The following is a 55,922-nucleotide window of genomic DNA, read 5'->3' on the forward strand; positions in this document are numbered from 1 at the left end:
CAGACGCCGATTTCGACGCCTTTTTCCGCGGCCTGCTGCTTCAGGCGGATCGCCGCGGAAAGTCCGGCGGGGCCGCCGCCGACGATCACCACGTCATATTCCATCGACTCGCGTGGGCCGTATTGCGCGCTGAGCGCGTCCAGCCGATGTTTCATGGACGACGCTCTCCCGCTTCGGCCGGCATCGCTTCGATTGCGATCGAAGCCAGTTGCGCTCCGGGCCCCGAAGGGCGCAGCGCGAGTTCCTCCGGCCGCCCACTGATCCACAGCGCGTTGAGCGGAGGCAGCATGAAACCGCGCAGCAACGCGCTTTCCACATTCCAATGCCCGGCAAGGCTCACTAGCAGATGCGTGGCGGCGGGCGTCACATGCAGCGAATGCGCGGCAACGCTCACGCGCGCACGGTACGCGCCGCGCTTGCAGATGACATTGAGCACGTCGACCGGACGCGCGGGCAGGTTGACACACACATGCAGGTCGCCGGAAAAATGCACGGGCTGCCCCGCACGCGCGAGCAGTTCCCCGTCCTGCGAATGCAGTTCGATCGCCCCGTCGTCGAGTGGCAACAGGGTGCGGTCGTAGCCGTGGAACTGCGAAAATTTCGCGGGACCATCGAGCCTCGCGAGGCTCACGCGCCACTGCGCGGCGCTGCGCTTGTCGTCCGGCGCCGGACCGCATGCGATCGTGCGAGTCGTGCCGCCTCCGTTTGCCCAGGGTTCGGGCGCGATCCGCGCGCAATCGATGAAACGAACGGCGGCGAGATCCGCGGCGCCGGTCCGCGGCACCGATGCGGCTCCTGGGAGGGCGTGCATGCGGGCGTTCATACGCGTTGCTTCGCGTCTTGCGCGCGAGCTTCGAGCGCGCCGACTACCTCGAACAGGTCGCCGACGAGCCCCACGTCGGCGACCGAGAAGATCGGGGCGTCCGGGTCCTTGTTCACCGCCACGATGAATTTCGAATCCTTCATGCCGGCCAGGTGCTGGATCGCGCCCGAGATGCCGAATGCCACATACACGTCGGGCGCGACGCTGCGCCCGGTCTGGCCGACCTGTGCGGCGTTCGGCGCGTAGCCGGCATCGACGGCGGCGCGCGAGGCGCCGAGCGCGGCGCCCAGCTCGTCGGCGAGCCTGCCGAGGCGCCCCATGTTCTCCTGCGAGGCGAGGCCGCGCCCGCCCGCGACCACCACGCGCGCATTGCCGAGGTCTCGTCCGCTCTGCGCGGCGGCGCGGCGCTCGACGAGCCGCGTGGCCATGAACGGCGTGACCGGGGCGAGCGCAACGACCTGCGCCGCTCCGCCGTCCGCCGCAACGGGCCCGAACGACGAGGGCCGCACGCTCGCATAGGTGCGCGATGTGGCGCTCGTGACCGTCGCGATGACGCTGCCCGCGTAGAGGCCGCGCACGAACTGCGTGCGCTCGCGAATGGCGGTCACATCGGCAATGAAGGCGCCCTCCGCGAGCGCGGCCGCGCGCGGCAGCGCCGCGCGGCCGCAGGCGCGGTGCGCCGCGAGTACCGTCGAATAATCACCGGCGAGTGCCAGCAGTTGCCCCGCGATCGTTTCGGGCGCGAGCGAGTCGGCGGCGCCGGCAGAGGCGATCAGCACACGATCGACGCCGCTCGTTTGCGCCGCCGCCGCCGCGAGCGATGCATCGAACACGAGCAGATCGACGGGTTGCTCGAGTTGCAGCGCTGCGTTCACCACCCGCAGCGTCACATCGGAAATCGATCCCTCATCGACTTCGGCAAGGACCAGCGTTCTCATGGTCAGACTCCCACGGTTTCGAATATGCGCTGACCGGCGAGCGCGTCGAGCAGCGCTTGAACACCGCCCACCTTCACGCCCGGCGCGCGCACGGGCGGATCGTCCAGTTTCAGCACGCGGCTGCAGGCGTCGGACACGCCACCGAACGAGCTTGCCTCGAGTATGGCGAGCGGTTTTTGCTTTGCCTTCACGATGCTCGGCAACGTCACGCGGCGTGGCTCCGCCAGACGCAGATCCGCGCTGACCACTGCCCGGCCGTCGAGATGCCAGGTTGCCGTGGCGGCGTCGTCGCCGCAGTCCACGCGCCAGCCGCCGTCGATCGCGTCGAGCGCGCTCGCGTTGAGCGCCTGCGGCCAGCCGAGCAACGCGGCGAGCATGGCCGCCATGCCGCCCACGTCGCCGTCGATGGCCTGCTTGCCGCACAGCACGAGGCCGTATTCGACCTCTCCCATGTGCGCGGCCACGAGCCGCGCAACGGCGAGCGAATCGAGCGAGGTCGTGGCCGCACCGGTGTCGATCAGCACGGCGTCGTCGGCGCCCATTGCGAGTGCCGTGCGCAGGACGTCCTGATACGGCGGAAGGCCACAGGTCAGCGCCGTGACGTGCGAGGCCACACCGGCTTCCTTCAGTTGCAGCGCCTTTTCGAGCGCGCATTCGTCGAAGGGGTTGAGCGACATCTTGAGCCCGCCCGTTTCGATCGCACCGGCGGCGCCCACTCGCACGCGCACGTTCGGATCGACCACGCGCTTGACGGGCACCAGGATACGGATAGTCATCGGTTTTCTCCTTTTCGCATGCGAAAGCGCTTCGCGCGCCGGCCTTATGACACCGCGCCCAGACCGTACTTGCCGGTCAGCAGCGCACCGTTCGCGAAGCGTTCGAGGCCGTACGGGTCGAGGGAGACGTCGGTGGGCAGGCCGAGCGCGTGTTGCGCGAGAAGCTTGCCGATGCCCGGCGAGAGCTTGAAGCCATGGCCCGAGAAGCCGAAGCCCACCGTGAGCCCTTCCACGTCGGCGACGCTGCCGAGCACCGGGTTCCAGTCGGGCGTCACGTCGTACACGCCCGTCCACGAGGAGGCGAGGCCGGCCGTCTCGTAGGCCGGAAAATGCCCGGCCACCTGAGCGCCGACTTCGGCTACGTAGTCGAGCGAGATTTCGCCCTGTTCGGTCTCGGGCGCGTTTAGTGTCTCGCCCACCACGCCCTCCGAGACGAGCATCTGGCTGCCGCCGTAGCTGCGGAAATAGAGCATGCCCGCCGAGCCGAGGTCCTTGAACGCGGGCATCGCGAAGGTGTACGGCGCGGCTTCGCATTCGAGCGCGAGCACGGTATGGCGCTCGGGCTTCACCGGCAGCGGCACGCCGATCCATTCGGCGAGTTCGGGCGTCCAGATGTTCTGCGTGCTGACGAGCGTGCCGCAGCCGAAGCGTCCCGCCGACGTTTCCACGCCGACCACGCGGCGGCCTTCGCGGATCAGGCCGCTCACGCGCACGCCCTCCATGATCTTCACGCCGGCGCGGCGTGCGGAGCGCGCGAAGCTCGTCGCGACGAGGTAGGCGTCGGCAAAGCCTGCTTCGGGCTCGAAGCCGATCAGCGCGGCGTCGTCGAAGGTCGCGATCGGCAGGCGCGCCTGCGCCGCCTGCCGGTCGAGCAGTTGCACCTCGATGCCCATGTCCTGCTGCGCACGCAGCGAGGCCGCCAGAGGATCGAGCTTGTCGCCTTCGGGCGCGCAGATCATGTAGCCGCATTTGACGAGGCCGCACGACGCTTCGCCGTCGCCGAGGTAGTCGGCGAAATTGTTGAACGCCCACCACGACGCGCGGGCGAGTTCGACGTTCTGGCGCACCGAGTAATGCGTGCGCAGCAGCCCGGAGGACTGCGAGGTGGTGCCCGAGCCGATCATGCCCTGGTCGAGGACGAGGACGCTTTTCGCGCCGAGCGCGGCGAGATGATGGGCGACGGACGTGCCGATGACGCCAGCACCGATCACGACATAGTCAAAGTGGCTCATGGGGCCCCCGTGGGTGAACGATGGGCAGATTCTGCGTCCCCGGTGCACGCCATTATTTTGTATTAGGCAAACTTATGGTCGACAACCGCAATCGCTGATCTTTCGCGTGTGCGCCGTCCAGCGCGGCATCATGCGGGGACGGAGCGCACGGCGGCCGGCGTCATTTTGCGCAGACATCCGCGGAGCCCCCTCATGAGACGTACCCAGGCGCCTATCGACCTTAACGCGTTGCAGGCCTTTCTCGCGGTGTGCGAGACAGGATCGATGACCGGCGCGGCGAAGCAGCTCGGCGTGAGCCAAAGCGCGGTGAGTCAGGCCATTGCGGCGCTCGAGCGCGATCAGGGCGTGGTCCTGTTCGACCGCGAGAGCCGGCCTCCGCGGCCGAACATCGCGGGCCGCGCGCTGCTCGAACTCGCCGGCCCGCTGCTCGAGCATGCGCAGATGGTCAGCGCGCGCATTGGCGACGCATCGAATACAGGCACGTTGCCGGTGCGGCTCGGCTGCGTGGATTCGTTCGCGGCGACCGTGGGACCGGAGCTGATTCGCGCGGTGTCGGGCTCGGCGCGGCAGATTGCGCTGTGGTCTGGTCTGACGCCGGGTTTGAGCAAGCAGTTGCACGATCGCGAGCTGGATCTGGCGGTCTGCACGCAGACTACGCTCAACGACGCGCGCATCGTCGAGGTGCCGCTGTTTTCGGAAGCGTTCGTCGTCGTCGTTTCGCGCACCTTGCTCGCCGAGCGCAGGAACATCGACTGGCGCGCGCTGGCGCTCGAAATGCCGATGATCCGCTATACCCCTCGCTCGGTGATCGGGCAGCAGGTCGAGCGCTATGCGCGGCATCTCGGCATCGACAGCCCGCGCCGCTATGAATTCGACGCGACCGATCCGCTCCTGAGCCTCGTCGCGGCGCGGCTCGGTTTCGCGATTTCCACGCCGCTGTGTCTCTGGCAGGCGCGCCACTATCTGCCCGAGATCGGCGTGCTGCCGTTGCCGCCCGGACGGCTGGGGAGGCGTGACTTTTTCCTGCTGCATCGACAGGGCGAGTGGGACGCGTTCGCGCACGACATCGTTTCGTTGACGCGGCGCGTACTGGAGGCCTCCATCAAGCCGGCGCTCGCGCGCGCACTGCCGCAACTGCCGGACGACGCTCTGATGTAGCCGAACCGAAAACTTTTGTGCGAGAGGAGTAGGCAGATGTCCGAACTATTTTCGCTGGAGCGCGGCGACGCGCCTTTGGTCGTGTCGATTCCGCATCTGGGCACGCGGATTCCGCCGGCGTTGCGCCATCTTTATACGGATGAGGCGCTCGCCGTCGCCGACACGGACTGGCATCTCGATCGTCTTTATGCGTTCGCGCGCGAGCTCGGCGCGACGGTAATCGGTGCGCGCGTCTCGCGCTACGTGATCGACCTGAACCGGCCGCCCAACGACGAAAGTCTCTATCCGGGCCAAACGACGACGGGTTTGTGCCCCGGCGAAACGTTTCGCGGCGAGCCCGTCTACAAGCCCGGCCGCGCACCCGACGCCGCGGAGCGCGCCGCGCGCGTCGCTCAATACTGGCAGCCGTATCACGACGCGCTCGCGACGGAGCTTGCGCGGTTGCGCGAGCGTCACGCGAACGTGCTGCTCTGGGAAGCGCATTCGATCGCGAGCGTGCTGCCACGGCTGTTCGACGGCAAACTGCCCGACCTCAATCTGGGTACGCAGGACGGACGCACTTGCGCGGGCCCCGTGCAGCAGGCCGCCGTCGATGCGATGGCCGCGAGCGCGTACACGTGGGTCGCGAACGGCCGCTTCAAGGGCGGCTATATCACGCGTCATTTCGGCGTGCCGGAACGCGGCATCCACGCGGTTCAACTGGAGATGTGCCAGTCCGCCTATATGAACGAGCACGTGCCGTTCGACTACGTGCCGGGGCGCGCCGAAGCCGTCCAGCCCACGCTTTCCCGCATGGTCGGCGCGGCGCTCGACGTGGTGCGGGCGCTCGCGCCGGCGTCCGCGCTTTCATAAGCGTTTCTGATACTCGGGCGTAAGCCTGCGTCCTGTTTCAGTGCAGGGACGCACGCCAGGCAGGAAAACCGCGCACCGTCAGCAGGCAAATGCCGGCGCGAGGAAATCAGGAGAGCAAGCTGGCAGGGCGTGACGTGCGTATGGGGTGTTTATCAACAGGAATTTTTGATTCATGCAGATAAACATGGCACGGACGTTGCATAAGAAGTTGCGCGGGTGAGATTGCAAGGCTTGGGCCTCATTCGGCAGTTCCCGGCGGATAGATGAAGATCGACAGGAACTGGATGGGCGTCTTGATGAGCCGCTCGGGGCCGTGAGGAATGTCGGCCTGGAAGGTGAGCGTGTCACCGGGATGGAGGATGTAGGTTTGCTGGCCGTGGCGGTATTCGATCACGCCCTTGAGCATGTGGATGAACTCCGTGCCCGGATGCTCGAAGGTGGGAAACCGCTCCGCTTCGTCTTCGAGGGTGATGAGGAACGGCTCGAAGGCTTTGCGCGGACCTTGGTCGTAGGCAAGCAGATGGTAGGTGTGGCCGCGTTTGGTGCCCTTGCGAACGACTTCCATGCCGGCGCCTTTCTTGACGAGCTGCGCGTCGCCTTGCGGAACGTCGAAGTTGCGAAAGAGCGAGGAAAGCGAGACGCCGAGTGCCTGAGCGATACGGTGCAGGACGTCGAGTCCGGTTGACGTCTGGGCGTTCTCGATCTTCGAGAGCATGCCGCGGCTGATACCGGCCTGGTCGGCGACCTGGGCGATGGTCAGGTCGTGACGCTGGCGCAGTTCGCGGATCGTCGCGCCCAGGTAGCGTTCGAGTGGTGCTTTGCTGTCGTCCCCGGTTTGCATGATTGGCCTCGGTGAAAAGCAGAAGCGTAGCAGGCGGCACGCAGACGTGCGCGCCGAGAGTTTCATGTAAGGAAAAAAAGTTGCATATGGAGAATTCTTAAAGCAGACGATGCGCGTGCGCAGTGCGAGCGCGCGGTTCGGCCACCCGTCCCCGCAACGGCCGAAGCGCCTCGATGACCGGCATGAAGTCGGGCGCACCGCTCTTTCAACCGCGGATGAGTTGCAAGGAGTGACGATGAACCTCAACGATGCAAAGCTGCCAGTCAACGAGCTGGGGAGCGTGCCGCGCTTCGGCTCGGCGGACGATGCGCAGAGCTGGCTCGGCCAGCAGGGCGTGAAATACGTATTGGCGCAGTTCGTCGATATTCACGGTGTGGCGAAGGCCAAGTCGGTGCCGGTCTCGCATCTGAAGACGGTGCTCAAGGCCGGCGCCGGATTCGCGGGCTTTGCGATCTGGGGCGTGGGCATCGAGCCGAACGGTCCCGACTTCATGGCCGTGGGCGATCTCTCGACGCTGACGCCCGTGCCGTGGCAGCCGGGGCTCGCGCGCATCGTTTGCGACGGGCACGTGGAAGGCGAGCCGTGGGCCTACGATTCGCGCGTGACGCTCAAGCGCCAGGTCACGCGCGTGGCCGAGCGCGGCTGGACGCTCTTTACGGGCCTCGAACCGGAGTTCTCGCTGCTGCGGCGCTCGGCCTCGGGCACGCTCGAACCGTGCGACCCGAGCGATACGCTCGCCAAGCCCTGCTACGACTACAAGGGCCTGTCGCGCACGCGCGTGTTTCTCGAACGCCTTACCGACGCCATGCGCTCGGTCGGCATCGACGTCTATCAGATCGATCACGAAGACGCCAACGGCCAGTTCGAAATCAACTACACGTACGCCGATTGCCTGACCTCGTGCGACCACTACGTGTTCTTCAAGATGGCCGCCTCCGAGATCGCGAACGATCTCGGCATGATCTGCTCGTTCATGGCCAAGCCGTTCGCGAACCGTCCCGGCAACGGCATGCACATGCACGTCTCGATCGGCGACGGCAAGCGCAACCTGTTCGCCGACTCGGCCGATCCGCTCGGCATGGGACTCTCGAAGCTCGGTTATCGGTTTACCGCGGGCCTGCTCAAACATGCGCCCGCGCTCACGGCGCTGTGCAACCCCACCGTGAACTCGTACAAGCGCCTCGTGGTGGGCCGCTCGCTCACGGGCGCCACATGGGCGCCGGCCTATGTGAGCTACGGCGACAACAACCGCTCGACCATGGTGCGCATGCCGGGAGAACGCATCGAACTGCGTCTGCCTGACGGTTCGTGCAACCCGTATCTCGCGACGGCGGCCGTGATCGCGGCGGGCCTCGACGGCATCGACAGCGAACTCGATCCGGGCACGCCCGCCAACGAAAACCTCTACGAGTGGTCGCCCGCGAAGCTGGCGGAGCACGGCATCGCGGTGCTGCCGCAGAACCTCGAACAGGCGCTCGACGCGCTCGAAGCGGACACGCTCATCTGCGAGGCGCTGGGTCCGGTCGCGCAGGAATTCATCAGGCTCAAGCGGATGGAGTGGCTCGAATACATGCGCCACGTCTCCGATTGGGAACTCAAGAACTACCTCGAATTTTTCTAAGGAGAACCCTATGTGCGGAATCGTAGGCTTGCTGGTGAAAACGCCGACGCTACGCGAAAAGCTCGGCGAACTGATGGTCCCGATGCTGATCGGCATGACCGAGCGCGGTCCCGATTCGGCGGGCCTCGCCGTGTTCGGCAAGGAAGTGGATGCGAGCCAGCGCAAGCTGAGCCTCTATTCGGGCTTCACGGAAGAGGGTGCGCAGTTTCCGTGGCAAACGCTGCTCGACAAGCTCAATCGGGCGATGGACGTGACCGCGCGCATCGACCCGAAGGCCAATCATGCCGTGCTGACGTTGCAGGGCGACGCGCAAGCCGTGAAATCGTGGCTCAACGATCAGTATCCGAAGCTCTATCTGCTTTCCGTCGGCCGCTCGATCGACCTGTACAAGGACATCGGCTCGCCTGCCGAAGTGGCCGGACGTTATGACTTCACGAAGCTCAAGGGCTCGCACCTCGTAGGCCACACGCGCATGGCGACGGAATCGGCGGTCACGCCGGACCGCGCGCATCCGTTCACGGCAGGCGAGGACTTCTGCCTCGTGCACAACGGCTCGCTCTCGAACCCCTATGGCGTGCGCCGCAAGCTCGAGCCGCTCGGCATTCACTTCGACACCGACAACGACACGGAAGCCGCGTGCCGTTTCCTCGAATGGCGCCTGCGCGAAGGCGACTCGCTGCCCGAGGCGCTGCAAAAAGGCTTCGAGGAACTGGACGGCTTCTACACGTTCCTGATGGGCACGTCGAGCGAGCTTGCGCTGATCCGCGATCCGTTCGCGTGCAAGCCCGCCGTCGTGGCCGAAAACGACGACTACGTGGCGATCGCATCCGAGTTCCGCTCGCTCGCGCATTTGCCCGACATTCGCAACGCGAAGGTTTTCGAACCCGCACCCGAGGAGATGTACGTATGGAAGGCGTGAATTTCGATCTGGAAACGCAGGGTGTGCGCGATCTGAACCAGTACCTGCATGGCGACGCGGCCGCATTGAATGGCCAGCGCGTCAGCGTGACCTCGCCCAACGGCGCGCACAACATCGCGGTGGGCGTGGATGCGCAGGTGCGGATCACCATCGAAGGCCACGCGGGTTATTACGCGGGCGGCATGAACAAGCACGCGACCATTGTGATCGAAGGCAGCGCGGGCACGGGCGTGGGCGAGAACATGATGAGCGGCAAGGTGCATGTGCGCGGCTTCGCATCGAACGGCGCGGGCGCCTCCGCGCACGGCGGCCTGCTCGTGATCGACGGCGACGCGGGCCTGCGCTGCGGCATCTCGCTCAAGGGCGGCGATATCGTGGTGGGCGGCTCGGTGGGCAGCTTCTCGGGCTTCATGGCGCAGGCGGGCCGCATGGTGATCTGCGGCGACGCGGGCGATGCGCTGGGCGATTCGTTGTACGAAGCGGTGATTTATGTGCGAGGTGACGTGAAATCGCTTGGCGCCGACGCGCAGTTCGAGCCGATGACCGACGCCGACGTTACCGCCGTGCGCGAACTGCTCGAAGCAGCCGGTCTCGATCACGATCCGGCGCAGTTCCGCCGCATCGCCTCGGCCCGCACGCTTTACCACTGGAACGCCGACGCGGACCAGGAATACTGAACATACGATCGAGAAGGTCCCCATGGAAACCAAACCGGTTCAATTCGCGCGTCTGCAACAGGAAGAGTCCAGCACCTTCGACCGCAAGACCATCGATTACATTCACACCGCCGCGCAGCGCGGCCTCTACGAAATCCGTGGGCTCGGCTCGAAGAAGAGCGTGCCGCACTTCGACGATCTGCTGTTTCTCGGCGCGTCGCTTTCGCGCTATCCGCTCGAAGGCTATCGCGAGAAGTGCAACTCGCAAACGATCCTCGGCACGCGCTTCGCGAAGAAGCCGCTCGTGCTCGACACGCCTGTGACGATCGCGGGCATGAGCTTCGGCGCGCTTTCGGCGAACGTGAAGGAAGCGCTCGGCCGCGCGGCCACCGCCGCCGGCACCTCGACCACCACCGGCGACGGCGGGATGACGCAGGAAGAGCGCCAGTCGTCGAAGACGCTGGTCTATCAATGCTTGCCTTCGCGCTATGGCTTCAATCCCGACGACGTGCGCCGCGCCGACGCCATCGAAGTCGTGATCGGCCAGGGCGCGAAGCCGGGCGGCGGCGGCATGCTGCTCGGCCAGAAGGTGAATCCGCGCGTGGCTTCGATGCGCACGCTGCCCGCGGGCATCGATCAGCGCTCGGCGAGCCGCCATCCCGACTGGACCGGCCCCGACGACCTCGCCATCAAGATCCAGGAACTGCGCGAGATCACCGACTGGGAAAAGCCGATCTACGTGAAAGTGGCCGCCACGCGCACGTTCAACGACGTGAAGCTCGCCGTGCACGCGGGTGCCGACGTGGTCGTGATCGACGGCATGCAGGGCGGCACGGCGGCGACGCAGAGCTGCTTCATCGACAACGTGGGGATTCCGACACTCGCGGCCGTGCGCCAGGCTGTCGACGCGCTCGAAGACCTCGACATGAAGGGCAAGGTGCAGTTGATCGTCTCGGGTGGCATCCGCACGGGCGCGGACGTGGCGAAGGCGCTCGCGCTCGGCGCGGATGCCGTGGCGATCGGCCAGGGCGTGCTGATGGCGCTCGGCTGCAACAGCGAGACGTATTTTCAGAACGGCGCGCTGCATTCGGCGGTGGCCGATTACGCGGCGCTCAACACGGCGCCGGGCTTCTGCCATCACTGCCATACGGGCAAATGCCCGGTGGGCGTGACGACGCAGGACGCGCTGCTCGAAAAGCGCCTGGAACCGGAGGAGGGCGCGCGCCGCGTGAGGAACTACCTCAAGACGCTCACCATGGAACTCACGACCATCGCTCGCGCATGCGGCAAGCAGAACGTGCATCACCTCGAGCCGGAAGACCTCGTGGCGTTGACGGTCGAATCGGCCGCGATGGCGCGCGTGCCGCTCGCGGGCACGTCGTGGATTCCCGGTTTGAACACGCGTTGATCGATCAGGAAACAGAGCAGTCATCGCAGCAATGGGCGCGCCGGCGAGGAGACCGCCGCGCGCCGTCGAAACGCGCAAGCGGGCGCCCGACAAGCCGAGCAGCGCAAACCACGCACTGGTATCTCATCTCCACCCCACACGCGCGTCGTGAAGGCCGCGCCGCTTGCGCGCACCTCATGCGACGCCTTTCTACAGGATCGTGCAATGAAGAGCTTGGGCAAACTACTCGCCGTGATCGGCGCGCTGGCACTTTCGCTGCCCGCGCTGGCGCAAGGCGCCGCCGCGCCAGTGCCGAACAAGGGCGACACCGCATGGATGATCGTCGCGACACTGCTCGTCGTCATGATGGCGGCGCCGGGTCTCGGTCTTTTTTACGGCGGCATGGTGCGCGCGAAGAACATGCTTTCCGTGCTGATGCAGACGCTCGTGATTTTCTGTCTGCTTGGCGTGCTGTGGGCCGTGTATGGCTACAGCGTCGCGTTCACCGAAGGCAACGCGTTCTTCGGCGGATTGAGCAAGATGTTTCTCGCGGGCGTGACGCCCGACACCACGGCCGCCACGTTCAGCAAGGGCGTGGTGATTCCCGAGTTCATCTACGTGTCGTTCCAGTTGACGTTCGCGGCCATCACGCCCGCGCTCATCATCGGCGGCATTGCGGAGCGCGCGAAGTTCTCGGCCGTGCTGGCGTTCATGGTGCTGTGGTTCACGTTCTCGTATTTGCCCATCGCGCACATGGTCTGGTATTGGGCGGGGCCTGACGCCTACACGAGCGCCGCCGCCGCGGAAAAGGCCAATGCCACGGCGGGCTTTCTGTTCCAGAAGGGCGCGCTCGACTTCGCGGGCGGAACCGTCGTGCATATCAACGCGGGCATCGCGGCGCTGGTGGGCGCGATCATGATCGGCAAGCGCGTGGGCTACGGGCGCGAGCACATGGCGCCGCACAGCCTCACGATGACGATGATCGGCGGCTCGCTGCTGTGGGTGGGCTGGTTCGGCTTCAACGCCGGCTCGAATCTCGAGGCGAACGGCGCGGCTACGCTCGCGTTCGTCACCACGCTGCTCGCCACCTGCGCGGCCACCGTCTCGTGGACGGCCGTCGAATGGACGCTGAAGGGCAAGCCTTCGATGCTCGGCGCGGTTTCCGGCGCCATTGCGGGGCTCGTGGTGATTACGCCCGCATGCGGTTTCGTCGGCCCGATGGGCGCGATCGTGATGGGCTTCATCGCGGGCGCGCTTTGCTACTGGGGCGTGAACGGCCTCAAGCGCATGCTCGGCGTGGACGATTCGCTCGACGTGTTCGGCGTGCACTGCATCGGCGGCATTGCCGGCGCGCTGCTCACCGGCGTATTCGCTTCGCCGAAGCTCGGCGGCACCGGCGTCTACGACTACGTGGCGAACAAGGTCGGTGACTACGACATGGCGAGTCAGTTGATTTCGCAATGCTGGGGCGTGGGTACGTCGCTGGTGTGGTCGGCGGTGGTGTCGTTCGTTGCGTTCAAGCTCGTCGACATGGTGATCGGCCTGCGCATCGATCAGGAAGGGGAGCGCGAGGGACTCGACGTCAGTTCGCACGGCGAGACGGCGTATCACGGTTGACAGCCGGCAGGGCCGCGCCGGCATCGGCGCGGCGGGCGAGATCGACCGATCGCGCATTACCCTGCCGCGAATCCCAACGGTGCATCGACCGTATCGATCCAGGCCTGCGCCAACCGTCACGAGGTTGCGCAGGCCGTTTCACTGGCCGGGGCCGCTCACCCGGAAGCGCGGGCACCTGCCGACGCAGTGCGCGGAGCGCGCGAACCGTCCTTCGACGCAAACGTCGTGTCGTCGGCGGGAGGCCGCAAAGCCGCCGCTCAGCATGCCGAACCGGGGTCCCGTACCGGGCTCGCAAGCATGGGCAGTTGCAGTCTTCGTTCACCGACGCTGTAAGATGACAACGTTTCGAATCCGTCAGCGCAAACGGAAACCTGTCTGATGGGTTTCTGATTGGTCATATCGGGAGAATCCTGTCAGGCTCTGCCCTGAGCGGTGCGAGCGGCGCAAGTGGAATGTCGATCGGGCGCGCCGGGAAGCCGCATCAGGCGAGAGACCGTTCGGCGTAGGCTTTGGGACAGGTTTCAAGAAGACAACCCGCTGGACGAGGTCGATTCATGACTCGAAGAAACGGGTAACGCGTAACGCTGGGCAGGCGCGGGGCTTGCCTGGCGGAAGACAAAATAGCTGGAACTGGGAGGAACAATGACAAAGCGTCCCAAGACGCGCATGCACGCGCTTGCCGCCGGGCTCGCCGGCGCGAGCCTCGTAACCGGCCTTGCGCTCGCTTCGTCCGGCGCCAGCGCGCAAACCGCGGCGTATACAAGCGAGCCTGTGGAACTGTATGCCGGTCCTTCGGGGGACTATCCGGTCGTTTCCGAACTCGGACCTGGCGTGCCCGTCACCGTGATGGGCTGCGTGAGCGACTATTCGTGGTGCGACGTCACCGTGCCTGGCCTGCGCGGCTGGGTTTATGGCGGCTACCTCAGTTATCCCTACGAGGGCAGCTACGTGCCGCTCACGAACTATGGCGCGGCCATCGGCCTGCCGATCGTCACGTTTTCGCTCGGCGCCTACTGGGGAAGCTTCTATCGCGACCGGCCATGGTATGGCGAGCAGGGGCGCTGGGCGCATGTGCCGCCGCCCGAACGCGGTCGCCCATCGGCGCCGCCCGCATGGCATGGAGCGCCTGGCCGGCCGGCCTGGCCCAATATGCCCGAGCGCGGCGGGCCGCCGCAGGGCGCGGAGCGTCCGCCGGTCCGCCCTGAAGCGCCGCGACCGCCGGGCAATCTGCCGCCGCCAGGCGCGGGACGCCCGCCTGTCAATGCCGAGCCTCCGCGTGCGCCCGCCAACATGGCGCCGCTCAACGCCGAGCGACCGCATGAAGCCGGGCGTCCGCCCGCGCCAGAGCCGCAACAGTTCGGCGGCCGCCCACCGGCCGGTGCGCCTGCGCAGGGCTTCGCGCATCCGCAGGGCGGTATGCGGCCACCCGGACCGGCACCCGCAGAGGGACGGCCTCCGGCACCGCCGCAAGGCGGTCATCCGTCGGGCCAGGGCGGCGGCCGGGGCGACGACCGGCAACACGAGCACTAACCTTGATCCCGTGTTTCGCGCCAGTGGCGAATGTCTCGCGACTGGCGCGAATCGTCGGCAGCGCTGCCTGGTAATCGGGGTGCCCAGGCCGTCATGCCTCACGTCGCGAAGGCAAGCCGGCATACTCGATCCACGCTCCCGTCCGCTTTTCCTATCGTCACTTCCCGTCGTTCTGACGGATTTAACAATCCCTGACAGTAAATTCATAGCGATCCGGCGAAAATAGGCTGTCGCGGCAACGCCAGGTACAGTCGCGTGACGCCATTGGCGCACGAGCCTTCTGCTGCGCCAACGACAACGGATTATTGCTACGGGGGATTGGCTCGCGTGGGACTTGGCGACCGGACCATAACGACGAAGTCAGAGCGAACCCGAGTTCGCCGGATAACGCTGGAAAACCAGTGCTTCGAGGTGGACGTGGCGATGGTGGCACGTGCGTCGTCGCGCAGGGAGGCGGCTGCGGCCCGCAGACCGACGTCGGGCGGTGACGTCGGCGGCGGGGTTCGCGCCGCGCGCGGCGGCGATTGCGCTGGCGGTCCGATTCCGGGGGACGGATTCCGGAGGCCACGCAGTAGATGGCATGCCGCTGTCGCCACTTTTTTTCTGTGTTTCTAAACGAATTCTCATTACCGCCGCGCCTGCCGCGCGCGGCTTGACGTTGTTTGCGTCGGCGAAAGAACGCCTGGCGCTTGTCTGTTTGCTAAACGGGGGCTACATGTTTTTCCGAACCGGCCGCATCCGCCTGCCACCGGGTTCGCGCGAGGGTGGCGCCGACATCGGTCGCGACTTCGAGCGGGTCGAGCTCGATCTTGCGCGCGACCGGCACGCGCGCGCCGCGATGGAGGCCTATGCGGACTCCTGCGCGGCCGAGCTCCCGTGGCTCGGCGAGGCACTGCGTCTCTCGCGTTTTGTCCGGGCCGAGCGAATGACGCAATGCTCGTCCACGGTGCTGCGCGTGTTCGTGACGGCCCAGGCGCGCGCCGCTGTGCAACCTGACTATGCTCACGCCGCATGGGAGCACGTACGCTCGCATCTGACCGCGCTGCTTTCGGGATTGCCGGCAATCGCAGGCGAGCCGGAACCCGCTCAGGCAGATCCCGTCACGCAGACGCGGTTCGAGTGAAGGCAAATTCGACTACCATAAGCGATTGACATGAGAGCGATTCCATCATCGAAGTCGGCGCTTGTGCAGCCCTTCCAGCTTTTTCGGGGCGCGGCGGGCGTCGCGGTCTTTGGCGTGCTGCACGGGCCGGTCGCCGCGCGTTCGAGAGCGCTTCGCCGGCGACCCTGCGCCGCGTTGCGCGCCATGTCCGGCAAGACGAAGGTCATCGCCGCAGCGCGATGCGGCAGGCAGTCCGTCCCGAGACGATGAAAAACAAACCTGGTTGCGGGGTGCTATGAGAATTGCAGTACTGGACGACGATCCGGCGCAGACAGACTTCGTCTGCCAGACCCTGACCGCAGCCGGTCACGTTTGCCACGCGTTCGCCAAGGGCGGCGAACTCGTCAGGCAGCTTCGGCGGCAGACGTTCGATCTGCTCGTGCTCGACTGGAACGTGCCGGACATGGCCGGCGACGACGTGCTGCGCTGGGTGCGGCAAAGCCTCTCCGCGCGCTTGCCGGTGCTGTTCATGACGAGCCGCAGCCGCGAAGTCGACATCGCGCAAATGCTCAACGCCGGCGCCGACGATTACGTCGTCAAGCCCGTCTCGGCGTCGGTTCTGATCGCGCGCATCAACTCGCTGCTGCGCCGCGCCTATCAGCTGCATGCGCCCACGCTCAAGGAAACGTTCGGCGAATATGAATTCGATCTGAAATCGCGTCAGGCTTCGGTGAGCGGCCGCAGCGTCGCGCTCACGCAGAAGGAATTCGATCTCGCGCTGCTGCTGTTCCAGCACTTGAGCCGCCCGCTTTCGCGCGCGCACATTCTCGACGTGATCTGGAAGCAGTCCGACGACATTCCCTCGCGCACGATGGACACGCATGTTTCCATGCTGCGCTCGAAACTCGGTCTGCGTCCCGAAAACGGTTATCGTCTCACGCCGATCTACGGCTACGGCTATCGCCTCGAGCGCATCGACGGGGACAACGCGTGACCGGCGCGAGTACGGTTCCCGCCGCCGAGAGGGTTCGCGCGGTGCGCGCGTCGGCGGCCCCCTTCTTCGTTTTCGCGCTCGCGTTCGTCTCCAGCGCCCGTGGCGCCGAGGCGCGGGAGGGCGCTCCGCGCACTCCCGCCCAGCCGTCCGAAACGGTTACCTACGTGACGCTTCCCGGCGACTCGCTTTACGACTTCGCCGTGCGCTACCTGCGCAGCCCCGCCGACTGGAAGAGGCTCGCGAGCCTGAACCGCTTGAGCGCGCCGCGCCGCCTGCAGCCGGGCACGACGCTGCGCGTGCCGGTCGCGCTGCTGCGCCAGGACAGCCTCAGCGCGAGGGTCATCGCCGCGAACGGTCCCGTGCAGCACGCGTTCCGCGACGGTGCGCTCTTGCCGCTCGCGGCGGGCGCGAGCCTCGTGGAAGGCGATCGCGTGCAGACCGGGCACAACGGCTTCGCCACGCTCGAACTCGCGGACGGTTCGCACCTCTCGCTGCCGCCCGATACCTCGCTCGATCTCGCCACGCTGCGTCAGACCGCGCTCACCGGCGCGACCGACCGCATCGTCGATCTCCATCGCGGCGAGGTGACCAGCGAGGTCACGCACGCAACGAAGAAGGACGACCGCTTCCAGATCCGTTCGCCCTCCGTGGTGGCCGGTGTGCGCGGCACGCAGTTTCGCGTGAGCTACGACGGCGACAAGGGCGCGACGGCGGTCGAAGTGCTGGACGGCGCGGTGGGTGTGGACGCCGGCTCGCCCGCCCAGCGCCGGCGCGGTGCTTATGCGCCACCCGCGCCACCCGCGCCGGGCACGCCGCTCGCCGCCTCGGAGCAGCTCGTCGCGGCGCGCCATGGCAGCCTGACGCTGGCGGGCCAGCCCGCGGGCGCGCCCGTGGCGCTGCTCGACGCCCCCGAGCTGCGGCATCCGTCGAAGGTGCAGGACGACGACGATGTCGCCTTCGACATCGCGCCGCTAGCCGGAGCGAGCGGCTACCGCGTGCAGATCGGCCGCGACGCGGGCCTGCTCGACACGATTCGCGACACGCGCAGCGCCGACCCGCGTGTGTTGGTCGGCGCCCTCGGCGACGGCACGTACTTCGTGCGCATTTCCGCCATCGACGCGCGCGGCCTCGAAGGCATGCCCGCCGCCTATGCTTTCGAGCGCCGACGCGTGGCGCTCGGCGCGAGCGCCGGTCCCGTCGGGGGCTCGCGCGACTTCGCGTTCCGCTGGTTCACCGACCGCAACGCGCAGAACACGCGCTTTCGCTTTGTGCTCGGCACGTCGGCCGACCTGCGCGCGCCGCTCGTCGACCGCACCGACATCACGACGGGCGAGACCGTCGTGCGCGACCTGCCGAAGGGCGTCTATTACTGGACGGTGGTCGCCGAGCAGTTCGACAACGGCCGCTACTACCAGAAGGCGAGCCCGGTCCAGTCGTTCAGGCTCGACTGGTGACGGAGCCACGCATGAGCGCGAGGCCGCCCGTGCGCCTTGGCCGCTCGGTCGGACGTCGCTTTCTGTACGAGTGGGCGGGGGTGGGCTGCGCGGGCGTCGTCGTCGTCGTGCTTTGCGTGCTCTGGCGACTGACGAGCGGCGCCGACCATCTGGTCTACGACCGGCTGCTCGCCGCGCGCGCGCTGCCGGTGTCGCCCGACATCGTCCTCGTGGAGATCGACAACGCGAGCGTCGCCGCGCTCGGGCGCTGGCCGTGGCCGCGCGAAATGCACGCGCGGCTCGTCGACCAGCTCGCGAAAGCGGGCGCGGCGGCCATCGTCTACGACGTGCTGTTCACCGAGCCGTCGCCCGGCGACGCGCGCTTCGCGCAGGCGCTGCACGCCCGTCCGGCGTTCCTGCCCATCCTGCTCGCGCCCGCCGACGACACCGGCCATCGCGAGGCAGTGCTCCCCGTCGCGCCGCTCGCACAGGCGGCGGCCGGCGTCGGCCATATCAACCTCGAAGTCGATAGCGACGGCATCGTGCGCAGCGTCGCGCTCTTCGAGGGCGACGCGCAGCAGCGCTGGCCGCAGCTCATGGTGCCGGTCTGGCGCGCGGTGCGCGGGGGCGCCGTTGTGCTCGCGCACGGCACGCCCGCGGCCGCGCGCAGCGACGAGGTGCTGCGCGCGGCCGCGCCGGGCAGCGAGTCGCGTTTTCTGATTCCGTTCGGCGAGAACTCGCAGGCCTACCACAAGGTCTCGTTCGCCGACGTGCTCGAAGGCCGCGTGCCGCCCGAGCAGTTGCGCGGGCGCGTGGCGATCGTCGGCGTGACCGCATCGGGACTCTACGACCGCTTCGCCACGCCGCTCTCGGGCACGCTCGGCCCGCTGCCCGGCGTCTACATCCATGCAATCGTGCTGGACACGCTGCTCAACGGCACCGCCATCCAGCCCGTACCGCCGCTCGCGGTCGTACTTGCCTCGCTCGTGCCGCTCGTGCTGCTGCTGGCCGGTTTTCTCGTGCTCTCGCCGCTGCGCACGCTGTTGCTGCTAGCGTTCCTGATCGTCGTCTCGTTCGGCACGAGCGTGGGCATGCTGCATGGCGCGAGGCTCTGGCTGCCGCCCATGCCCGCGATCGTCGCGCTGCTCGCGGCCTGGCCGGCGTGGAGCTGGCGCCGCCTCGAAATGACGATGGCGTATTTGCGCAAGGAGCTGCGCCAGCTTGCCGACGAGCCTTATCTCCTGCCCGAAGCGCCCGCGCCGCGCCGCGAGTTCGCGGGCGACGCGCTCGCCCAGCAGATGGCGCTGATGGCTCAGGCCGCGCAGCGGCTGCAGGATATGCGCCGTTTCGTGTGGGACAGCCTCGACTCGGTGCCCGAGCCGATTCTCGTCGCCGATCTGCGCGGCGTCGTGCTGATCGCGAATCACGCCTCGCGTGCGTATCTCGCGCGCGTGAGCGTGAGCGCGGCGGAAGGGCGCTCGATGCGGGACGTGTTCGGCGACCTCTCGCTCGTCAAGCCGATCGACCCGAGCCCGGACGCGATGACCTTCGCGCGCGCGCACTGGCCCGCGCCGCTCGACCCCGCGCGCAGCGAGTTCGCGGAACTGATGGCGCGCGGCGTGGAAGTGCGCGCGCGCGACGGCAGCGACTATCTGCTGCGCTACGCGCGCTGCACGAACGCGCAGGGGCAGGCGGTCGGGTGGATCGCGGGCCTCGTCGACGTGACCGAACTGCATGACGCCGAGCGCCAGCGCGAGGACGCGCTGCGCCTGCTCTCGCACGACATGCGCTCGCCGCAGGCCTCGATCGTCGCGCTCGTGGAAACCGAGCGCGAGCGCGGGACGCTCACCTCCGAGCCCGTGCGCGGCGTGATGGAGCGCATCGAGCGTTACGCGCGCCGCTCGCTCACGCTCGCCGACGACTTCGTTCAGCTCGCGCGCGCCGAATCGCAGGTCTACGCGCTCGAACCCACGAGCCTCGCGGAGCTCGTCATCGACGCGAGCGACGAAGTCTGGCCTCAGGCGCACGCGAAGCGCATCCAGATCGACACGGCGTTCGAAGGCGAGCAGATGGGCTGGATCAACGCCGACCGCTCGCTCATGACGCGCGCGCTCGTGAACGTGCTGAACAACGCCGTGAAATACAGCCCCCAGGACACGCGCATCGTCTGTACCATCGCGCTGGACGAACAGGTTCCTCCGCACGTCGTCTGCTCGATTTGCGACCAGGGCTACGGCATTTCCCCCGAGGACCAGGCGAAGCTTTTCGAGCCGTTCCGGCGTTTCCATGCGGAACAGCGGCCCGAGGTGAGCGGCGCGGGGCTCGGCATGGCCTTCGTGAAGACGGTCGTGACGCGTCACGGCGGCGACGTCCACCTGGAGAGCGAGCCGGGCAAAGGCACCACGCTGACGATGTCGCTGCCCGCGCTCGACCCGCCGGTATGAGTCTCGCGAGAAGCGCATAACCCGAACGCCGCTGGCCTGAGCCGCGGCGACCGATGATGGAGTGACCCTTGAAGACCCTGCTGCCGATCTGTCTCCTGCCGTTGCTCGGCGCGCTGGCCGGATGTGCGGGCGTGACGACCGAAGTCTCGGCCACGGGCGGCCTGCCCGGCGCGGGCGCGGCCGCCGTCTACCGTTTCGTGCCGACCCCCGCGCAGGCCGAGGGCGGCGAGATCCTGCCGTACCCGGCGTTGCTGCGCGACGGCCTCGCGCAGCGCGGCTTCGAGGCGGGCGCGCCCGAGGCAGCGCGTTACCTCGTTTCCGTGGCCTGGGCCACGCGTCCCGCCGAGGTGAAAGTCGTGGCGGCCGACTGCGGCGGCGAATGCGCGCCGGCCGAAGGACCCTCGTTTCCGTGGTTCGGGCGGCCCTACGTCCATACGCTGACGCTGCGCTTCTTCGCGTTGCCGGACGGCGGCGAGGTCTACAAGGTGAGCGCGGTCAAGCGCGACCGCAACGCGGACGCAAAGGCGGCGCTGCCCTATCTCGTGGCGGGTGCGCTGGCGCGCCTGCCGTATGCGGGTGCGCCGCAGTGGCGCGTCAAGCTGAAGAGCGCGACCGGCGCCGACGCGCAGGCGGGCGAAGCGCCGGCCATGCCGCAGGTGCTGTCGGTTTCGCCAGCCGATCAGCCGTAGTTCGGGACAATTTTTCCCAGGCCGCGCCGCCTTGGAAGGCTTCCATGAAAGGGGCCTGCGAGCCGGCGCGAAGGACAATGGCGCGCCCGGCCTGCGGCTCGACTACAGCCCCGACTATTACGCAGCATTCCTGATCGATCCGGAAGGCAACAACGTCGAGGCCGTTTGCTACGCAGATCACGAGCGCGAAGCGTGAACGCGCGCTAGGCGCCGGGCGCGGCATCCGGCGCGTGACGCTCCTCGTCTTGCGGCCAGCGATTTTCGAACACGCATTCGCCCAGTGCCTTGCGCTCGGCCCACTTCTCCATTTCGAGCATCGGCTGCGGGTAGAACGCGTCGACGTGGCCCACGCACAGTATCGCCACGGGCTTCGCACCGGGCGGCATGGCGAGCAGGGCGCGCACTTCGTCGACGTCGAAGATCGAGACCCAGCCCATGCCGAGCCCTTCGGCGCGGGCCGCGAGCCACATGTTCTGGATCGCGCACGCAACCGAAGCGAGGTCCATCTCCGGCAGCGTGCGGCGGCCGAAGACGTGCGCTTCGCGCCGGTCCATCAGCGCGACCACGAGCACCTCGGCGCACTCGCGCATGCCTTCCACCTTGAGCTTCATGAACTCGTCGCGGCGCTTGCCCAGCGCGTTGGCGGTGGCGATGCGTTCGCGCTCGACCGTCGCGTGAAGTTGCTCGCGCAACGACGCGTCGGTGATGCGCACGATGCGCCACGGCTGCATGAAGCCGACGCTCGGCGCGTGGTGCGCGGCGTCGAGCAGACGCGCGAGCGTTGCGGGCTCGACCGGGCCCGGCGCGAAGTGCCGCATGTCGCGCCGCTCGTAAATCGCGCGGTAGACCGCCGCGCGTTCGGCTTCGTCAAAGGGCTGTGCCATGGAAGAGTGCGGCCGTGAAAGCCGGATTGGAGGGCCAGTAAGCATGCATATAGGTCGCGACGATCGAGCCGTGGCGATAGAACGCTTCGCCGGGCGCGCCCGTTTGCGCGTGGCGAGCCGTGAGCGCGGGCGCGAGCGGCGTGGTGACGCGCGAGTAGTGAAACGTGTGGCCGCGCAGTTCGCCGTGCGCGCCGTCGACCTTCTGCATGCCGAGCGCCGCGAAACGCTTTTGCATGACCGCCTCGCCGGGCAGGAGGCCGAGCATCGGCGTGCGCGCGCCTTCCGCGTCGGTGAGCGCATCGAGCAGATAAAGCATGCCGCCGCATTCGGCGATCAGCGGCTTTTGCGCATTTGCGTGCGCGCGCAGCGAATCCGCGCTGCGCGTGTTGCGCGCGAGGGTTGCCGCGTGCAGCTCGGGATAGCCGCCGGGGAGATAGATCGCGTCGGCGCTGGCCGGAGCAGCCTCGTTCGCGAGCGGCGAGAAGCCGCTCACGCGCGCGCCGAGCGCTTCGAGCTGGGCGACGTTCGCGGGATAGAGGAACGAGAACGCGGCGTCACGCGCGATCGCGACGTGGCGGCCCTCCAGCAGGCGCGGCGTGGCTTCGCCGCGGGCGGCCTCGGCGAATTCGACCGGCTGCGGCAGTTCGGCGAGCGCGGTTTGCGCGAGCGCGTCGGCGGCGCGCTCGATGCGCGCGTCGAGGTCGTCGATTTCGCTGGCCTGGTGCAGACCGAGATGGCGATCGGGCAGTTCGATGGCCGCCTCGCTCGCCACGTGCCCAAGCCAGCGCAGACCGGCGGGCAGCGCCTCCTGAAGCATTTGCGCATGGCGCGCCGAACCCACGCGATTCGCGAGCACGCCATGAAACGGCACCTCGGGCCGAAAGTGCGCGAGGCCGAACGCGATTGCGCCGAACGTCTGCGCCATCGACTTCGCGCTGACGATGGCCGCCACCGGCACGCCGAAGGCCGTGGCGAGATCGGCGCTGCTCGGCGTGCCGTCGAAAAGGCCCATCACGCCTTCGATGAGGATCAGATCGGCTTCGCGCGCGGCCTGTGCCAGCAGCGCGCGGCACGCCTGTTCGCCCACCATCCACAGGTCGAGCGAGAGCACCGGCGCGCCGCTCGCGCGCGCGAGGATCATCGGATCGAGAAAGTCGGGACCGGTCTTGAAGACGCGCACGCGCCGCCCCGCGCGCCGGTGCAGCCGCGCGAGACCCGCCGTGAGCGTGGTTTTGCCCTGGCCCGAAGCAGGGGCGCTGATGAAGAGCGCGGGGCAGGCGAACTTCGCGCTCATGCCTTAAAACTCCACGCCCTTTTGCGCCTTCACGCCCTGCTCGCGATACGGGTGCTTCACGAGGCGCATTTCGGTGACGAGATCGGCGGCTTCGATCAATGCATCGGGTGCGTGGCGGCCCGTGACGACCACGTGCACGTGCGGCGCGCGCGCGTCGATCACGCCGAGCACTTCGTCGAGCGGCAGGTATTCGTACTTGAGCACGGCGTTGAGTTCGTCGAGGATCACCATCGCGTACTCGCCGCCCTCGATCATGCGCCTGGCCTCGTTCCAGCCCTTGCGCGCGGTGGCGATGTCGGCGTCGCGATTCTGCGTGTTCCAGGTGTAGCCGTCGCCCATCGTCACGAAATCGCAGTGCGCGACACTGCCGAGAAAATCGCGTTCGGCGGTATGCAGCGCGCCCTTGATGAACTGCACGACGCCGAGCTTCATGCCGTGGCCGAGCATGCGCACGGCCATGCCGAACGCGGCCGTGCTCTTGCCCTTGCCGTTGCCGGTGTTGACGATCAGGAGTCCTTTTTCGAGCGTTGCGGCGGCCTGCTTTTTCTCGTGGCCCTCGCGGCGGCGTTGCGTCATGCGTTGATGCGATTCGGGGTCGGTTTTCATCGTCGGGAGTCGGTTTCTGTGATGGGATCGGTGCTGCGCGTGTGGGCTTTCGCGCTGGCGACCGCCACCGTCACGCCGTCGAGCGCGAGCTTGCCGCGCACGAGCGGCCCGCCGTTCGCCGCGAGCCGTGCACACGGCTCGCACACGCCGTCTATGCCGAAGCGCGCTTCGACTGCGGCGGAAGGCGGCGCGAGCGCCGGCATCGCGGCGATCTGCTCGCGCGTGTACGCAAACAGCGGTAGCGCATGCGCCTCGCAAAAGGCGCGTAACGCGGGTTCGTCGGCTTTGGCGTCGAGCGTCGCCACGGCCATTACGCTTCGAGGAGGCCGCCCGCCGAGCGCGGCCCGCACGGCCGCCTCGATCTGCGCGAGCGTCACGCCGCGCCGGCAACCCAGGCCGAGCACGAGCGGCGAGACGCCAGGCGAGGCTTCGGACGAAGCGGCTGAAACGGCCGAAGCGGTGGAGAACGGGGCGCGATTCACGGCGGGAACGTCGATTGAAGGCGTGGCCGAAGCGGCGGATATTCGTGGTCCGCCGCGTGCCGGATGCGCGCTACGATAGCACACGGGTTTGCACGTTCGGGCGCGCGAACGTGCCGCCGCGGGTAAACCGGAAGTCCCTTGCAAGCCCGCGGTTTCCTTGACGCGCAAGCGGCCCGCGCCTACACTCGCTCGCACTCTGGTGCTCGCGCGCGATTCGCTGCGCGCAGTTAAACGGGAATCAGGGAGCCATCCCGCCTCGGGCACGGCCAACCTGAACTGCACCCGCAACGGTACAACGAGCGCGGCGTTCGCACGAATGCCGCAAGCCGCTTCAATGCTTCATGCAGTCCACGCCACTGTGCGAGCCGGCCGCAAGGCCGCCCGCGCGGGAAGGCGAAGCGGTGTTTCGTCAGTCCGGATACCGGCCAGATACGTGGGATTCGCGCTGCGGGGATGCAGTGCCGGGTCCGTGAAACTCATGCGTCAGCCGGGTCTGGCCCGGTGTGTGTCTCGCCGTTCGTCCCCAGCGGGTTTCGACTCGTTTCGCGCCACTGCGCATCGAAGGATGCGTGCGTTCACGCGCCACGACGCCCGCTCGAACGACCCGCGCCACGCACCACGCCTCTTCCGTCCGGCCCGGCGCCGAAGGAGCACTTCATGCACATGCGCAAGATTCCGGTCACGATCGTGACGGGCTTTCTCGGCAGCGGCAAGACCACGCTGCTGCGTCACATTCTCCAGCACGCGGACGGCCTGCGCGTGGCGGTCATCGTCAACGAGTTCGGCGAGCTCGGCATCGACGGCGAAATCCTGCGCGGTTGCGGCATCGGCTGCGACGAGAACGGCGACGAAACGCAAGGCCAGCTCTACGAGCTTGCGAACGGGTGCCTCTGCTGCACCGTGCAGGAAGCGTTCTTCCCGGTGATGGAGCAACTGATCGAGCGCCGCGGCGAGGTCGATCACGTGCTCATCGAGACCTCGGGCCTCGCGTTGCCCAAGCCGCTCGTGCAGGCGTTCAACTGGCCGTCGATCCGCAATGCGTTCACCGTCGACGCCGTCGTGACCGTGGTGGACGGTCCCGCCGCCGCGAGCGGCCAGTTCGCCGAAGACCCGCAGGCGGTGGACGCGCAGCGCCGCGCCGATCCGAATCTCGACCACGAATCGCCGCTGCACGAGCTGTTCGAAGACCAGCTCTCGGCCGCCGATCTCGTCATCCTCAACAAGACCGATCTGCTCGACGAAGCCGGTCAGGAGGCGCTCGTCGCCGGGCTGCGCGCGGAGCTGCCGCCGCAGGTGAAGATCGTGCGCGCGCAACACGGCCAACTCGATCTGCCCGCGCTGCTCGGGCTCGAATCGGCTTCGGAGGAGAGCATTCATCTGCGCCGCGATCATCACGGCAACGCCGACGATCCCGGTCATCACCATGACGAGTTCGATTCGGTCGTGGTCGCGGGCGCGGCCGCTTCGCGCGAGACCGTGATCGAGGCGCTGCAGCAGCTCGTCGACGCGCACACGATCTATCGCGTGAAGGGTTTCGCCGCGCTGCCGGGCGCGCCGATGCGCCTTGTCGTGCAAGGCGTGGGCCGCCGCTTCGACAGCTACTTCGACCGCCGCTGGAACGCGCAGGAAAGCGCGTCGCAGCCGCTCGCGAGCCGCTTCGTGCTGATCGGCGAAGACCTCGAAGCGGCCACGCTGCAAGCGGCGTTCGAAGCGGCCCTCGCCGGCGCGCAGCCCGCGTTCGCGAAGTGACGCGCTGAGCCACGCGAGGCCGCAACATGCACTTGCTGCGCACCACGCCGGGCGGTTTCGTCGACGACACGCAGGGCGTCGTCCGCATCGACCAGCAGCCCGCCGAAATCGTCGTGCTCAGTTCGGCCGACACCACGCTCTCGCTACTTGCGAGCGCCGTGGCGCACCTGCCCGAAGGCTTCCCGAGCGTGCGGCTCGCGAACGTGACGTGGTTGCGCCAGCCGGCCTCGGTGGACTTCTACGTCGAAGACGTGCTGCAGCACGCGCGCGTCGTGGTGGTCGATCATCTGGGCGGCGAAACGTATTGGCCTTACGGCATCGAGCAGGTCGTGTCGCTCGCGCAACGGCGCGGCCAACTGCTGGCGATGTTCTCGGGCGATCTCCAGGAAGATCCCCACCTCATCGCGCAGAGCCGCGCGGAGCCCGCGTTCTGCCGTCTGCTGTGGCGTTATCTGCGCGAAGGCGGCGCGGCCAATGCGGAATCGTTCCTGCGCGCGCTCGCATGGCGCGCGTTCGCGTGGGGCAGCGAGCCCGCGCCGCCCGTCGTATTGCCGGCCGCCGCGCTCTATTGCCCGCAGCGCGGCGTCGCGACGCTCGACGAATGGCGCGCGCGCTGGCAATCCGGCGCGCCGGTCGTCGCGCTGCTGTTCTACAAGGCGCATTTGCAGGCCGCGAACACCGCCGCGTTCGACGCGCTCATCGAGGCGCTGGTGGAGCGCGGCATGAACCCGCTGCCGCTCGCGATCACCTCGCTCAAGGATGCATTGAGCCGTGACGTGATCGATCGACTGGCGGCCGAACATGACGTCTCGCTCGTGCTGAACACCACGGCGTTTGCGGCGTCGTCGCTGGACGATCCCGAACCGCTCTCGCTCGCCGGCGACGCGCCCGTGCTCCAGGTGATCCTGAGCGGGGGCAATCGCGACGACTGGGTGAAGGACAGCCACGGCCTCAATTCGCGCGACATCGCCATGCATGTCGCGCTGCCCGAAGTGGACGGCCGCGTGATTACGCGTGCAATCAGCTTCAAGGGGCTCGCGTATCACTGCGCGCACACGCAGGTCGATGTCGTGCGCTATCAGCCCGATCTCGAACGCGTGGCGTTCGTCGCCGAACTCGCGCGCCGCTGGTGCCGCCTGCGCAGCCTGCCGAACGAAGCCACGAAGCTCGCGCTCGTGCTCGCGAACTATCCGATGAGCGAAGGGCGCATCGGCAACGGCGTGGGACTCGACACGCCGGCCTCGGTGGTCGGCATCCTGCGCATGCTGCGCGACGAAGGCTATCGCGTGGCCGATCTGCCCGAAGACGGCGAGGCGCTCATGCGCGTTCTCACGCAAGGCGTGACGAACGATCCCGACACGCGTGCGCTGCGTCCCGCATGGCAAAGTCTTTCGCTCGACGACTACCGCGCGCGCTTTTCGCAGTTGCCGACCCAGGCGCAGAACGCGTTGATCGCGCGCTGGGGCGCACCGGAGCAGGACCCCACGGTGCGGCGCGGGCGCTTTATGATCGCGGGCTGGCGCTGCGGCCATGTGTTCGTGGGCATTCAGCCTTCGCGCTCACGCGGCGACGACACCTACGCGAACTATCACGACGCCGAACTCGTGCCGCCGCACGCCTATCTCGCGTTTTACTTCTGGATGCGCGGCACGTTCGGCATCGACGCGATCGCCCACGTCGGCAAGCACGGCAATCTCGAGTGGCTGCCGGGCAAGAGCGTGGCGCTCGCCGACACCTGCTGGCCCGATATGGCGCTCGGGCCGCTGCCGCATCTGTATCCGTTCATCGTCAACGACCCGGGCGAGGGCAGCCAGGCCAAGCGCCGCGCCCAGGCCGTGATCGTCGATCACCTGATGCCGCCGCTCACGCGCGCCGAAAACTACGGGCCGCTGCAGGACCTCGAACGGCAAGTCGATGAGTATTACGAAGCATTGATGGTCGATCCGCGCCGCGCCAGGCTGCTGCGCAAGATCATCCTGGCGACGATCGTCGAGCATCGGCTGCACGAGGAGCTGAGCGTCGCGGCGCCGCGGGATCAGGCAGGCGAGGACGCACTGCTTACCCGTGCCGACGCCTACCTCTGCGAACTGAAAGAAGCGCAGATCCGCGACGGTCTCCACACCTTCGGCCTGTCGCCCGAGGGCCGGCAGCGCCGCGATACGCTGCTCGCGCTCGGGCGTTATGCATGCGGCGACGGGCAGGGCGCGAACGCGGGGCTCATCGACGCGCTCGCGCGGGACATGCGCATCGATCATCTGCTCGATCCGGCCACGGTGGATTGGGCCGCGCCGTGGCGCGGCCCGCGTCCGCCGCTGCTCGCGAGCGCGAGCAACGCGCCATGGCGTCACGCGGGAGACACGCGCGAGCGGCTCGAAGCGCTCGCGGCCACGCTGGTCGAAGGGATTTGCTCAGGCATGCAAAGCAATGCGGAGGCGGCCTCGCTGCCGCGGGTGTCCCAGGTGCTGGCGCGTTTGCGCGATGACGTGCTGCCTCGCCTCGACGCCTGCGGCCGCGAAGAAATGCGCCAGCTTCGGCGGGGCCTCGCGGGCCGCTTCGTGCCACCGGGGCCGAGCGGCTCGCCCTCGCGCGGCCGTCCCGATGTGCTGCCGACCGGCCGCAACTTCTATTCCATCGACCCGCGCGCCGTGCCCACGCAGGCCGCATGGTCGCTCGGCATGAAGTCGGCGCAGCAGCTCCTCGAGCGGCATGTGCAGGAGCATGGCGACTATCCGCGCGCCGTGGGCCTTTCGGTATGGGGCACGGCAACGATGCGCACGGGCGGCGACGACATCGCCCAGGCGTTCGCACTGATCGGCGTGCGGCCGAAGTGGGCCGCCGGCAGCCAGCGCGTGACCGACTTCGAGATCGTGCCGGTCGAAGCGCTGGGCCGGCCGCGCATCGACGTGACGCTGCGCGTATCGGGCTTCTTTCGCGACGCGTTTCCGAACGTGATGCATCTGTTCGACGCCGCGGTGCAGGCCGTCGCCGAGCTCGACGAACCGGCGCATCAAAACCCGCTGCGCGCACGCGCGCGGCACGAGCGCGACGCGCTGGTGGCGAACGGCATGGCCGCCGACGAGGCGCGCCGCCGCGCGCTCTGGCGGGTGTTCAGCGCGCGCCCCGGCGCTTACGGCGCGGGCCTGCAGGCGATGATCGACCATCGTCAGTGGCAAAGCGACGCCGATCTCGCGAAGGCGTATCAGGCTTGGGGCGGTTTCGCCTATGCACAACAGAGCGCGGGCGACGAAGCGGGCGACGCGTTCCGCGCGCGGCTCGCGACGCTCGATGTGGTCCTGCAGAATCAGGACAACCGCGAGCACGACCTGCTCGACTCGAACGACTACTACCAGTTCCAGGGCGGCATGGCCGCGGCGGCGCGGCACTTCTCGCAGGCGCAGCCGGCGCTCTATCACGCGGACCACAGCAACCCCGGCGCGCCGCGCATTCGTCCGCTGCACGAGGAAATCGCGCGCGTGATCCGCTCGCGCGTGGTGAATCCGAAATGGATCGACGGCGTGAAGCGCCATGGCTACAGGGGCGCGGCGGAGATGGCGGCGACCGTCGATTATCTGTTCGGTTATGACGCGACCGCGCGCGTGGTGGGCGATCATCAATATGCGCTCGTCGCGAACGCCTACGTCCACGACGACGACACGCGCGCCTTCATGCAGCGACACAATCCGCACGCGCTGCACGCAGTGTGCGAGCGTCTTCTCGAAGCGATCCAGCGCGGTCTCTGGCAGGCGCCTGGCGAACATCGCGCGCAACTCGAACACCGTCTGCTCGAAGCCGGGCAGCAACTGGAAGGATCAGGACCATGAGCGCAGCCGCTTCGCGTCCCGCGTTTCCCTTTACCGCGCTGGTGGGCCAGGCGGCGCTGCAGCGCGCGCTGCTGCTCGCGGCCATCGACCCCGCGATCGGCGGCGTGCTCGTGAGCGGGCCGCGCGGCACCGCGAAATCGACGGCGGCGCGCGCACTCGCGGCGCTCTTGCCCGAAGGCGCGTTCGTTACGCTGCCGCTCGGCGCGAGCGAGGACAAGCTGATCGGTACGCTCGACCTCGAAGCCGCGCTGCGCGAGAGCGCGGTGCGCTTCGCGCCTGGACTGCTCGCGCGCGCGCACGGCGGCGTGCTCTATGTCGACGAAGTGAACCTGCTGCCCGATGTGCTCGTCGATGTCCTGCTCGACGCGGCGACGAGCGGCATCAACACCGTGGAGCGCGATGGCATTTCGCACACCCACGAGGCGCGTTTCGTGCTGGTCGGCACGATGAATCCCGAAGAAGGCGAGTTGCGCCCGCAACTGCTGGACCGCTTCGGCGTGATGGTCGAGCTCGCCACGCCTTATGACGCGGCCGAGCGGCAACGCATCGTCAAGGCGCGTCTCGCGTTCGACGCCGATCCGCAGGCCTTTGGCGCGGCGCACGAAGCCGAACAGCGCGCGCTCGCGTTACGCATCGCGGCGGCGCGCGGCGTGCTCGACGGGCTCGTCTGGAGCGATGCCGTGCACGAGCGCGCGGCGCGGCACAGCATCGAGGCGGCCGTCGACGGCTTGCGTGCCGACCTGGTCATGCTGCGCGCGGCGCGTGCGCTCGCCGCGTTCGAAGGCGCGGACGCGGTTAGCCCGGATCACGTCGATCAGGTCGCGGACGGCGTGCTCGCGCATCGACGTCGCGCGCCGCCGCAGCGTCCGGACGCGCCGTCTCGCGCGCCGCCGTCTGCGGAACGCGATCGTACGCATGCCGAAGCAAATGCGGGAGCGGATGCCGATTGGGGCGAGTTGCCGCCCGAGCCCGTCGCCGCGGCGCAAGTGAAGGGCGTTATCCCGCTGCCCGCAAAAAAGCGCTGACCCGTCGGGCAAGAGCCGCCGCCTTCGCGCAAGGCGGCGCCCGACGGCGAGAGGGCTCCGGTTTCGGTCCCGCGCAAGCTGCGAGGCAGGGCGCACGCGTGCTCTGGCCGGCCACGCTGGCGGCGAGGCGCGCCGCGCCGCTGCACGCGCGACATCTGCGTTTCGCCGAACGCAATACGGGTCCCGGTACGCTCCATTGCTTCGTGCTGGATTGCTCGGCGTCCATGATCGCGCGCGGCCAGTTCGCGCTCGCCAAGGGGCTGCTGGTCGCGCTGTTCGATCGCGCGCGGGCCGAGCGGGCGGATGTGGCGCTGATCGCTTTCGGCGGCGCGCGCGCCGAACTGCGTTTCGGGCCCGCGGTGCCGCGCTGGTGGAACGAGCGCTGGATCGAGCCCATCGGCGCCGGCGGCGGCACGCCGCTCGAAGCAGGCATCGCGCGGGCGGCGCAACTGCTCGAAGCGGCGGCGCGCCGCGATCCGGCGCAAGTGCGCCATCTCTGGCTCTTCAGCGACGGCCGCTCCACGCAGTGGCCCGCGCGGCCGCGTCGGGCGAACCACGTCACCGTGATCGATTGCGAGCGCGGCGCCGTGCGTGTGGGGCGCTGCGAAGCGCTCGCGCAGGCATGGGCCGGCGAGTGCCTCGACGCGCAGGCGCTGCTCGTCTGAACCGGGCGCGCGCTTCAGCGCATGCTGCCGGTCCAGTACAGCACGTCGTCCTGGCGATCGAACACGTAGACCTTCATCGCCATCTGCTCGGCCGACGTGAGTCGGTCCAGTTCGAGCCCGAGCGTGGCCTGCCCCGCCTCGCCCGGCTCGGTCTGCACGTTGCGGATAACGGCGGTGGTTTCGATCGGCATGTCGTAGTCGCTCGAGCGCAACCGGAACGCAATGCGCAGCCGTTCGCCGACCTTGCCGAGCGCCCACGCCGCGCTGACCGAAAGCCCGAGGGCGCTGATGCCGCGCGCAAGCGCCACGCCGTCATAAGCCGTCCCTTCCTCGCCGATGCCGTAACGCACGGGGAATTGCGCGCGCACGCGGATCGAGCGGCGCTCGCGCAGCCGGCGAATGTTGGCGGGCTTCGACAGCACGAGGTAGTCGAGCGGCGAGTAGCACGATCCATGCACCGTGCATACGAAACGATAGACAGCCTGGCTCGCGATCGCGACGATCTCGACGTTTTCGCCCGGTGTGATGCTGACGGGACGGCCGTCGGCGTAAGGCGTCGTGACGAAGAGCGCGCCGTTCGGCGCATAGCCGATCAGGCGGCATGGTTGCATGGGCGCGCCGCTCGCACCCATTTGCGGACGCAGGCCCATCAACGCGCCGACGGCCAGATGCATGTCGCGCGCGCTGGTGGCCGCATTGGCCGACGCAGTTGCCGCGAGTGCAAGATCAGCCGCGGCGTCGGGCATCCGCACGTCGCCGCGATGCGGCGTGAAGTACTGGAACAGGAATTCGCGCTCGCTCTCGCCCAACAGCACCGAGCCGGAATCGAGCAGCAGCGTGCCGTCGCGATCGACGAGCGGCCAGGCGAGCGGCTCCCCGAGCGGAATGGCGTCGGGGGTGAGGGGGGCGGTGTCGGGTGTGGCCGGGGCGGCTTCGGCTTCGGCTTCGGTGGTCAGGTTGGTCATTTGCGCGCGTTGTGCGGTAGACAGGTTGACTTTGCAAGTTGACTTCGCAAGTCTACTTCACGAGATCACTCCGTTTACGGCTCCCCGCCGGCAAAGTTTAGGTTGTTCGTTTTTTTCTGCCTCCCGCGGGTATTGCGGCTTCCCAGGCGGCTGTATGGCCGCGCGGCGGCCGGCGCGTATCCCAGCGACGCCTTTCATGCGGACGCGCGCGGACAAACCGTCCAGACGTCTCCCGGCGTCAGCGTCGCGGATCGCGGTTACTGGCGCAGCGCGACCGCCCGGTCGGCATGTATATCCCGGACCCGGTGCATCCGCATGGGCGCGAGGGGCACTGTTCGATAGCGTTGTTCCGGCGCGTCAGCAATTACGACGGTTCGCTTGGCGGCGTGGTGCTGCCTACGTTGCGGCTTGCCAGCTTTCAGTAGCGTTTCGATCGCGTCGGGGTGGGCCCGCAAGGCGCGATGTTCATCATGTTGGGTGATGGGGCCGTGCTCGCGCGCCGCCCGTACTCTGGGTACGACGCGGGCGCGCAAGCAGGAGGAGCGTTGCCCGCATCCAGCCGATGCCGCATGCGAATGCGGCTCTTTCATCGCCGCGCGAGAGCGGGGGAGCTCAGGCGCTGTTCCGGGTCGCGGCGCGCTACGCCGCGAAGGAAGCCGGAACTCGATGGGCCGCCTCCTTCCGCGCGATTTGCTGCCCACCTTGCCGAAGGCATGAGTGTGCCTTTCTTCAGGTTTCCTCACGATACCAGCGCGGCGTATAGATCCATTCGCCTGCGTCGCCGCGAGCAATACCACGCGTAGCAGACGAGCCGACGATCACCATCGTGCGCATGTCGACGTCCGCCGAGCGCAGTGCGCCGAGCGTCGTTGCGCGCAGCGTTTCGCCGGGACGGCCCACGTCGCGGCCGAGCACCACGCGCGTTTGCGGCGCGCGCACGCTGCGCACGATCTCCAGCGCGCGGTCGAGTTGCCAGGGCCGCGCGCGCGAGACCGGGTTGTAGAACGCCATCACGAGATCGGCTTGCGCCGCATGCAGCAGGCGCTTTTCGATGACGGTCCACGGCTTCAGGTTGTCGGAAAGCGAGAGCATGCAGAAGTCGTGGCCAAGCGGCGCGCCCACCCGGGCCGCCGTGGCGAGCGCCGCGCAGACGCCGGGCACGATCGCGAGCTCGACGGCGTGCCAGTGCGCGTCGTCCGAGCCTTCGAGCGCTTCGAGCACGGCGGCCGCCATGGCGAACACGCCAGGGTCGCCCGACGATACGACGGCCACGCGCCGCCCCTCGCTCGCCATCGCGAACGCATGGCGGGCGCGCTGCAGTTCTTCCCGATTGTCGGTGGCATGGCGCTGCTGGTCCGCGCGAAACGGGCCCGCCATGTCCACGTACGTTGCGTAGCCCACGATATCGGTGGCGTCGTCAAGCGCCGCGCGCGCGGCGGGCGTCAGCAGATCGGCGCGGCCGGGGCCGAGTCCCAGCACCGTCAGCTTGCCGCGCGCGCGGCCCAATGCGAGCGGATCGAGCGGCGCGCGCGCGCAGGCGAGCCCGATGCCGCCTTCGTTCTGCGCGTAGGACTCGACATCCGCACCGAAGGCGAGGGCGGACAGCACGGCCTCCGGCGTGGGCGTCGCGGTATCGACGAAGCGCAGCGGCACGTCGAGTTCGGTTGCTGCCTGGGCGAGTGCGCCGTCGCACATCTGCGACGCCGGGGCGATGAGCGCGGCGAGCGCGAGCGGCGCGAGGCCGCGTGCGGCGAGCGCGCGGTGCACGCTTTGCGCAAGCGCTTCGCACGGCGCGCCCACGGCTGCCACGATGCTGCGCGGATGAATCACGAGATCGTCGGGATTGCCGTTCCAGGCCTGCGCGCTCACGCGGATCGCATGGCGCGCGTGCGCATCGCGTGGCAGGTCGACGGCTTCGAGCCACGGCGCATGGCCGTCGATGCGGGTCGTGGCGCCCGCAAGCAGATCGGAGACGAAGCGCTTGCCCTGCGCGAGGCTCGCGAGCGCATAGCCTTCGGGCGGATCGAGCAGGCAGGCGCCGAAGCGCAGTTCTCCGCTCGTGGTGATGGCAGGCGCGACCGCGAGCGCCGCGCCGATTTCGCGCGCCATGACGTTCACGCCGGTCAGGCCGCCGAGCAGCGGCACGACGGCGCTGCCGTCTTCGGCGAGCGCGAGTACCGGCGGCTCCGCACCCTTGTTCGCGAGCAACGGCGCGAGGCAGCGGATCACGATCCCCGCCGCACAGAGCGCGACGATGGGCGTGCCGCGCGCATAGCACGCGCGCAGATGCACGCCAAGCTCGCTGAACGCGACGTCGCCTTCCACGCGGCCCTGCAGCGCGTGCACCTGCGCGCCCGCGTAAAGTGCCTGCACGCGCCGCGCCGTGGCAAGCGCACCGCGGCCCAGGATCACGATGGCGGGTGGCGTCACGATTGCCATTTCGCCCCCGGCACGACGAGCAGCGAGAAATAGGGCGACGCCATCGGGTCGACCTCGTCGAGCGGCACGATGCGCTGGTTTGCCATCGTCGCGCGCTCGACGTAGCGCGCGCGGCGCGCGAGCCCGAGCTCGCCCAGCACGCGGCGCACCTTGTCGAAGTTGCGGCCCAGCTTCATGATGACGGCGGCGTCCGCATCGGCGAGGCGGCGGCGCAATTCGTCCTCGGGCAGCACGCCCGACAGCACCGCGAGGCTCTGGTTGCGGTAGACGAGCGGCACGCCCAGCACCGCCGCGCCGCCCAGCATCGAGCACACGCCGGGCACCACCTCGGCTTCGTAGCACGCGGCGAGCCGGTCGTGCAGGTACATGTACGAGCCGTAGAAAAACGGGTCGCCCTCGCAGATCACGGCGACGTCGCGCCCAGCGTCGAGATGGCGCGAAACCATTTCCGCGGCGCCGTCGTAGAAGTCGGCGATGATCGCCTCATACGAGAGCGGCGGTTCGAGCGCTTCGGTCGTCACCGGGTACACGAGCGGCAGGCGTTCCTGCTGCGCTTCGAGATGCGTTTCGACGATACCGAACGCATTGCCCTTTTTGCCCTTCGCAACGAAATAAGCGACCACGGGTGCGGCCTTGAGGAGCCGCAGCGCCTTGAGCGTGAGCAGCTCGGGGTCGCCGGGGCCCACGCCGATGCCATGCAGCCGTCCTTTGCGCGTCATTTATTCGGTCTCCGAAGCAAGGGCGTTGACGGCGGCGGCGGCCATCGCGCTACCGCCGCGGCGTCCATGAACCACGACGAAGGGCACGCCATGACTGTCGGCCGCGAGTTGCGCCTTGGACTCGGCCGCGCCGACGAATCCCACGGGAAAGCCGAGGATGAGCGCGGGGCGCGGCGCGCCGGCGGCGATCAGATCGAGCAGATGGAAGAGCGCGGTGGGCGCGTTGCCGATCGCGACGACGCTGCCCGCGAGGCGCGGCCGCCACAGTTCGAGCGCGGCCGCCGAGCGCGTGTTGCCGATCTGCCGGGCGAGCGCGGGGACGGTGGGGTCGTCGAGCATGCAGATCACGGCGTTGTCAGCGGGCAGGCGCGCGCGCGTGATGCCGTAGGCGACCATTTTCGCGTCGCAGAGGATCGGCGCGCCGCTGGCGAGCGCCGTGCGGCCCGCAACGCCCGCGCCCGCGGAAAACGCGAGGTCGGCGGCGACGTCCACCATGCCGCAGGCATGGATCACGCGCACGGCGAGTTTCTCGAGGTCGGCGGGAATGTGCGAGAGATCGGCTTCGGCGCGGATCGTCGCGAACGACTCGCGATAGATCGCCTGGCCGTCGCGGATGTAATCAGCCATCGTGGGTGCTCCGGGGCCGTTGCGCGAGCGCTCGCGCGGCGGCTTCGATCGTCAGGTCGGGCGCGACGAGCCGGCCGAAGCCGGTTGCCGTGTCGTCGCGCTCGTAGAGGTCATACTGGCCCGGCGCGCGCGCGAGCAACGTGAACGGCGCGCGATGCGCGGCCGCGCAGGCGCGCTCGCAGCCGCTCAGATGCATTCCGGCGCCGGCGGGCAGCAGCGCGGCGAGACGCAGGGCGTCGGCTTTGGTGTCCGCGCGGCTTTTCGCACAGCCTGTCGAGCCCGTGCAGGCGACAAGGCGCGCGAGCGGGTCGGCGCTCGCGCAAACAAGGCCGAGCGCGCGCAGACGTTCGAGCACGGCGGGCATGGCGCGCGCGCGCACGTTGGGCAGCAGCACACCTTGCCACGGCGTGACGCGCAGCGTTGCATCGCCCGACGCTTCGGCGAGGGCGGCGAGCGCGCGCAGCGTGTTCGCGTCGATGCGGCCCAGCGCAGGCTGCGCGCCCACGTAGCCGCCGCCGTCGGCATTCAACGCGTGAGCGCCGAGGCGCATGCCGGCATCGCTTGCGGTGCGGCGCCAGGCGTAAAGCGCGTCGTCGCGCAGCAACGCGAATTCGCCGTGCCGTTGCGCGCGGTGCAGCAATGTGTCCGGCGAATGCGCGGCCAGCACGTCGCGCATGCGCGTTTTATCCGCGCCGGCGAGATCGAGAAACGCATGCAGCAGCGCGCGGATCGACGCACAAACGTCGTCGACGGCAAGCGCGCCGATCGGCCGCCCGGTGGGGCAGCCTGCAAGGCCCAGCACGAAGCGCACTGCCGCGCCGCGCCGCTGTGCCGCGAGCCAGATATCGTGCGGATGTTCGAGCATCGCGAGGCGCTCGCCGCCGTCGAGCTGCAGCGCGAACTTCGGCGAGAGCGCGGCGAAACGCGGCTCGCGCCGCATCATGTCGATGAGCGCGGCGGCGAGCGCCGTCGTGTCGTATGCGGCGGTGTCGAGCGCCGCGAGCGGGCTCAGCATCACGTTGCGCAATTCGTCGGCGGCGCAGGCTTGCGCGACGGGGCTCGCGGCGTCGATGCCGGCGGGCCCGAGGCCAGCGCCGATCAGCGCGGCGCTCAAGTTCGCTTCCTCGCCCGCGCGCACGCCGCGAATCTGCACATTGGCGCGATTCGTGAGTTCGAGCACGCCGGCCGCGTGCGTCGATGCGGCGCCGGCGAGGGCGCGCGCACGCGCGGCGCTCAGGATGCCGCCGGGCAGGCGGATGCGGCACAGGCCGCCATCGCGCGCCGCGACCACGCGCACGAGCCCCGGGCACGCCGATGGGCGGAGCGCGGCCAGAGCAGCAGCGGGCGAGACGGGCTTCGTTTCGTGTTTCAAGGGAATACCGGGTAAGCATCGTGCAAGCGCGGCGCGCTGCCCGCATGGCATGCGGGAAACGGCTGCAGTATCGGTACACCCCGCCCGATATGGGTTCGCACTAACAGTTCGGCCGGCAGGTCTCCTGGCTCGCAGGTCGTCGGCCGCATCGGCCTTCCCGGTAAAACCAGTGGCTCGGGTGGATGCGGTCTCGCTGCTCACAGTCGCGGGGGCGGCCACAGCTTGCTGTGTTCCCTTTTATGCCTTAACGGCGCCGGCGGACACGGTATTATGCCCGTTTTCAGAAGCGCTCCGTCTCGCGATCGGGCCGCGCGCGCGATGATCGCAACGTAACGGGCAAAACGGGCAACAGTGTGGCAATAGCGGGAGAACGGATGCGGAGCGGACGGGCATGGCTGACGGTGGTGGGCATCGGCGACGAGGGCTATGCCGGACTCGGCCGCGACGCGCGGCGCGCGTTGTTCGATGCGGCTGTCGTAACGGGCGGCGCGCGCCATCTCGCGATGCTGCCCGCGCGCGTGCGCGCGCGGCGCGAACCGTGGCCGCAGCCGTTTGCCGTCGAGGTGGTGCTCGGGCATCGCGAGTCGAACCTCGACGTCTGCGTGCTCGCGAGCGGCGACCCCATGCTGTTCGGCGTGGGCGCGACGCTCGCGCGCCGCGTGGCGCCCGGCGAGATGCGCGTGCTGCCGGCGCCGTCGTCGCTTTCGCTCGCGGCGGCGCGGTTGGGATGGGCCATGCAGGACACGGCGATGGTTTCGCTCGTCGGCCGTCCGCTCGACGCGCTGCGCCGCCATCTCTACGCGCGCTCGCGCGTGCTCGCGTTGAGCGCGGATGGGAGAACGCCCGCGGCGCTCGCCGCGCTGCTCGCTGAAGCGGGATTCGGCGCGACGCGTCTTTGCGTGTTCGAGCACCTGGGCGGTCCGCTGGAGCGCCGCGTCGAAGGCCGTGCTGACGCGTGGCACGTCGACGAAGCCGCCGCGCTCAATCTGGTCGCGTTCGACTGCGAAAGCGACGCGCAAATGCCCGCGCAAGGCTGGACGCTCACGCCGGGCCTCCCCGACGACGCCTATCGCCACGACGGCCAGCTAACGAAGCGCGACGTGCGCGCGCTCACGCTCGCGCGTCTCGCGCCCACGCCCGGCGCGCTGCTTTGGGACGTGGGCGCGGGCAGCGGCTCGATCGGCATCGAATGGATGCGCTCGCATGCGGCCTGCCGCGCGATCGCGATCGAAGCGCATGCCGAACGTCAGCGTTTCATCGAGCGCAATCGCGCGGCGCTGGGTGTGCCGGGGCTGCAGCTCGTGGCGGGTCGCGCGCCCGAGGCGCTTGCCGGACTGGCCGCGCCCGATGCCGTGTTCATCGGCGGCGGCGTGACCGTTCCGGGCGTGCTCGACGCATGCTGGGAGGCGCTTGCGCGCGGCGGCCGTCTCGTCGCGAACGCGGTGACCGTGCAGAGCGAGGCAACGCTCGTGGCGTGGCGCGCGCGGCACGGCGGCACTCTCACGCGCGTCGGCATCGGCGAGGCGCAGCCGCTGGGCGGATTCGATGCGTGGCGGCAGGCGCTGCCCGTCACGCTTTATGAGGCCGTCAAGCCATGACGGCGCGCGTCCTGCTGCTGGGCGGCACCGGCGACGCGCTGGCGATCGCGCGCACGCTCGGCTCGCAACACGTGTACTCGCTGGCGGGCCTTGGGCGCGTGCCCGCCGACCTTGCCTGCGCGGTGCGTGTGGGCGGCTTCGGCGGGCCGCAAGGGCTCGCGCGATTTCTCGCCGACGAAGGCATCGCGCTCGTTTTCGACGCCACGCATCCCTACGCCGCGCAGATCAGCGCCAACGCGGCGCGCGCCTGCGAGGCGGCACACGTACTGTACTGGGCCCTGCGTCGCGCGCCCTGGCAGCCGCAGCCCGGCGACGACTGGCGCATGGTGGGCGACTGGGCCGGCGTGAGCGAGGCGATTGCGCCGTTCGCGCGCCCGCTCTTCACGCTTGGGCGCGAGCCGCTCGCTCATCTCGACGAGGTGCCGCCGCAGCAGCACTGGACGATCCGCTGCCTCGATGCCCATCCCGGCCACGCGCGCGCGCGCGTGATCGACGCACGCGGACCGTTCACGCCCGAAGGCGAGCGCGCGCTTTTCACCGAGGCGCGCATCGACGTCGTGGTCAGCAAGAACAGCGGCGGGGCGGCGACCGAAGCAAAGCTCGCGGTCGCGCGCGACATGAGCCTGCCCGTGGTGATGATGCGGCGGCCGCCGCTGCCCGGGGCGCAGCGCGAGCTGGCGTCGGCGCGGGAGGCGATCGAAGCGATCGACCACGCTATTCAGCGGAGTTTCAACGCATGACGGTTTTCTTCATCGGCGCGGGTCCGGGCGACCCCGAACTGATCACCGTGAAGGGCCAGCGCCTCGTGCGCAGTTGCCCGGTCATTCTTTACGCCGGCTCGCTCGTGCCGCCCGCCGTGCTAGAAGGCCACCGCGCGCACCAGGTCGTGGACACGGCGTCCCTCACGCTCGACGAGATCCTGGCGTTGCTCGAAGACGCCCACGCCCACGGCTTCGACGTGGCGCGCGTGCATTCGGGCGACCCGTCGCTCTATGGCGCGATCGGCGAGCAGATCCGGCGGCTGCGCATGCTTGGCATCCCTTATGAAGTGGTGCCCGGCGTGACCGCCGCCGCGGCCTGTGCGGCGGCGCTCGGCAGCGAACTGACGCTTCCCGGCATTTCCCAAACCCTCATTTTCACGCGCTACGCGGCGAAAACACCGATGCCCGAAGGCGAGCAGCTAGGCGATCTCGCGCGGCACAAAGCGACGCTCGCGATTCACCTGGGCGTGCGTCACATCGAGCGCATCGTCGAGGCATTGCGGCCGCATTATGGCGAGGATTGCCCTGTCGCCGTGATCTATCGCGCGAGCTGGCCCGACGAGGAGCGCGTGACGGGCACGCTTGCGGACATCGCCCAAAAAGTGCAGGCCACCGACATCGAGCGCACGGCGCTCATTCTCGTAGGGCGCGTGCTCGCGGCGGAAGGGTTCGCCGATTCGACGCTGTATGGCGCCTCGAAGCGTTAGCGGCCGCCATTACGAAAGCGCGCGCAAATGCTGACGCAGCCGATCGACCTCGCCTTTGGCAAAGTGCTTTTCGATTTCGTCATGCGTTTGCTGCCATAGCGGGAACGCTTCGTCGAGCAGTCGATGGCCCTCGGGCGTCAAACCCAGCAGGCGGCCGCGCTTGTCTTCGGGGTCCTGCTCGATCACCACAAGGCCGCGCCGTTCGAGCGGCTTGAGCGCGGCCGTCAGCGTGGTGCGGTCCATGGCCAGCAGCGCCGCCACATCTTTCATGCCCGGCGGGTGCGGGCGATTCAGCGACATCAGCAGCGAAAACTGTCCGTTCGTGAGATCGAGCGGACGCAAGACGTCGTCGAATATGCGCGCGAGATTTCGCGCCGCCCGCTGCATATGCAGGCACAGGCAGCAATCGCGTACCAGGAGCGTGGTTTCGAAGGGAAGTTTCTTTATACGTGCCATGTTGAAATTATGTTGATATCAACCTATGCTGTCAAGGCCGGGCGGGCAACGTCCCGTCGTTCCCCTTTTCAGACCAGCAGACGGAGGACGCATGAGCGACCAGACATTGTTTCTCGCGATTTTTCTCGGCTCAAAGGACAGCGCGCGTATGAAAGCGTGGTCGGAACTTCCCGACGAAGCGCGGCGCGCGAAGGAAAAAGAGGGGATCGCCGCATGGCATGCGTGGGTCGAAAAGCATAAGGCTTCGATCGTCGACATCGGCGGTCCGCTTGGCAAAACCAGAGCCATTGGCGAGGACGGCATCGTGGATCGCGCCAACGCGTTGACGGGCTTTACGGTCGTGCGCTGCGCATCGCATGAAGAGGCCGCGAAGATGTTCGAAGGCCACCCGCATTTCGCTATTTTCCCGGGGGAGTCTGTTGAAGTGATGCCCGTTCTGCCGATCCCCGGCGTGTGAACAGCGGAGGCTGGCGATGAAACTCTATGGCTTTGCCGGCACCCGTTCGCAGCGCGCGCTATGGGGCCTCAAGGAAGTCGACGCCGATTTCGAATACATCTCGGTCAATCTGCTCGAAGGCGAGCACAGGCAGCCCGCATTTCTGCGCATCAATCCCGCGGGCAAGGTGCCCGTGTTGATCGACGGCGATCGCGTGATTCCGGAGTCGGCCGCGATCGTGCTGTATCTCGCGGATAAATATCCGGAGAAGGCGCTATTGCCCGCCGATCCCGACGACCGTGCGCAGGCGTATCGCTGGACCTTGTTCGCCGTGACCGAACTCGAACAGCCGCTTTGGAGAATCGCGCGGCATACGTTGCTTTATCCGCCGGACAAGCGCCTCGCCGCCGATATCGAGCTTGCGCGGGAAGACTTCAAGGTCATGGCCGCGATTCTCGACGAGCATCTGGAAGGGCGCGATTTCATCGTCGGCGACAGGCTTTCGGCTGCCGATTGCGTGACGGTCTATCTGATGGACTGGGCCAACGAACTCACGCTGCTCGATGGGTTCCCGCGTTTGCAGGCGTATCTCGAGCGTCTCTATGCGCGTCCCGAGGCGCCGCAGCGTATCGCCGAAGCGCTCAAGGCGGCGTAGGCGCAGGTAAAAAAGCAGCCCGATCGCCGGATGCCGATCGGGCTGCTTTCGTCACCGCCGGTTGCGCACGGATCAATGCGCGCGCGCGTGCTCGTGATCCACGTGTGCGCGCGGCTGCGTCACCACGCTCACCACGGCCAGCACGATCACATTCACGAACAGCGCGAGAAAGCCGATGTTGACGTCCTTGAGCGCATCGGGCGCGAACGGCATGAGTTGCGCGACGCTCAGGTGCGTCATCGTCGTGACGATGACGACGAGCACGCCCGCCACGATGCCGCAGAATGCGCCTTGCTTCGTCACGCGGTTGCGCGCGGAAAGACTGCACACCAGCGCCGGGAACAACTGCGTGACGAAGTTGTAGCCCATCAGCAGCAACGCGACGATGGTTTCGCCGCCCCTCAGCGTGAAGCCTACCGCCACGAGCGCGATTAACGGCACCAGGTAGCGCGCGAGCTTCGCCACGCGCGCGTCGTCGGCATGCTTCACGAGGCCGCCGCGATAGACGTCGTTGGCGATCAGCGTGGAAGCCGTGGTGAGGATCATCGAGCCCGGCACGAGCGCGGTGAGCACGCCGGCCGCGCCGATCACGCCCACGAACCACGGATCGAACGTCTGCAGCGCGAGGCGAAAGAGCGAAAGGTCGATGTCGGCGCCCTTGAGTCCGGGCACCTTGAGCACCGCCGCGAAACCGCAGAAGAACACGAACAGCAAAATGAGCTGATAGAGCGGCAGGATCATCGCATTGCGGCGGAAAATGCGTTCGTTCTTCGCGGTGTAGACCGACATGAACGTGTGCGGCCACATGAAGAAGCCGAGCGCCGTGAGGAGCACGGTGGACTGGAACCACGTCACGCTCTGGCCGCGCGCCGGGAAGGTGAGGAAGCCGGGCTTGGCGGCGTCGATGGCGCGGAACATCTCGCTCATGCTGCCGTAGTGGTGGATCGGCAGGTAGATGCCGAGGAATACGGCGATGGCGAGAATCATTGTGTCCTTGACGACCGAATTCCACGCACAGCCGCGCACGCCCGAGACGATCACGTAGGCCGTCACGACGATCGCGCCGATCCAGATGGCGGCCGTCGACGAGACCGCGCCATACGAGGCCGTCGTCACGATGATGCCGAGGCCCTTCAGTTGCAGCACGAGATAGGGCACGAGCGCGAGCACGCCCACGCACGCCACGAGCACGCCGAGCGCGGGGCTCTGATATTTGCGCGCGAAGAAGTGCGGCTGCGAGACGAGCCGATGCTGCGTCGCGAAGCGCCACACGGGCGGGAGCATCCAGTACGAAAGCACGTAGGCGAGCGTGCCGTAGCCGAGAATGTAGTAGACAGGCGCGCCCTTGCCGTAGGCAAAACCGCTGCCGCCGAGGAACGTGAAGGTCGTGTAGATTTCGCCCGCCATCAGCAGGAACACGAACGCGGTGCCGAAGCTGCGTCCGCCCACCGACCATTGTTCGAGATTCATGTCGTGCCCGCGGCGGGCGCGCATGCCGAGGAAGAGCGCGACGAGCGTGATCGCCGCGATGATGACGAGGGCGCTCATGATCGTGCCTCCGCGTCCGCTTCGCCCGACATCCGGTTGACCGGATCGAGCCGGTAGACGATCCCCATGATCACGGCGGTCAGCACCACCCACATGACGATCCAGGCCAGCACGAGCGGCATGCCGAGCACGAGCGGCTCGGTGCGGTTGACGAACGGCACGCCTAGCAGGATGCCGATAAAGGGCAAGGCAGCGAGCAACCTCAGTGACATGGCAACTCCTCTCTCATATGAAAAGAAAAGAAACGTCGCGCCGGGATGCGAGGCAATTCACTCTATGCTTGCGAACGCGCCCCGTAAAGCTGCCAAAATTACTGAAGCGCTGGCGGGGGAGCCGTCAGGAATATTGGTGCGGCGCGGCATTTCCGGAGGTTTTCGCGGCGGCATCGATCGGGCACTTTCGACACCGATCCGGCTACACTTCCGGCAGCCGGGCGCGCCGTTTGAGCCTGCCCTAACCGGATCGAGTTCATGATCGAGAGCCTCATTTCAGACATCCTGTTCGGTTTCACCGGACTCATCAGCATCATCAACCCCATCAGCGTTGCCTTTGTTTTTCTCGACCGCACCACGTCGTTCACCGACGAAGAGCGGCGTCTGCTCGCCAAACGCGTGGCGATCAATGCGTTTTTCGTGCTGGTCGCGGCGTTCTTCGTGGGCACGCCCGTCCTGCATTTCTTCGGTATTTCGATGGAGGCGCTGCGCATCGGCGGCGGCCTCGCGGTGGCCGTGAGCGGCTGGCAACTGCTCAATGCGCCCGAGCCCGAGCCGCGTCCGGTCGCGGCGGAGCCCACCGTCGTCAAGCCCGCGCCGCCGCATTCGGCCGCGGGCAAGGCCTTCTTCCCGCTGACGGTTCCGCTCACCACCGGCCCCGGCTCCATCGCCACGGCCATCGCGCTGAACGCCAACCGCACGCACAAGCTTTCAGCGTGGCTGCTCTCGAGCGTGGCGTCGCTCGTGATCTCGACGCTCGTCATGCTCGTGATCTACTACGTTTACAGCCGCGCCGCGCGGCTCGCGCAGTATCTGGGCGTGGAAGGCACGCGCGTGGCCATGCGCGTGTCGTCGTTTCTGCTCCTGTGCATCGGGGTGCAGATCATACTCACCGGCCTGACCGGTTTTCTCACGCCGATTGCCGACCTGCACGCCGCGCGGTAGCGGGCCATGCCCGCGCGCCGGCGCACACAAGCGTTCTTTGCAAGGAGACCACCATGTGCCGTTGGCTCGCTTATACGGGCAACGCCGTGCACCTCGAAACCGTGCTGTTTCATGCGCGCCATTCGCTGATCGACCAGAGCCTGCACGCGACACAGGGTGTGACCACCACAAACGGCGACGGCTTCGGGCTCGGCTGGTATCAGAACCCGCACGACATTCCTTATCGCTACCGCAGCGTGCAGCCGGCCTGGAGCGACCGCAATCTGCGCGAACTGGCGCGCGCGGTGCGTGCGCCCATGTTCGTCGCGCACGTGCGTTCGGCCACGCATGCGCCGGTACAGGAAACGAACTGCCATCCGTTTCGCCACCGGCGCTGGATCTTTGCGCACAACGGCCTGATCCGCAACTATCCGCTCATGCGGCGCGACCTGCTCGTGGCGATCGATCCGGGGCGCTTCAACGCGCTCGAAGGGTCGACGGATTCCGAAACGATGTTCTATCTCGCGATGACCTTCGGGCTCGAAGTCGATCCTGTGCGCGCGCTGGAGCGCATGGCGGGTTTCGTCGAGGAAACCGCTGGAAAATACGGCGTCGAGCCGGCGCTCAACATGACGGTGTGTGCGTGCGACGGCGAGCAGATCGTCGCTGCGCGCTATTCGAGCGAGCGCAATTCGCGCTCGCTTTATCACACCACGTCGTTCCGGCATCTGCGCGAGCTCTATCCCGACGATCCGCGCATCGTGGCGGCGGGCGACGACGCGTATCTGCTCGTTTCCGAGCCGCTCGGCGACGCGCCCGACGTGTGGGCCGAAGTGCCGGAGTCGACGGCGATCGTCGTGCGCGGGCCCGAGGTCGAATACCGGCAGTTCGTGCCGGCCGCACCATAGGGTGCCCGCGGGCGCCCGCGCTTCTAGCGCTTGCGCCGCGCCGCCGCGACGGCGAGCACCTCGTCGAACAGCGTGGCGTCCACGGGCTTCACGAGGTGCATCTCGAAGCCGGCATCGCGCGTGAGCGCGACGTCGGCGGCCTGGCCGAAACCCGTCATCGCCGCGAACAGCGTATGCGAGAGCGTGGGCAGCGCGCGCAGGGCGCGCAACGTCGCGTAGCCGTCGATTTCGGGCATCGCGATGTCGATGAACGCGGCGTCGGGTGCGAAGCCGTGCACTTCGTCGCGCGCCTGCGCGGCGTTATACGCGACGCGCACGTCGTGTCCCTTGAGTTCGAGCAGCATGGCGAGGCTGTCGGCGGAGTCGCGGTTGTCGTCGACCACGAGCACGCGCAGCGGCGGCACCCCGGCGTCGGCCAGCGCCGCGAGTCCGGCCGATTCCATCGCGAGCGGCTCCGGCGGCGCGGGAGGGGTGGCCTCGCGCGCGAACGGCAGGCGGATCGTGAACGTGCTGCCTTTGCCTGGCCCGTCGCTCGCGGCGGAAATGGTGCCGCCGTGCAGTTCCACGAGCGACCGGCACAGCATGAGGCCGATGCCGAGCCCGTTGTCCATCGGCCCCGGCATCGAACGATCCTGGCTGAACAGGCCGAAGATCGCCTCGCAGGTGCCGGGACGCAGCCCGCGGCCTTCGTCGCGCACCTGGACTTGCACGGCGCGCGCGGCGCGGCGCACGTTCACGACGATGCGGCCGCCGTCGGGCGAGAACTTCGAAGCGTTGTGCAGCAGGTTCTGCAGTACCTGTACGAGGCGGGTGTGATCGCCCGTCATGACGAGCGGCGAATCCGGCATCTGCACGCAGACATGCTGGCCGCGCGCCGAGGTGAACGGCTGCGCCGCGTCGATGGCGTGCGCGACCACTTCGCACAGGTCGAGCGGCGCTTCGCGCAACTCGATCTTCCCCGACGTGATGCGGCCCACGTCGAGCAGGTCGTCCACGAGCCGCGTGAGATGGGCGATCTGGCGGTCGATCATCTCGCGCGCGCGCTCGATCTCGGGATTCGGCGCGTCCATGAGGCGCATCGTGGCCACGGCGTTCCGCACGGGCGCGAGCGGGTTGCGCAGCTCGTGCGCGAGCATGGCGAGGAACTGCTTCATCTGCTCGCTCGAATGCTCCAGTTCGTCGGTGCGGCGGCGCTCGGTCATGTCGCGCGTGACCTTCGCGAACCCCGTGAGCCGGCCATGGCCGTCGTGCACCGCCGTGAGCGTGACGTTGGCCCAGAACATCGAGCCGTCCTTGCGCAGGCGCCAGCCTTCGCTCACGACGCGGCCCAGATCGGCCGCGCGGCGCAGCTCGCGCTCGGGCAGGCCGGCGGCGACGTCGTCGGGCGGGTAGAACACGGAGAAATGCTGGCCGACGATTTCGGCCGGACGGTAGCCCTTGAGGTTGGTCGCGCCGCTGTTCCAGCTCACCACGTAGCCCCGCGGGTCGAGCATGAAGATGGCGTAGTCGCTCACGCTTTCCACGAGCAGGCGAAAGCGCTCTTCGGACAGGCGCAGCGCCTCGACCTGGCGGCGCTCGGCGGTGAGGTCGCGCGTGATCTTGGCGAAGCCCGAAAGCGAGCCGTCGCGCTCGCGCAGCGCCGTGATGACGACGTTGGCCCAGAACATCGAGCCGTCCTTGCGCACGCGCCAGCCTTCGTCGTTGAAACGCCCGTGCAGTGCGGCCTGCTCCAGCTCGTGATCGGGCCAGCGGCGCCCGTTGGCTTCGTTGGTGTAAAAGCGCGAAAAATGCTGGCCGATGATCTCGTGCGCCTGGTAGCCCTTGATGCGGGCCGCGCCGCGGTTCCAGCTCACGATATGGCCGTGCGGGTCGAGCAGAAAGATCGCGTAGTCTTCGATCGGTTCCACGAGCGCCTCGAAGCGGCGTTCGCTATGGCCTTCGGCTGCGGTGTTGGGTGCGGCGATGCCGGAGTCGGGCGTCGTCATGGTTCTCGGGTCTGTCATGAGGCCTGCTCACCTGCACAGCCGGCCCCGGCCTCCTGAATGGACGCCCGCGCACAGCGGGCGCCGCAGCTTACCATGCGCGCTGGCCCGAGCGATCGTACTTTTCGGCCATGGCCGGTATGCCCGCGCGCACCTGGCGTTCCGCGCGGCGCACCTGGCGCGTGAGCTGTACGACGTGCGGCGGCACCACGCGGCGCTGGCGCAGTGTCCAGAACGCGCCGCGCAGCAGCGCCACGCCCGCGGGCCCGAGCGAGCGCTGGCGCGCGAATACCGCGAGCGCGCGGCCGGTGGCGGCAAGGGCGTCGCGCGCGGGCAGGCGCATCCATGCCACCCACGCGGCGTTGCGCGCGAGCGCGCACTGCTGCGCGCGCGTGAACCAGCGGTAAAGCGGCTCGCGATGCGCAAGCGCCTGTTCGCAATAGACGATCCGGTGACCGGCCGAGAGCATGTCGAGCGCGGCGAGTTCTTCGGCGCCGCCGTGCGATAGCCGTTCGTCGTAGCCGCCGAGCGCGCGGAATACGCCCGCGCGGAAAACGCACGCGCCGGCCATGAAGTTCGCGAGCGCGGGCCCGGCGAGCCCGTCGGCGCCGGGCGAAGTGGCGGCGAGCATCAGACAGGCGGGGTGGATCTCGCGCTCGTCGTCGCTCACCACGCGCGCGTTGAGCACGGCGACTTGCGCATGCGCGTCGAGCAACTGCGCCGCGCGTGCAAGCGCGCCAGGCGCGAACCACGTGCTGTCGTCGCAGCAAGCTACGTATTCGGTGCGCGCGAGCAGGACGGCGCGATTGAAGCCGGTCATGCCGTGGTCGCCCAGCGACTGGACGATGCGCACCTGCGGAAACAGCGACGCCAGCAAGGACACGGTGGAATCGGTGGAGCCGTTGTCGGCCACGATCACGTCGGGGTGTTCGGGCAGGGCGGTCAGACGCGCGACGGTATCGATGATCTGACGCACATGGTTACGCGTGAGGACGACCACCGTCACGCGCGGCGCGCTTGGGGAACCGGGGGCATGGGCGGAGTCGTTCATCGCAACGGGCGGTGCGGGCCGCCGGTAGAGGTTGTCAAAATGACCTGTGTCAGCATACGCCGATGGCGCGCGACATGCAGCACGGGCGTGGCCGGGCTGCGGGCCTGAAGGGTTGGGCGGCGCGCAGCAGGCGCGCTGCGTCGCACGGTGGAGGGGTGCGCAAATTCCGCGCCGGGCTTGCGAAGGCGCTGCGGGCCGCCCGGTTTCCGCGTGGCGAGCTGCCGGGTTAGCCGCGCATTGGGCCGCTCATTCGCGGGCGCAGACTTCGTCGAGGTGGCCGAGCAGGTCGGCGGGATCTTCATACACGCGCAGCGCACCGGCGCGCTCCAGTTCCTCGGTGCCGTAGCCGCCCGATTGCAGGCCGATGCCGAGCGCGCGGCAGCGCTGGGCCGCGAGCATGTCCCAGACGCTGTCGCCCACGACGAGGCAGCGCTCGATAGGGACGTTCAGGCGCGATGCCGCGGCGACGAAAAGATCGGGGTCGGGCTTGGCGTGGCGCACCTCGTCGCGCGTGACGACGGTCGTCACGGCCGGGTCCACGCCGAGCGCCTGCAGATTCACGGAGGCGGTGGCGATCCGCCCGCTGGTCGCGATCGCCCAGGGCACCTGCGCGGCGGTGAGGGCGTCGAGCAGCGCTCGCGCGCCCGGTAGTGGGCGCACCTGGGCCGCATGGTGGCGGTAGGCGTCGGCGTGCAGTTTCTGCAGGCGCGCAATGCGCTCGGGCGAGATGGCCTCGTGCGTCTCGCGCAGCAACTGGTTCACGAAGAGCCCGCCGCTCATGCCGATGCGGCGGTGGATGCGCCATACCGAAAGCTCGATGCCGTCCGCGTCGAGCGCCTGTTTCCACGCGAGGACGTGCTGGTAGACGCTGTCGACGAGCGTGCCGTCGAGGTCGAACAAAAAGGCCGTTTCGTTGCGCATGGAAGGCTCCAGGAGAGGCACGGGGATCACGCCGCGGTGGCGCAAAAAGTGTACGCCGCGCGCCGCTGCCGTGCGCCGGCGCGGCGCCATCTATCTCACGGGGCGCTGGCGGGGTTGCTCGCCGCCGCCGAGCCGGACGACGCCTGCGCGCCTTGCGCGGAAGCGGCCGGCGGATACATCTGCAGCAGCACGCGCAGCACGCCGTTGGTCCAGCCGAACCCGTCCTGCAGCGGATATTCGCCGCCGCCAGCCGACGATGCCTTCGTGGCCGACGCGCTCACGTCGTACTTCTCGACGAGCTTGTGCGTGCGCTCGTAGTAAGCGAGATTCGTCGCGATCCAGCGCGTGGCGATTTCCTGTGCGAGGTCCTGTTCGCCGTAGCGGCGCAGCCCCGTTACCGCGAGATACTGCAGCGGCGCCCAGCCGTTCGGCTCGTCCCATTGCTGGCCCGTCGCGACCTGGGTGGTGGCGAGGCCGCCCGGGCGCAGCAGCCCGGCGCGCACGGCGGCGGCCACGTCCCGCGCCTGCGCGCGCGTTGCGACGCCCGCATAGAGCGGGTAGACAGTTGCCGCCGTGAGCCGGTGCGTGAGCGTGCGATGCGCGAAGTCGTAATCCCCGAACGCGCGCAACTGCGGGTCCCAGAGCACGCGGTCGATCGCCTCGGCGCGTTGCTGCGCGCGCCTCGTCATCCGTTCGGCTTCGCGCGCGTCGCCCTTCAGGCCGTAGGCCTTCGCGAGCGTGCGTTCGAGCACGACCATCAGCGAATTGAGGTCCACCGGCGCGAGCGAGGTTACGTCGATGGTCGAGAGCGTGTGGTCGTCGGCGAGCCAGCGCGAACTGTAGTCCCAGCCGGTCTCCGCGCCTGCGCGCAGGTTGCGCCAGAGATCCGGGGCGTCGCGCTGCGGCGTGGCCCGCGCCGTCAGGATGTCCTCGCGATACGACTCGTCGCGCGGCCGGTTGCGCGCGTCCCAGTAGCGGTTGAGCAGCGTGCCGTCGGGCAGGCGCACGACGTGGCGCGCAGTCTGACCGGGCTTGAGCGTCTGGGCGCCGGCCATCCAGTAGTCGTATTCCTTGCGCAGTTGCGGCAGGTAGCGCACGTATACGGCGTCGCCGTCCTTGTCCGCGGCGAGGCTCACCATCTGCGCGAAAAATGGCGGCTGCGAGCGGCTCAGGTAATACGTGCGATTGCCGTTCGCGACGTGTCCGTAACGATCGATCAGCGCGGCGAAGTTGTTCAGTTCGTCGAGCGCGAGTTCGTGGCGGCCGCTCGCTTCGAGCCCGAGCATGATGAAGTACGAGTCCCAGTAATAGATCTCGTCGAAGCGCCCGCCCGGCACGACATACGCGTAGGGCAGCGGCAGCAGCGACGAATACGGATGCGGCGCGGCGTCGGGCTGGCGGCTCAGCACGTTCCAGAGCGTGTCGATATGGCCGACCACGTCCTGGCTCGGATCGGAAACGTAATGGTCGTCGGTTTGCGCCGGGGCCGCGAAGTACTGGTTCACGAACTGCATGAGCGCGGCCTTGTGCGCGGCGGCATCGTGATCGTTCGCATGCTGCTGGCGCCAGCGCTCGTAAGCCGCCGTGATCCGGCCGGGGCGCGTGTTCGGCAGCATGTCGGCAAACGTCTTGCTGTCTGGGAAGATCTGCGCGAGTTCGACATCGTGATACAGGCGGCCGTAGAGATCGGCGGGCGTCGCGGGTTGGCTCGCCGGTTGGGCCGACTCAGCGGCGGCATGCTGCGCTGGCGAGCGAACCGGTTTTGCCGATTTCGCGGACTCTTGTAATTCCTGCGTGGTGCTTTGCGTTGCGGTCGAGGCGGTCGAGGCGGTCGTTGCGTCGGCGGCGTTCGCCGCATGCGCGTTCGGCAATGCGAGGCACAACGCGGTGACGAGCGCCGCGGCAAACGATGTGGCGCGGGGTGTCGTTGCGCAGACGGGCGGCTGGGAGCGGAACAGAAAAGGCATAGGCTAGGTGTTCTCGTTAGGCGGAGAGCGCGTCGGCGCGAGAAAGGCGGCCCAGTCAGGCTGGCGCAGGCAAAGCGTCGCGATCAGCAATTTTCGTTCCGCGCCGCGGTTACGTCGCACGACGGCGCCGTGCCGCTATTCGAAATCGGGATAGTTCCTATTTTCCATATCGCGTTGCGCGATAGCCGGCCGGCGATGAAACTTGCGAAAAATCAATTCAAGCAACGTCGCATAGGAGACATTCGAATGCGCACCCAGGTTGGCATCATCGGCGCCGGCCCCGCAGGCCTGCTTCTTTCCCATCTGCTGCATCTGCGCGGCATCGACTCGGTCGTGCTGGAGCTGCGCGGCCGCGAGCAGATCGAATCGACCATTCGCGCGGGCGTGCTCGAGCAAGGCACGATGGACGCACTCGCCGAAGCGGGCGTAGGCGATCGGATGAAGACCGAAGGCGCGCTGCATCACGGTTTCGAACTCGCGTTCGAAGGCAAGCGCCGCCGCATCGATCTCACCGGCCTCACCGGCAAGTCCATTACCGTCTATGCGCAGCACGAAGTGCTCAAGGACCTCGTGGCCGCGCGCGTGGCCGCCGACGGCAAGATTTTCTTCAACGTGTCGAATACGTCGATTCACGGCATCGAAAGCGATACGCCGTCGATCCGCTTCACGCACGAAGACGAAGAGCACGAGCTGTACTGCGATTACGTCATCGGCTGCGACGGCTCGCAGGGCGTTTCGCGCGCCTCGATTCCGGCGGCCCTGCGCAGGGATTATGAGCGTGTGTTCCCGTTCGGCTGGTTCGGCATTCTCGTCGAGGCGCCGCCCACGTCGGACGAGCTGATTTATGCGCGCCATGACCGCGGCTTCGCGCTCGTCAGCACGCGCTCGCAAACCGTGCAGCGCATGTATTTCCAGTGCGATCCGAAGGACCGCGTCGAGAACTGGACGGACGATCGCATCTGGGCCGAGCTGCACGCACGCGTCGACTCGCTCGAAGGCCACGAGGTCGTGGAGGGCAGGATCTTCCAGAAGAACATCGTGGGCATGCGCAGCTTCGTGTCGACGACGATGCAGCACGGGCGCCTCTTTCTCGCGGGCGACGCGGCGCACATCGTGCCGCCTACCGGCGCGAAAGGGCTCAATCTCGCTGTGTGGGATGTGCGCGTGCTGACCGCCGCGCTCGTGGCCTTCTACGAGGAGAGCCGCACCGATCTGCTCGACGCCTACAGCGAAACGGCGCTGCGCCGCATCTGGCGCGCCGGGCAATTCTCGTACTGGATGACGCGCATGATGCACCGTCTCGACGACGCTTCGCCGTTCGAGCAGCGCCTGCAGATTGCGGAACTCGAACACGTCACCACTTCGCGCGCCGCCGCGACGGCGATGGCCGAGAACTACGTGGGCGCGGTTGCGGTGTGATGCCCGCGGCCTGAAGCTCGACGGGAGCAAAGAAACGGCCGCGCGAGTTCGCAAGCATTCGCGCGGCCGTTGTACGTCGACCGCGGGCCGCGCCGGCTCGAAGGGCACCGAGGGGCGCGACGTCCGGTTCGTTCGCCATCCCGGCGAAGGGCCGAACCGACCCGAGGCGTTCTAACCGGCACGGCGGCCGGCCAGAATGCAAGAGGAAATAGTGTGAAAACAGGTAATCGACGCGGTGCTTACTGGCTCGCGCCGGCAGCGGCGTTCGCTTTCTTTTGCGCGTCCTGCAGGTTCTGCGGATAGTTCGGGTCGTTCAGCGCCGGCTTGTAGCCCGCGTCTTCCAGCTTTTTGAGCTCGGCGTTGTTCTTCGCGCGTGCGGCCTTGCGTTCGGCCTTGCGCTGCGCTTTGGCCTGGGCCCTGGCCTGTTTCTTCTGCTCCTTGGTGAGCGGTTGCGAGGCCGTGGCTTCGGCGGCGGCTGGCGCGCTGGCTTCTGTTTGAGCGAACGCGGGCACGCCGGCGCCGATCAGGAATGCGGTCATGGCCGCGGCGAGAGTCAGCTTGCTGGTGGTGGAGCGCATCGATTCCCCTAATGATTGGATTGAACGGCTTTCCCAGGGTTGGGAGGACAGGCGCAGGCCGCGCTCGTACCTCGCGCGGCGCGCCTGTCACTCAATGTAAACGATCCACGCTAAAGAGAACAGCAAGCGCTGACCCTGGCTCGCGGCAGCACGCCGGGCCGCCGCGCTCAGAGTTTCGCGGCCGCCGCCGCGACCACGCGCGCGCGTTCGGCGAGCGAGGCAGCTGATTGTGCGCGCAACCTTTCCACGATCGCATGCGGTGCGGTGGCGGGGTCGCCCGCATCGAAGGGCGGCGCCGGCGCATATTCGAGTTCGAGTTGTAGCGCCTGGGCGGCCTCCTCGCCGATCAGCTCGGCCGCGAGCGTCAATGCGAAATCGATACCCGCCGTGATGCCGCCGCCGGTGAGCAGGTTGCCGTCGCGCACCACGCGCGCTTTCACCGGCAGCGCGCCAAGCGGCTCCAGCAGTTCGTGGAAGGCCCAGTGCGTGGTCGCGCGCCGCCCGCGCAGCAGGCCCGCCGCGCCGAGCACGAGCGCCCCCGTGCAGACCGAGGTGACGTAGCGGGCCGTGGTCGCCTGACGGCGCAGGAACGCGAGCGTTTCGTCATCGGGGATCAGTTGCGAGACACCGCTGCCGCCCGGTACGCAGATCACGTCGAGCGGCGGGCAGTCGTCGAAGGTCGTGTCGGGCGCGAGGACGAGTCCGTTGCTGGAGCGCACGGGCGCTAGCGTCTTCCAGACGAGCCGCGCCTTCGTGTCCGGCATCGAGGCGAGCACGTCATAGGGGCCGGTGAGGTCGAGCTGTTGCACGTTGGGAAAGAGAAGAAAGCCGATTTGCAGCGCCATGAGGTATCCCCGATCAAGGTTTGGGCGATGAAGAAGGTCCGCTGCGGCCAGGTTGGCCTGCGGTTCGGGAATCACTGTAGCCGTGCGCGGACGCGCAATCGTGCCAAAAGCCGCGCAAAAACTGCCGGCGGCGCATGCGAAAGGCATTGCGTCGCGCGCCTGATCGCGGCATCGACCTTCTTCGTGCGCTATCAGCTATCAGCCGGTGCCGCCATCGTTCGCGCGCTTCGCGCTGGGCCACCTCGATCGACCCGCGGTTCGGCTGTTTGACCTTCGCCGTTTCGGCGAAGCCACGCGCGGTTCCGGGCGCACAACGCGCCGCGTTCAGCCACCGCTTAATAGATGGCGGAAAACGCGGTGCGTCGAGCTCGATGCCTTGGCGATGCGCTCAGGCGGGCATCTTGCGGAACGTGACCGCGATGCGGTTCCAGCCGTTGATCGCAATGACGAGCAAGGTAAGATCGGCGATCTCCTGATCGGTGAAATGCGGTTTCACGCGTTCCCAGACGTCGTCGGGCACGTGCGTTTGGGCAAGCAGTGTGACCGATTCGGTCCATTCGAGCGCGGCGCGCTCGCGCTCGGTGAAGAACGGCGTTTCGCGCCACACCGAAACCGTGGCGAGCCGGCGATCGGTTTCGCCGCCTTTGCGCGCGTCCGTGGTATGCATGTCGACGCAGTACGCGCAACCGTTGATCTGCGAAGCGCGCAGGCGCACCAGTTCCGCGAGCGGCTTTTCGATCGAGCTCCTGCTCGCGCGCTCTTCGAGCGCAATCATGGCCTTCGTGCCTTCCGGGCTGGCTTTATAGAAATCCAGACGTGCCTGCATGAACGTTCACCTCTCAACTTGAATTGCGCGCTTTGCGTGTTGGGCAGCACTGCGGGGCAACACTGCGGTTTCGACCGGCGCATTGCGGTAACCACGGGTGCACTTTAGGCGTCGCGCTGGCGCGTTCATATAGCCATTCTGGCAATATTTCGGGTGACCACTTTCGCTCGAATCGAACGCCGTCCGCAGCGCCATCATGGAACTCCACGTCACTGTGTCGGGCCGTCGCGATCTCGCGGGCCAGATCTACCGGCAACTGCGCGACGGCATCGTCGACGGCCGGCTTGCCGGCGGCACGCGCCTGCCTTCCACGCGCGACCTCGCGCTGCAGCTTGGTGTTTCGCGCAAGACCACGCTCGATGTTTTCGAACGGTTGCTGGCGGAGGGCTATCTGAATTCGCGGCGCGGTTCCGGCACGTTCGTCGCTGAAGCGCTCGAACGTCTGCCGGCGCGCGAGCGCGGTCATCC

At 68.0% G+C, this 55,922-nt stretch carries 51 protein-coding genes, 1 pseudogene and 2 riboswitches (1 of these 54 running past the window's edge); of the genes and pseudogenes, 27 read left to right on the forward strand and 25 right to left on the reverse strand.

Annotated features, from left to right (window positions below):
- The 5 genes from BLU17_RS32730 to BLU17_RS27620 all read right to left on the reverse strand — a co-directional run.
- The coding region (locus tag BLU17_RS32730; protein WP_143189361.1) for an FAD-dependent oxidoreductase at positions 1-155 on the reverse strand (155 nt) is incomplete at its 3' end.
- Complete coding sequence (locus tag BLU17_RS27605) at positions 152-823, reverse strand: HutD/Ves family protein (RefSeq protein ID WP_092004324.1); 672 nt, start codon at positions 821-823, stop codon at positions 152-154. The genes BLU17_RS32730 and BLU17_RS27605, both read right to left, overlap by 4 nt.
- Positions 820-1,761 carry an electron transfer flavoprotein subunit alpha/FixB family protein gene (locus BLU17_RS27610; protein WP_092004326.1) on the reverse strand — a complete coding sequence of 314 codons (942 nt, stop codon included), beginning with the start codon at positions 1,759-1,761 and terminating at the stop codon, positions 820-822. Before BLU17_RS27610 ends, BLU17_RS27605 begins: the two co-directional genes overlap by 4 nt.
- A gap of 2 nt (positions 1,762-1,763) precedes the next feature.
- Positions 1,764-2,537, reverse strand: a complete 774-nt coding sequence (locus tag BLU17_RS27615; protein ID WP_092004329.1) for an electron transfer flavoprotein subunit beta/FixA family protein — start codon at positions 2,535-2,537, stop codon at positions 1,764-1,766.
- Between the two features lie 44 nt (positions 2,538-2,581).
- Complete coding sequence (locus BLU17_RS27620; protein WP_092004332.1) at positions 2,582-3,769, reverse strand: NAD(P)/FAD-dependent oxidoreductase; 1,188 nt, start codon at positions 3,767-3,769, stop codon at positions 2,582-2,584.
- Positions 3,770-3,961: 192 nt separating this feature from the next.
- Here BLU17_RS27620 and BLU17_RS27625 point away from each other — a divergent pair, with 192 nt between their 5' ends.
- Both BLU17_RS27625 and hutG read left to right on the forward strand, forming a co-directional pair.
- Complete coding sequence (locus BLU17_RS27625; protein WP_092004335.1) at positions 3,962-4,927, forward strand: LysR family transcriptional regulator; 966 nt, start codon at positions 3,962-3,964, stop codon at positions 4,925-4,927.
- A gap of 36 nt (positions 4,928-4,963) precedes the next feature.
- A complete protein-coding gene (gene hutG, locus BLU17_RS27630; protein ID WP_092004338.1) occupies positions 4,964-5,779 on the forward strand; it encodes an N-formylglutamate deformylase in 816 nt (271 codons plus the stop codon).
- A 238-nt stretch (positions 5,780-6,017) separates the two neighbouring features.
- On the opposite strand, the gene BLU17_RS27635 is transcribed toward hutG, so the two are convergent.
- Complete coding sequence (locus tag BLU17_RS27635; RefSeq protein WP_092004341.1) at positions 6,018-6,620, reverse strand: helix-turn-helix domain-containing protein; 603 nt, start codon at positions 6,618-6,620, stop codon at positions 6,018-6,020.
- 235 nt (positions 6,621-6,855) lie between these two features.
- Between BLU17_RS27635 and glnT the strand changes: the two genes are divergently transcribed.
- From glnT to BLU17_RS27695, 12 genes and pseudogenes are all read left to right on the forward strand, one after another.
- Positions 6,856-8,241 (forward strand): type III glutamate--ammonia ligase, encoded by a 1,386-nt coding sequence (gene glnT, locus BLU17_RS27640; protein WP_092004343.1) that lies wholly within the window; start codon positions 6,856-6,858, stop codon positions 8,239-8,241.
- Between the two features lie 10 nt (positions 8,242-8,251).
- Positions 8,252-9,160: a class II glutamine amidotransferase gene (locus BLU17_RS27645; RefSeq protein ID WP_092004346.1), complete on the forward strand. Its 909-nt coding sequence runs from the start codon at positions 8,252-8,254 to the stop codon at positions 9,158-9,160.
- Positions 9,148-9,837 carry a GltB/FmdC/FwdC-like GXGXG domain-containing protein gene (locus BLU17_RS27650; protein ID WP_092004348.1) on the forward strand — a complete coding sequence of 230 codons (690 nt, stop codon included), beginning with the start codon at positions 9,148-9,150 and terminating at the stop codon, positions 9,835-9,837. Before BLU17_RS27645 ends, BLU17_RS27650 begins: the two co-directional genes overlap by 13 nt.
- 22 nt (positions 9,838-9,859) lie before the next feature.
- The gene (locus tag BLU17_RS27655; protein ID WP_092004351.1) at positions 9,860-11,224 is read left to right on the forward strand and encodes an FMN-binding glutamate synthase family protein; all 1,365 of its coding nucleotides are present in this window, start codon (positions 9,860-9,862) and stop codon (positions 11,222-11,224) included.
- 204 nt (positions 11,225-11,428) lie between these two features.
- Positions 11,429-12,820 (forward strand): ammonium transporter, encoded by a 1,392-nt coding sequence (locus BLU17_RS27660; protein WP_092004354.1) that lies wholly within the window; start codon positions 11,429-11,431, stop codon positions 12,818-12,820.
- A gap of 642 nt (positions 12,821-13,462) precedes the next feature.
- Positions 13,463-14,350: an SH3 domain-containing protein gene (locus BLU17_RS27665; protein WP_245747038.1), complete on the forward strand. Its 888-nt coding sequence runs from the start codon at positions 13,463-13,465 to the stop codon at positions 14,348-14,350.
- Between the two features lie 580 nt (positions 14,351-14,930).
- Entirely contained in the window at positions 14,931-15,473 is a 543-nt protein-coding gene (locus BLU17_RS27670; protein ID WP_245747039.1) for a hypothetical protein, read from the forward strand.
- Positions 15,474-15,747: 274 nt separating this feature from the next.
- A complete protein-coding gene (locus BLU17_RS27675) occupies positions 15,748-16,446 on the forward strand; it encodes a response regulator transcription factor (RefSeq protein ID WP_092004357.1) in 699 nt (232 codons plus the stop codon).
- A complete protein-coding gene (locus BLU17_RS27680) occupies positions 16,443-17,900 on the forward strand; it encodes a FecR family protein (protein WP_245747040.1) in 1,458 nt (485 codons plus the stop codon). The genes BLU17_RS27675 and BLU17_RS27680 overlap by 4 nt, the downstream gene beginning before the upstream one ends.
- An 11-nt stretch (positions 17,901-17,911) precedes the next feature.
- The gene (locus BLU17_RS27685; protein WP_092004360.1) at positions 17,912-20,323 is read left to right on the forward strand and encodes a CHASE2 domain-containing protein; all 2,412 of its coding nucleotides are present in this window, start codon (positions 17,912-17,914) and stop codon (positions 20,321-20,323) included.
- A gap of 68 nt (positions 20,324-20,391) precedes the next feature.
- A complete protein-coding gene (locus BLU17_RS27690; RefSeq protein ID WP_092004363.1) occupies positions 20,392-21,012 on the forward strand; it encodes a DUF4136 domain-containing protein in 621 nt (206 codons plus the stop codon).
- 61 nt (positions 21,013-21,073) lie between these two features.
- Positions 21,074-21,208, forward strand: a pseudogene (locus BLU17_RS27695) (VOC family protein); the annotation flags it as partial.
- Positions 21,209-21,215: 7 nt separating this feature from the next.
- On the opposite strand, the gene bluB reads toward BLU17_RS27695, so the two are convergent.
- Genes bluB through BLU17_RS27715 form a run of 4 tightly spaced genes read right to left on the reverse strand, consistent with a single transcriptional unit; the run spans position 21,216 to position 24,278 of the window.
- Positions 21,216-21,896, reverse strand: coding sequence for a 5,6-dimethylbenzimidazole synthase (gene bluB / locus BLU17_RS27700; protein ID WP_092004366.1), 681 nt, complete (start codon positions 21,894-21,896; stop codon positions 21,216-21,218).
- Positions 21,880-23,190, reverse strand: a complete 1,311-nt coding sequence (locus tag BLU17_RS27705) for a cobyrinic acid a,c-diamide synthase CobB (protein WP_092004369.1) — start codon at positions 23,188-23,190, stop codon at positions 21,880-21,882. The genes bluB and BLU17_RS27705 overlap by 17 nt, the downstream gene beginning before the upstream one ends.
- 3 nt (positions 23,191-23,193) lie before the next feature.
- On the reverse strand, positions 23,194-23,796 hold the full coding sequence (gene cobO / locus BLU17_RS27710; RefSeq protein ID WP_092004373.1) for a cob(I)yrinic acid a,c-diamide adenosyltransferase: 603 nt from the start codon (positions 23,794-23,796) through the stop codon (positions 23,194-23,196).
- On the reverse strand, positions 23,793-24,278 hold the full coding sequence (locus BLU17_RS27715) for a cobalamin biosynthesis protein (protein WP_092004375.1): 486 nt from the start codon (positions 24,276-24,278) through the stop codon (positions 23,793-23,795). The genes cobO and BLU17_RS27715 overlap by 4 nt, the downstream gene beginning before the upstream one ends.
- Positions 24,279-24,458: 180 nt before the next feature.
- A riboswitch (cobalamin riboswitch) is annotated at positions 24,459-24,722 on the forward strand.
- Between the two features lie 213 nt (positions 24,723-24,935).
- Here BLU17_RS27715 and cobW point away from each other — a divergent pair.
- From cobW to BLU17_RS27735, 4 genes are all read left to right on the forward strand, one after another.
- Positions 24,936-26,027 (forward strand): cobalamin biosynthesis protein CobW, encoded by a 1,092-nt coding sequence (cobW, locus tag BLU17_RS27720; protein ID WP_092004378.1) that lies wholly within the window; start codon positions 24,936-24,938, stop codon positions 26,025-26,027.
- Positions 26,028-26,053: 26 nt separating this feature from the next.
- Positions 26,054-29,848 carry a cobaltochelatase subunit CobN gene (cobN, locus tag BLU17_RS27725; RefSeq protein ID WP_092004381.1) on the forward strand — a complete coding sequence of 1,265 codons (3,795 nt, stop codon included), beginning with the start codon at positions 26,054-26,056 and terminating at the stop codon, positions 29,846-29,848.
- Positions 29,845-30,873, forward strand: a complete 1,029-nt coding sequence (locus tag BLU17_RS27730; RefSeq protein ID WP_092004384.1) for a magnesium chelatase ATPase subunit I — start codon at positions 29,845-29,847, stop codon at positions 30,871-30,873. The genes cobN and BLU17_RS27730 overlap by 4 nt, the downstream gene beginning before the upstream one ends.
- A 98-nt stretch (positions 30,874-30,971) precedes the next feature.
- Positions 30,972-31,538, forward strand: coding sequence for a vWA domain-containing protein (locus tag BLU17_RS27735; RefSeq protein ID WP_092004387.1), 567 nt, complete (start codon positions 30,972-30,974; stop codon positions 31,536-31,538).
- 14 nt (positions 31,539-31,552) lie between these two features.
- Here BLU17_RS27735 and BLU17_RS27740 read toward each other — a convergent pair whose 3' ends face one another.
- From BLU17_RS27740 to cobG, 5 genes are all read right to left on the reverse strand, one after another.
- The gene (locus BLU17_RS27740; protein ID WP_092004391.1) at positions 31,553-32,503 is read right to left on the reverse strand and encodes a flagellar brake protein; all 951 of its coding nucleotides are present in this window, start codon (positions 32,501-32,503) and stop codon (positions 31,553-31,555) included.
- Between the two features lie 729 nt (positions 32,504-33,232).
- Complete coding sequence (cobJ, locus tag BLU17_RS27745; RefSeq protein ID WP_176929215.1) at positions 33,233-34,942, reverse strand: precorrin-3B C(17)-methyltransferase; 1,710 nt, start codon at positions 34,940-34,942, stop codon at positions 33,233-33,235.
- Complete coding sequence (locus BLU17_RS27750) at positions 34,930-35,661, reverse strand: precorrin-2 C(20)-methyltransferase (protein ID WP_092004394.1); 732 nt, start codon at positions 35,659-35,661, stop codon at positions 34,930-34,932. Before BLU17_RS27750 ends, cobJ begins: the two co-directional genes overlap by 13 nt.
- Complete coding sequence (locus BLU17_RS27755) at positions 35,662-36,288, reverse strand: precorrin-8X methylmutase (RefSeq protein WP_092004397.1); 627 nt, start codon at positions 36,286-36,288, stop codon at positions 35,662-35,664.
- Positions 36,281-37,660, reverse strand: a complete 1,380-nt coding sequence (gene cobG / locus BLU17_RS27760; protein ID WP_245747041.1) for a precorrin-3B synthase — start codon at positions 37,658-37,660, stop codon at positions 36,281-36,283. Before cobG ends, BLU17_RS27755 begins: the two co-directional genes overlap by 8 nt.
- Positions 37,661-37,757: 97 nt before the next feature.
- Positions 37,758-37,933: riboswitch (cobalamin riboswitch) on the reverse strand.
- Between the two features lie 101 nt (positions 37,934-38,034).
- Here cobG and cbiE point away from each other — a divergent pair.
- The 3 genes from cbiE to cobM are packed head-to-tail and all read left to right on the forward strand — an operon-like array spanning position 38,035 to position 40,726.
- Positions 38,035-39,258: a precorrin-6y C5,15-methyltransferase (decarboxylating) subunit CbiE gene (gene cbiE / locus BLU17_RS27765; RefSeq protein ID WP_092004403.1), complete on the forward strand. Its 1,224-nt coding sequence runs from the start codon at positions 38,035-38,037 to the stop codon at positions 39,256-39,258.
- The gene (locus BLU17_RS27770; RefSeq protein ID WP_092004405.1) at positions 39,255-39,998 is read left to right on the forward strand and encodes a cobalt-precorrin-6A reductase; all 744 of its coding nucleotides are present in this window, start codon (positions 39,255-39,257) and stop codon (positions 39,996-39,998) included. The genes cbiE and BLU17_RS27770 overlap by 4 nt, the downstream gene beginning before the upstream one ends.
- Positions 39,995-40,726 carry a precorrin-4 C(11)-methyltransferase gene (cobM, locus tag BLU17_RS27775; RefSeq protein WP_092004407.1) on the forward strand — a complete coding sequence of 244 codons (732 nt, stop codon included), beginning with the start codon at positions 39,995-39,997 and terminating at the stop codon, positions 40,724-40,726. Before BLU17_RS27770 ends, cobM begins: the two co-directional genes overlap by 4 nt.
- A 9-nt stretch (positions 40,727-40,735) precedes the next feature.
- On the opposite strand, the gene BLU17_RS27780 is transcribed toward cobM, so the two are convergent.
- The gene (locus BLU17_RS27780) at positions 40,736-41,182 is read right to left on the reverse strand and encodes a MarR family winged helix-turn-helix transcriptional regulator (protein ID WP_092004411.1); all 447 of its coding nucleotides are present in this window, start codon (positions 41,180-41,182) and stop codon (positions 40,736-40,738) included.
- Between the two features lie 91 nt (positions 41,183-41,273).
- Between BLU17_RS27780 and BLU17_RS27785 the strand changes: the two genes are divergently transcribed.
- Both BLU17_RS27785 and BLU17_RS27790 read left to right on the forward strand, forming a co-directional pair.
- Positions 41,274-41,639, forward strand: a complete 366-nt coding sequence (locus tag BLU17_RS27785; RefSeq protein ID WP_092004415.1) for a YciI family protein — start codon at positions 41,274-41,276, stop codon at positions 41,637-41,639.
- Between the two features lie 16 nt (positions 41,640-41,655).
- Positions 41,656-42,273, forward strand: a complete 618-nt coding sequence (locus tag BLU17_RS27790) for a glutathione S-transferase family protein (protein WP_092004418.1) — start codon at positions 41,656-41,658, stop codon at positions 42,271-42,273.
- Between the two features lie 72 nt (positions 42,274-42,345).
- On the opposite strand, the gene BLU17_RS27795 is transcribed toward BLU17_RS27790, so the two are convergent.
- Positions 42,346-43,821, reverse strand: coding sequence for a sodium:solute symporter family protein (locus BLU17_RS27795; RefSeq protein ID WP_092004421.1), 1,476 nt, complete (start codon positions 43,819-43,821; stop codon positions 42,346-42,348).
- The gene (locus BLU17_RS27800; protein WP_092004424.1) at positions 43,818-44,033 is read right to left on the reverse strand and encodes a DUF3311 domain-containing protein; all 216 of its coding nucleotides are present in this window, start codon (positions 44,031-44,033) and stop codon (positions 43,818-43,820) included. The genes BLU17_RS27795 and BLU17_RS27800 overlap by 4 nt, the downstream gene beginning before the upstream one ends.
- A 258-nt stretch (positions 44,034-44,291) precedes the next feature.
- Here BLU17_RS27800 and BLU17_RS27805 point away from each other — a divergent pair, with 258 nt between their 5' ends.
- Positions 44,292-44,978, forward strand: coding sequence for a MarC family protein (locus BLU17_RS27805; RefSeq protein ID WP_092004427.1), 687 nt, complete (start codon positions 44,292-44,294; stop codon positions 44,976-44,978).
- A gap of 53 nt (positions 44,979-45,031) precedes the next feature.
- The gene (locus BLU17_RS27810; protein ID WP_092004430.1) at positions 45,032-45,865 is read left to right on the forward strand and encodes a class II glutamine amidotransferase; all 834 of its coding nucleotides are present in this window, start codon (positions 45,032-45,034) and stop codon (positions 45,863-45,865) included.
- Between the two features lie 23 nt (positions 45,866-45,888).
- On the opposite strand, the gene BLU17_RS27815 is transcribed toward BLU17_RS27810, so the two are convergent.
- The 4 genes from BLU17_RS27815 to treF all read right to left on the reverse strand — a co-directional run bounded on the left by BLU17_RS27815 (position 45,889) and on the right by treF (position 51,786).
- Positions 45,889-47,868, reverse strand: a complete 1,980-nt coding sequence (locus tag BLU17_RS27815) for a PAS domain-containing hybrid sensor histidine kinase/response regulator (protein ID WP_245747042.1) — start codon at positions 47,866-47,868, stop codon at positions 45,889-45,891.
- A gap of 70 nt (positions 47,869-47,938) precedes the next feature.
- Positions 47,939-48,898, reverse strand: a complete 960-nt coding sequence (locus BLU17_RS27820; protein WP_092004439.1) for a glycosyltransferase family 2 protein — start codon at positions 48,896-48,898, stop codon at positions 47,939-47,941.
- 246 nt (positions 48,899-49,144) lie between these two features.
- Positions 49,145-49,819 carry an HAD family hydrolase gene (locus tag BLU17_RS27825; RefSeq protein ID WP_092004509.1) on the reverse strand — a complete coding sequence of 225 codons (675 nt, stop codon included), beginning with the start codon at positions 49,817-49,819 and terminating at the stop codon, positions 49,145-49,147.
- Between the two features lie 95 nt (positions 49,820-49,914).
- Complete coding sequence (treF, locus tag BLU17_RS27830) at positions 49,915-51,786, reverse strand: alpha,alpha-trehalase TreF (protein ID WP_092004442.1); 1,872 nt, start codon at positions 51,784-51,786, stop codon at positions 49,915-49,917.
- A 246-nt stretch (positions 51,787-52,032) separates the two neighbouring features.
- Between treF and BLU17_RS27835 the strand changes: the two genes are divergently transcribed.
- A complete protein-coding gene (locus BLU17_RS27835; protein WP_092004445.1) occupies positions 52,033-53,205 on the forward strand; it encodes a 4-hydroxybenzoate 3-monooxygenase in 1,173 nt (390 codons plus the stop codon).
- 239 nt (positions 53,206-53,444) lie between these two features.
- Here the strand turns inward: BLU17_RS27835 and BLU17_RS27845 are convergent, their stop codons facing one another.
- From BLU17_RS27845 to BLU17_RS27855, 3 genes are all read right to left on the reverse strand, one after another.
- Positions 53,445-53,783: a hypothetical protein gene (locus BLU17_RS27845; RefSeq protein ID WP_092004453.1), complete on the reverse strand. Its 339-nt coding sequence runs from the start codon at positions 53,781-53,783 to the stop codon at positions 53,445-53,447.
- Positions 53,784-53,950: 167 nt separating this feature from the next.
- Positions 53,951-54,628, reverse strand: a complete 678-nt coding sequence (locus tag BLU17_RS27850; RefSeq protein ID WP_092004512.1) for a DJ-1/PfpI family protein — start codon at positions 54,626-54,628, stop codon at positions 53,951-53,953.
- Positions 54,629-55,016: 388 nt separating this feature from the next.
- The gene (locus BLU17_RS27855; protein ID WP_092004455.1) at positions 55,017-55,454 is read right to left on the reverse strand and encodes a carboxymuconolactone decarboxylase family protein; all 438 of its coding nucleotides are present in this window, start codon (positions 55,452-55,454) and stop codon (positions 55,017-55,019) included.
- A 196-nt stretch (positions 55,455-55,650) separates the two neighbouring features.
- Between BLU17_RS27855 and pdxR the strand changes: the two genes are divergently transcribed.
- A protein-coding gene (pdxR, locus tag BLU17_RS27860; protein WP_092004459.1) for a MocR-like pyridoxine biosynthesis transcription factor PdxR crosses the window boundary here: on the forward strand, positions 55,651-55,922 show its 5' end (the start). Its footprint extends 1,204 nt past the window's final position; 272 of the gene's 1,476 nt are visible here — the first part of the coding sequence; it begins with the start codon at positions 55,651-55,653; its stop codon lies off the right edge, out of view.

Source organism: Paraburkholderia lycopersici (assembly GCF_900096975.1).
Lineage (GTDB): Bacteria > Pseudomonadota > Gammaproteobacteria > Burkholderiales > Burkholderiaceae > Paraburkholderia > Paraburkholderia lycopersici.

Excerpts from the sequence above, each read along its gene's own strand:
- BLU17_RS27605 (WP_092004324.1), bottom strand. The coding sequence starts at position 823 with ATGAACGCCCGCATGCACGCCCTCCCAGGAGCCGCATCGGTGCCGCGG.
- BLU17_RS27610 (WP_092004326.1), bottom strand. The coding sequence starts at position 1,761 with ATGAGAACGCTGGTCCTTGCCGAAGTCGATGAGGGATCGATTTCCGAT.
- BLU17_RS27615 (WP_092004329.1), bottom strand. The coding sequence starts at position 2,537 with ATGACTATCCGTATCCTGGTGCCCGTCAAGCGCGTGGTCGATCCGAAC.
- BLU17_RS27620 (WP_092004332.1), bottom strand. The coding sequence starts at position 3,769 with ATGAGCCACTTTGACTATGTCGTGATCGGTGCTGGCGTCATCGGCACG.
- BLU17_RS27625 (WP_092004335.1), top strand. The coding sequence starts at position 3,962 with ATGAGACGTACCCAGGCGCCTATCGACCTTAACGCGTTGCAGGCCTTT.
- hutG (WP_092004338.1), top strand. The coding sequence starts at position 4,964 with ATGTCCGAACTATTTTCGCTGGAGCGCGGCGACGCGCCTTTGGTCGTG.
- BLU17_RS27635 (WP_092004341.1), bottom strand. The coding sequence starts at position 6,620 with ATGCAAACCGGGGACGACAGCAAAGCACCACTCGAACGCTACCTGGGC.
- glnT (WP_092004343.1), top strand. The coding sequence starts at position 6,856 with ATGAACCTCAACGATGCAAAGCTGCCAGTCAACGAGCTGGGGAGCGTG.
- BLU17_RS27645 (WP_092004346.1), top strand. The coding sequence starts at position 8,252 with ATGTGCGGAATCGTAGGCTTGCTGGTGAAAACGCCGACGCTACGCGAA.
- BLU17_RS27650 (WP_092004348.1), top strand. The coding sequence starts at position 9,148 with ATGGAAGGCGTGAATTTCGATCTGGAAACGCAGGGTGTGCGCGATCTG.
- BLU17_RS27655 (WP_092004351.1), top strand. The coding sequence starts at position 9,860 with ATGGAAACCAAACCGGTTCAATTCGCGCGTCTGCAACAGGAAGAGTCC.
- BLU17_RS27660 (WP_092004354.1), top strand. The coding sequence starts at position 11,429 with ATGAAGAGCTTGGGCAAACTACTCGCCGTGATCGGCGCGCTGGCACTT.
- BLU17_RS27665 (WP_245747038.1), top strand. The coding sequence starts at position 13,463 with ATGACAAAGCGTCCCAAGACGCGCATGCACGCGCTTGCCGCCGGGCTC.
- BLU17_RS27670 (WP_245747039.1), top strand. The coding sequence starts at position 14,931 with ATGCCGCTGTCGCCACTTTTTTTCTGTGTTTCTAAACGAATTCTCATT.
- BLU17_RS27675 (WP_092004357.1), top strand. The coding sequence starts at position 15,748 with ATGAGAATTGCAGTACTGGACGACGATCCGGCGCAGACAGACTTCGTC.
- BLU17_RS27685 (WP_092004360.1), top strand. The coding sequence starts at position 17,912 with ATGAGCGCGAGGCCGCCCGTGCGCCTTGGCCGCTCGGTCGGACGTCGC.
- bluB (WP_092004366.1), bottom strand. The coding sequence starts at position 21,896 with ATGGCACAGCCCTTTGACGAAGCCGAACGCGCGGCGGTCTACCGCGCG.
- BLU17_RS27705 (WP_092004369.1), bottom strand. The coding sequence starts at position 23,190 with ATGAGCGCGAAGTTCGCCTGCCCCGCGCTCTTCATCAGCGCCCCTGCT.
- cobO (WP_092004373.1), bottom strand. The coding sequence starts at position 23,796 with ATGAAAACCGACCCCGAATCGCATCAACGCATGACGCAACGCCGCCGC.
- cobW (WP_092004378.1), top strand. The coding sequence starts at position 24,936 with ATGCACATGCGCAAGATTCCGGTCACGATCGTGACGGGCTTTCTCGGC.
- cobN (WP_092004381.1), top strand. The coding sequence starts at position 26,054 with ATGCACTTGCTGCGCACCACGCCGGGCGGTTTCGTCGACGACACGCAG.
- BLU17_RS27730 (WP_092004384.1), top strand. The coding sequence starts at position 29,845 with ATGAGCGCAGCCGCTTCGCGTCCCGCGTTTCCCTTTACCGCGCTGGTG.
- BLU17_RS27740 (WP_092004391.1), bottom strand. The coding sequence starts at position 32,503 with ATGACCAACCTGACCACCGAAGCCGAAGCCGAAGCCGCCCCGGCCACA.
- cobJ (WP_176929215.1), bottom strand. The coding sequence starts at position 34,942 with ATGGCAATCGTGACGCCACCCGCCATCGTGATCCTGGGCCGCGGTGCG.
- BLU17_RS27750 (WP_092004394.1), bottom strand. The coding sequence starts at position 35,661 with ATGACGCGCAAAGGACGGCTGCATGGCATCGGCGTGGGCCCCGGCGAC.
- BLU17_RS27755 (WP_092004397.1), bottom strand. The coding sequence starts at position 36,288 with ATGGCTGATTACATCCGCGACGGCCAGGCGATCTATCGCGAGTCGTTC.
- cbiE (WP_092004403.1), top strand. The coding sequence starts at position 38,035 with ATGCGGAGCGGACGGGCATGGCTGACGGTGGTGGGCATCGGCGACGAG.
- BLU17_RS27770 (WP_092004405.1), top strand. The coding sequence starts at position 39,255 with ATGACGGCGCGCGTCCTGCTGCTGGGCGGCACCGGCGACGCGCTGGCG.
- cobM (WP_092004407.1), top strand. The coding sequence starts at position 39,995 with ATGACGGTTTTCTTCATCGGCGCGGGTCCGGGCGACCCCGAACTGATC.
- BLU17_RS27780 (WP_092004411.1), bottom strand. The coding sequence starts at position 41,182 with ATGGCACGTATAAAGAAACTTCCCTTCGAAACCACGCTCCTGGTACGC.
- BLU17_RS27785 (WP_092004415.1), top strand. The coding sequence starts at position 41,274 with ATGAGCGACCAGACATTGTTTCTCGCGATTTTTCTCGGCTCAAAGGAC.
- BLU17_RS27790 (WP_092004418.1), top strand. The coding sequence starts at position 41,656 with ATGAAACTCTATGGCTTTGCCGGCACCCGTTCGCAGCGCGCGCTATGG.
- BLU17_RS27795 (WP_092004421.1), bottom strand. The coding sequence starts at position 43,821 with ATGAGCGCCCTCGTCATCATCGCGGCGATCACGCTCGTCGCGCTCTTC.
- BLU17_RS27800 (WP_092004424.1), bottom strand. The coding sequence starts at position 44,033 with ATGTCACTGAGGTTGCTCGCTGCCTTGCCCTTTATCGGCATCCTGCTA.
- BLU17_RS27805 (WP_092004427.1), top strand. The coding sequence starts at position 44,292 with ATGATCGAGAGCCTCATTTCAGACATCCTGTTCGGTTTCACCGGACTC.
- BLU17_RS27810 (WP_092004430.1), top strand. The coding sequence starts at position 45,032 with ATGTGCCGTTGGCTCGCTTATACGGGCAACGCCGTGCACCTCGAAACC.
- BLU17_RS27815 (WP_245747042.1), bottom strand. The coding sequence starts at position 47,868 with ATGACAGACCCGAGAACCATGACGACGCCCGACTCCGGCATCGCCGCA.
- BLU17_RS27820 (WP_092004439.1), bottom strand. The coding sequence starts at position 48,898 with ATGAACGACTCCGCCCATGCCCCCGGTTCCCCAAGCGCGCCGCGCGTG.
- BLU17_RS27825 (WP_092004509.1), bottom strand. The coding sequence starts at position 49,819 with ATGCGCAACGAAACGGCCTTTTTGTTCGACCTCGACGGCACGCTCGTC.
- treF (WP_092004442.1), bottom strand. The coding sequence starts at position 51,786 with ATGCCTTTTCTGTTCCGCTCCCAGCCGCCCGTCTGCGCAACGACACCC.
- BLU17_RS27835 (WP_092004445.1), top strand. The coding sequence starts at position 52,033 with ATGCGCACCCAGGTTGGCATCATCGGCGCCGGCCCCGCAGGCCTGCTT.
- BLU17_RS27845 (WP_092004453.1), bottom strand. The coding sequence starts at position 53,783 with ATGCGCTCCACCACCAGCAAGCTGACTCTCGCCGCGGCCATGACCGCA.
- BLU17_RS27850 (WP_092004512.1), bottom strand. The coding sequence starts at position 54,628 with ATGGCGCTGCAAATCGGCTTTCTTCTCTTTCCCAACGTGCAACAGCTC.
- BLU17_RS27855 (WP_092004455.1), bottom strand. The coding sequence starts at position 55,454 with ATGCAGGCACGTCTGGATTTCTATAAAGCCAGCCCGGAAGGCACGAAG.